Source organism: Phytohabitans flavus (assembly GCF_011764545.1).
Lineage (GTDB): Bacteria > Actinomycetota > Actinomycetes > Mycobacteriales > Micromonosporaceae > Phytohabitans > Phytohabitans flavus.
In genome coordinates, this window is the sequence record NZ_AP022870.1 from 790,001 (window position 1) to 847,671 (window position 57,671).

At 71.1% G+C, this 57,671-nt stretch carries 31 protein-coding genes, 2 rRNA genes and 3 pseudogenes (2 of these 36 running past the window's edge); 23 read left to right on the forward strand and 13 right to left on the reverse strand.

The window, feature by feature from the left end; genetic code table 11:
• The 4 genes and pseudogenes from Pflav_RS03580 to Pflav_RS03595 form a co-directional block, all read left to right on the forward strand.
• A 23S ribosomal RNA gene (locus Pflav_RS03580) occupies nucleotides 1-1,577 on the forward strand (it extends 1,525 nt beyond the left edge of the window).
• An 82-nt stretch (nucleotides 1,578-1,659) separates the two neighbouring features.
• Nucleotides 1,660-1,776: ribosomal RNA gene (rrf, locus tag Pflav_RS03585) — 5S ribosomal RNA — on the forward strand.
• Between the two features lie 2,035 nt (nucleotides 1,777-3,811).
• A pseudogene (locus tag Pflav_RS48355) lies at nucleotides 3,812-4,651 on the forward strand (hypothetical protein); the annotation flags it as partial.
• Between the two features lie 419 nt (nucleotides 4,652-5,070).
• A complete protein-coding gene (locus tag Pflav_RS03595) occupies nucleotides 5,071-6,069 on the forward strand; it encodes an HAD-IIA family hydrolase (RefSeq protein ID WP_173033734.1) in 999 nt (332 codons plus the stop codon).
• A 793-nt stretch (nucleotides 6,070-6,862) separates the two neighbouring features.
• On the opposite strand, the gene Pflav_RS03600 is transcribed toward Pflav_RS03595, so the two are convergent.
• Nucleotides 6,863-7,201: an SCP2 sterol-binding domain-containing protein gene (locus tag Pflav_RS03600; protein WP_173033736.1), complete on the reverse strand. Its 339-nt coding sequence runs from the start codon at nucleotides 7,199-7,201 to the stop codon at nucleotides 6,863-6,865.
• Nucleotides 7,202-7,316: 115 nt separating this feature from the next.
• On the opposite strand from Pflav_RS03600, the gene Pflav_RS03605 reads away from it, so the two are divergent.
• Genes Pflav_RS03605 through Pflav_RS03625 form a run of 5 tightly spaced genes read left to right on the forward strand, consistent with a single transcriptional unit; the run spans nucleotide 7,317 to nucleotide 11,105 of the window.
• Nucleotides 7,317-8,054, forward strand: a complete 738-nt coding sequence (locus Pflav_RS03605; protein WP_232070960.1) for a phasin family protein — start codon at nucleotides 7,317-7,319, stop codon at nucleotides 8,052-8,054.
• Nucleotides 8,054-8,278 carry a hypothetical protein gene (locus tag Pflav_RS03610; RefSeq protein WP_173032607.1) on the forward strand — a complete coding sequence of 75 codons (225 nt, stop codon included), beginning with the start codon at nucleotides 8,054-8,056 and terminating at the stop codon, nucleotides 8,276-8,278. Before Pflav_RS03605 ends, Pflav_RS03610 begins: the two co-directional genes overlap by 1 nt.
• Nucleotides 8,278-9,063 (forward strand): TlyA family RNA methyltransferase, encoded by a 786-nt coding sequence (locus tag Pflav_RS03615; RefSeq protein WP_173033739.1) that lies wholly within the window; start codon nucleotides 8,278-8,280, stop codon nucleotides 9,061-9,063. Before Pflav_RS03610 ends, Pflav_RS03615 begins: the two co-directional genes overlap by 1 nt.
• The gene (locus tag Pflav_RS03620; RefSeq protein WP_173033741.1) at nucleotides 9,060-9,950 is read left to right on the forward strand and encodes an NAD kinase; all 891 of its coding nucleotides are present in this window, start codon (nucleotides 9,060-9,062) and stop codon (nucleotides 9,948-9,950) included. Before Pflav_RS03615 ends, Pflav_RS03620 begins: the two co-directional genes overlap by 4 nt.
• A gap of 18 nt (nucleotides 9,951-9,968) precedes the next feature.
• Complete coding sequence (locus Pflav_RS03625; protein ID WP_173033743.1) at nucleotides 9,969-11,105, forward strand: low temperature requirement protein A; 1,137 nt, start codon at nucleotides 9,969-9,971, stop codon at nucleotides 11,103-11,105.
• Between the two features lie 69 nt (nucleotides 11,106-11,174).
• On the opposite strand, the gene Pflav_RS03630 is transcribed toward Pflav_RS03625, so the two are convergent.
• Nucleotides 11,175-11,405 carry a DUF5988 family protein gene (locus tag Pflav_RS03630; protein ID WP_173033745.1) on the reverse strand — a complete coding sequence of 77 codons (231 nt, stop codon included), beginning with the start codon at nucleotides 11,403-11,405 and terminating at the stop codon, nucleotides 11,175-11,177.
• Between the two features lie 402 nt (nucleotides 11,406-11,807).
• Here Pflav_RS03630 and Pflav_RS03635 point away from each other — a divergent pair, with 402 nt between their 5' ends.
• Nucleotides 11,808-13,235: an acyl-CoA carboxylase subunit beta gene (locus Pflav_RS03635; protein WP_415624305.1), complete on the forward strand. Its 1,428-nt coding sequence runs from the start codon at nucleotides 11,808-11,810 to the stop codon at nucleotides 13,233-13,235.
• Nucleotides 13,236-13,709: 474 nt separating this feature from the next.
• Here Pflav_RS03635 and Pflav_RS03640 read toward each other — a convergent pair whose 3' ends face one another.
• The 3 genes from Pflav_RS03640 to Pflav_RS03650 all read right to left on the reverse strand — a co-directional run bounded on the left by Pflav_RS03640 (nucleotide 13,710) and on the right by Pflav_RS03650 (nucleotide 18,468).
• Nucleotides 13,710-15,086, reverse strand: a complete 1,377-nt coding sequence (locus tag Pflav_RS03640) for an AMP-binding protein (protein WP_232070962.1) — start codon at nucleotides 15,084-15,086, stop codon at nucleotides 13,710-13,712.
• Between the two features lie 147 nt (nucleotides 15,087-15,233).
• Entirely contained in the window at nucleotides 15,234-17,447 is a 2,214-nt protein-coding gene (locus Pflav_RS03645) for an FtsX-like permease family protein (RefSeq protein ID WP_173033749.1), read from the reverse strand.
• 256 nt (nucleotides 17,448-17,703) lie between these two features.
• On the reverse strand, nucleotides 17,704-18,468 hold the full coding sequence (locus Pflav_RS03650; protein WP_173042210.1) for an ABC transporter ATP-binding protein: 765 nt from the start codon (nucleotides 18,466-18,468) through the stop codon (nucleotides 17,704-17,706).
• A gap of 125 nt (nucleotides 18,469-18,593) precedes the next feature.
• On the opposite strand from Pflav_RS03650, the gene Pflav_RS44720 reads away from it, so the two are divergent.
• The 4 genes and pseudogenes from Pflav_RS44720 (at nucleotide 18,594) to Pflav_RS03665 (ending at nucleotide 23,641) form a co-directional block, all read left to right on the forward strand.
• Entirely contained in the window at nucleotides 18,594-19,157 is a 564-nt protein-coding gene (locus Pflav_RS44720; RefSeq protein ID WP_232070963.1) for a sensor domain-containing protein, read from the forward strand.
• An 11-nt stretch (nucleotides 19,158-19,168) separates the two neighbouring features.
• A complete protein-coding gene (locus Pflav_RS44725) occupies nucleotides 19,169-19,831 on the forward strand; it encodes a sensor histidine kinase (protein WP_232070964.1) in 663 nt (220 codons plus the stop codon).
• A 43-nt stretch (nucleotides 19,832-19,874) separates the two neighbouring features.
• Nucleotides 19,875-20,512, forward strand: a pseudogene (locus tag Pflav_RS03660) (response regulator).
• 321 nt (nucleotides 20,513-20,833) lie between these two features.
• Nucleotides 20,834-23,641 (forward strand): ATP-binding protein, encoded by a 2,808-nt coding sequence (locus tag Pflav_RS03665; protein ID WP_173033751.1) that lies wholly within the window; start codon nucleotides 20,834-20,836, stop codon nucleotides 23,639-23,641.
• A 30-nt stretch (nucleotides 23,642-23,671) separates the two neighbouring features.
• On the opposite strand, the gene Pflav_RS03670 is transcribed toward Pflav_RS03665, so the two are convergent.
• Nucleotides 23,672-25,561: an MFS transporter gene (locus Pflav_RS03670; protein ID WP_173033753.1), complete on the reverse strand. Its 1,890-nt coding sequence runs from the start codon at nucleotides 25,559-25,561 to the stop codon at nucleotides 23,672-23,674.
• A 261-nt stretch (nucleotides 25,562-25,822) separates the two neighbouring features.
• Between Pflav_RS03670 and Pflav_RS03675 the strand changes: the two genes are divergently transcribed.
• On the forward strand, nucleotides 25,823-26,989 hold the full coding sequence (locus Pflav_RS03675) for a cytochrome P450 (RefSeq protein ID WP_173033755.1): 1,167 nt from the start codon (nucleotides 25,823-25,825) through the stop codon (nucleotides 26,987-26,989).
• A gap of 129 nt (nucleotides 26,990-27,118) precedes the next feature.
• On the forward strand, nucleotides 27,119-28,114 hold the full coding sequence (locus tag Pflav_RS03680) for a quinone oxidoreductase family protein (RefSeq protein ID WP_173033757.1): 996 nt from the start codon (nucleotides 27,119-27,121) through the stop codon (nucleotides 28,112-28,114).
• A gap of 62 nt (nucleotides 28,115-28,176) precedes the next feature.
• Here Pflav_RS03680 and Pflav_RS03685 read toward each other — a convergent pair whose 3' ends face one another.
• The gene (locus Pflav_RS03685) at nucleotides 28,177-29,562 is read right to left on the reverse strand and encodes a serine hydrolase domain-containing protein (RefSeq protein WP_173033759.1); all 1,386 of its coding nucleotides are present in this window, start codon (nucleotides 29,560-29,562) and stop codon (nucleotides 28,177-28,179) included.
• Between the two features lie 300 nt (nucleotides 29,563-29,862).
• On the opposite strand from Pflav_RS03685, the gene Pflav_RS03690 reads away from it, so the two are divergent.
• From Pflav_RS03690 to Pflav_RS03705, 4 genes are all read left to right on the forward strand, one after another.
• Complete coding sequence (locus Pflav_RS03690; protein ID WP_173033761.1) at nucleotides 29,863-30,360, forward strand: DUF1579 family protein; 498 nt, start codon at nucleotides 29,863-29,865, stop codon at nucleotides 30,358-30,360.
• A 5-nt stretch (nucleotides 30,361-30,365) separates the two neighbouring features.
• Entirely contained in the window at nucleotides 30,366-31,367 is a 1,002-nt protein-coding gene (locus Pflav_RS03695; RefSeq protein ID WP_173033763.1) for an ATP-binding cassette domain-containing protein, read from the forward strand.
• The gene (locus Pflav_RS03700) at nucleotides 31,364-32,128 is read left to right on the forward strand and encodes an ABC transporter permease (RefSeq protein ID WP_173033765.1); all 765 of its coding nucleotides are present in this window, start codon (nucleotides 31,364-31,366) and stop codon (nucleotides 32,126-32,128) included. The genes Pflav_RS03695 and Pflav_RS03700 overlap by 4 nt, the downstream gene beginning before the upstream one ends.
• Nucleotides 32,129-32,921: 793 nt before the next feature.
• Complete coding sequence (locus Pflav_RS03705; protein ID WP_173033767.1) at nucleotides 32,922-33,584, forward strand: hypothetical protein; 663 nt, start codon at nucleotides 32,922-32,924, stop codon at nucleotides 33,582-33,584.
• A gap of 72 nt (nucleotides 33,585-33,656) precedes the next feature.
• Here the strand turns inward: Pflav_RS03705 and dpgD are convergent, their stop codons facing one another.
• From dpgD to dpgB, 5 genes are read right to left on the reverse strand one after another with little or no spacing between them, the layout of a single operon-like run.
• The gene (gene dpgD, locus Pflav_RS03710; RefSeq protein ID WP_232070965.1) at nucleotides 33,657-34,466 is read right to left on the reverse strand and encodes an enoyl-CoA-hydratase DpgD; all 810 of its coding nucleotides are present in this window, start codon (nucleotides 34,464-34,466) and stop codon (nucleotides 33,657-33,659) included.
• Nucleotide 34,467: 1 nt separating this feature from the next.
• Nucleotides 34,468-35,928: a benzaldehyde dehydrogenase gene (locus Pflav_RS03715; RefSeq protein ID WP_173033769.1), complete on the reverse strand. Its 1,461-nt coding sequence runs from the start codon at nucleotides 35,926-35,928 to the stop codon at nucleotides 34,468-34,470.
• Nucleotides 35,929-35,939: 11 nt separating this feature from the next.
• On the reverse strand, nucleotides 35,940-37,589 hold the full coding sequence (locus Pflav_RS03720; RefSeq protein WP_197937861.1) for a thiamine pyrophosphate-binding protein: 1,650 nt from the start codon (nucleotides 37,587-37,589) through the stop codon (nucleotides 35,940-35,942).
• The gene (gene dpgC, locus Pflav_RS03725) at nucleotides 37,577-38,917 is read right to left on the reverse strand and encodes a (3,5-dihydroxyphenyl)acetyl-CoA 1,2-dioxygenase DpgC (RefSeq protein ID WP_173033771.1); all 1,341 of its coding nucleotides are present in this window, start codon (nucleotides 38,915-38,917) and stop codon (nucleotides 37,577-37,579) included. Before dpgC ends, Pflav_RS03720 begins: the two co-directional genes overlap by 13 nt.
• A 4-nt stretch (nucleotides 38,918-38,921) precedes the next feature.
• Complete coding sequence (gene dpgB / locus Pflav_RS03730) at nucleotides 38,922-39,590, reverse strand: enoyl-CoA-hydratase DpgB (protein ID WP_332107853.1); 669 nt, start codon at nucleotides 39,588-39,590, stop codon at nucleotides 38,922-38,924.
• Between dpgB and Pflav_RS03735 the strand changes: the two genes are divergently transcribed.
• On the forward strand, nucleotides 39,519-39,674 hold the full coding sequence (locus Pflav_RS03735; RefSeq protein ID WP_173033776.1) for a hypothetical protein: 156 nt from the start codon (nucleotides 39,519-39,521) through the stop codon (nucleotides 39,672-39,674). The two genes, dpgB and Pflav_RS03735, sit on opposite strands and share 72 nt — an antisense overlap.
• A 63-nt stretch (nucleotides 39,675-39,737) precedes the next feature.
• Here the strand turns inward: Pflav_RS03735 and dpgA are convergent, their stop codons facing one another.
• The gene (gene dpgA, locus Pflav_RS03740; protein ID WP_232070966.1) at nucleotides 39,738-40,787 is read right to left on the reverse strand and encodes a 3,5-dihydroxyphenylacetyl-CoA synthase DpgA; all 1,050 of its coding nucleotides are present in this window, start codon (nucleotides 40,785-40,787) and stop codon (nucleotides 39,738-39,740) included.
• Between the two features lie 428 nt (nucleotides 40,788-41,215).
• Here dpgA and Pflav_RS47810 point away from each other — a divergent pair.
• Together Pflav_RS47810 and Pflav_RS47815 are read left to right on the forward strand one after the other, a co-directional pair.
• Nucleotides 41,216-47,278: pseudogene (locus Pflav_RS47810) on the forward strand (SDR family NAD(P)-dependent oxidoreductase); the annotation flags it as partial.
• Nucleotides 47,279-47,532: 254 nt separating this feature from the next.
• Nucleotides 47,533-57,671, forward strand: the 5' portion of a protein-coding gene (locus Pflav_RS47815) for a type I polyketide synthase (protein ID WP_332107730.1). The gene runs 1,576 nt beyond the window's last position; only the first 10,139 of its 11,715 coding nucleotides appear in the window; the start codon lies at nucleotides 47,533-47,535; its stop codon lies beyond the right edge, outside the window.

Consider the following 57,671-nt stretch of genomic DNA (forward strand, 5'->3'; position numbering starts at 1 on the left):
GGAGCGTCCCTGATGAACCTTCCTGTGCTAACCACCCAAACCATCATGGCCTTCGGGTTGTGGTGGGGAGCGTGGGAACCTGGGGGGTAGTAGTCAAGCGATGGGGTGACGCAGGAAGGTAGCTGATCCCGGCCGGTGGTTGTGCCGGGGTAAGCGTGTAGGCCGCACCATAGGCAAATCCGTGGTGCATGTGGCTGAGACGTGATGCCGAGCCGATTCAGGTGAAGTCAGTGATCCTATGCTGCCGAGAAAAGCCTCTAGCGAGTTCCGAGCGGCCCGTACCCCAAACCGACACAGGTGGTCAGGTAGAGAATACCGAGGCGATCGGGTGAACTGTGGTTAAGGAACTCGGCAAATTGCCCCCGTAACTTAGGGAGAAGGGGGGCCGGACGCGTGAAGCCCCTTGCGGGTGGAGCGTGGTATGGCCGCAGAGAGCAGGGGGAAGCGACTGTTTACTAAAAACACAGGTCCATGCGAAGTCGTAAGACGCTGTATATGGACTGACGCCTGCCCGGTGCTGGAACGTTAAGGGGACCGGTTAGCTCCTTTGGGGCGAAGCTGAGAACTTAAGCGCCAGTAAACGGCGGTGGTAACTATAACCATCCTAAGGTAGCGAAATTCCTTGTCGGGTAAGTTCCGACCTGCACGAATGGCGTAACGACTTCCCCACTGTCTCAACCACAGGCCCGGCGAAATTGCATTACGAGTAAAGATGCTCGTTACGCGCGGCAGGACGGAAAGACCCCGGGACCTTTACTATAGCTTGACATTGGTATTCGGACTTGATTGTGTAGGATAGGTGGGAGACTGTGAAGCTGGCACGCCAGTGTCGGTGGAGTCACTGTTGAAATACCACTCTGTTGAGTTTGGGTATCTAACCTTGGGCCCTGATCGGGTTCAGGGACAGTGTCTGGTGGGTAGTTTAACTGGGGCGGTTGCCTCCCAAAGGGTAACGGAGGCGCCCAAAGGTTCCCTCAGCCTGGTTGGCAATCAGGTGTTGAGTGTAAGTGCACAAGGGAGCTTGACTGTGAGACTGACGGGTCGAGCAGGGACGAAAGTCGGGACTAGTGATCCGGCACTTGCGTGTGGAAGCGGTGTCGCTCAACGGATAAAAGGTACCCCGGGGATAACAGGCTGATCTTCCCCAAGAGTCCATATCGACGGGATGGTTTGGCACCTCGATGTCGGCTCGTCGCATCCTGGGGCTGTAGCAGGTCCCAAGGGTTGGGCTGTTCGCCCATTAAAGCGGTACGCGAGCTGGGTTTAGAACGTCGTGAGACAGTTCGGTCCCTATCCGCCGTGCGCGTAGGATACTTGAGAAGGGCTGTCCCTAGTACGAGAGGACCGGGACGGACGAACCTCTGGTGTGCCAGTTGTCCCGCCAGGGGCACGGCTGGTTGGCTACGTTCGGAAGGGATAACCGCTGAAAGCATCTAAGCGGGAAGCCTGCTTCAAGATGAGGTATCCCACCCCTTGTGGGTTAAGGCCCCCAGTAGACGACTGGGTTGATAGGCCAGAGCTGTAAGCCTGGTAACAGGTTTAGGTGACTGGTACTAATAGGCCGAGGACTTGACTTACAAAGCTGCTACGCGTCCACTATGCGAATCTGAACCAACAACCAAACCCGGTTTTTGTGGGTGGTTGACAGGTTTATAGTGTTACGGCGGTCATGGCGGAGGGGAAACGCCCGGACACATTCCGAACCCGGAAGCTAAGCCTTCCAGCGCCGATGGTACTGCACTCGGGAGGGTGTGGGAGAGTAGGACACCGCCGGACTTCTTTTAGTGAAGGCCACCCCGCCGGGGTGGCCTTCACTGCGTATTGGGAGGATGGAACCGTGAGCCAGGGACCGCGCGGCGACGCACCGCGTGACGGCGACCGCGACGACGAGGGTCGAGGCCGGCGCGGCGGCGAGCGTAACGACCGTGGTGACCGGCCCTACGGCGATCGTGAGGGTGGCCGCGACCGGGGATTTGGACGGGATGGCGGCTTCAGGGGCGGCCCGCGCGAGGGTGACCGCACTGGCCGCGACGGCGGCTACCGCGGCGGACCCCGGGACGCCCACCGCGACTCGGGTGACCGGGGACGCGGTTACGGCGACCGTGAGGGCCGCTACCGGCGAGACGGCGACGACCGTGCGCCCCGTCCAGGCGGTAGTCGCGAAGGCGGCTTCCGGGGCAGCTCGCGCGGCGGATACGGCGAGGGCTCGCGGGGCAGCTTCCGTGGCGGTGCCCAGGGCCCGCGCGACAGCGGCGGTCGGGGACCCCGCGAGGGCGGCGGTGACTTCCGCGGTGGCCGGGACGGCGGCGGGTTCGGCGGTGGCCGGCCCTCGCGTGAGGGTGGCTTCGGCGGTCGCGGTCCGCGCGAGGGCGGTCGTGAGGGTGGCGGCTTCGGCGGCCGAGCACCGCGCGAGGGCGGCTACAGCGGCCCGCGTGACCGTGACCGTGGCGGGCCGCGTGGTGGCGGATTCGGCGGCGGCGACCGCGGCGGCTTCCGGCAGGGTGGCCGGGACGGCGGGTCTCGCGACGGCGGGCGCGACCGCGACTTCCGGGACAGCGGGCGCACCGGGCGTGACTCCGGCGCCGGTGGACGCGATGGCGGATCCCGCGGCGGCTACGGCGAGCGGGGCGGCCGTGAGGGCGGGTTCCGGCGCGACGAGCAGGGCTCGCGGGACGGTGGCTACCGCCGGGTGAGTGGCGGTTACGGCCGGGACGGCGGCGACCGTGGCGGCCCGCGCGACCAGGGACAGCGTGGCAGCTTCGGCGGCCGGCGCGACGACCGTGGGTACCAGGGTGACCGTGGCCAGCGCGGCGGCGGCTCCGGCCGCGACGACCGCGGGCAGCGTGGTTTCTCGGGCGACCGGGGCGACCGGGGTCCGCGTGAGGGCGGCTTCGGCGGCGACCGTGGCCCGCGCGGCTTCCAGGGTGACCGCGCGGACCGGGGTCCGCGCGAGGGTGGCTTCGCCGGCGGCCGCGACGACCGGGGTGCGCGAGGCTACTCCGGTGACCGGGGCGGCCGCGGCTTCCAGGGCGACCGCCGTCCGCGTGAAGGCGGCTTCGCCGGCGACCGCGGTCCGCGTGAAGGCGGCTTCGCCGGCGGGCGCGACGACCGTGGGCCGCGTGACGGTGGCTTCGCGGGCGGGCGTGACCGGGGCGACCGCGGTCCACGTGACGGCGGGTTCGGTGGCGGTCGCGAAGACCGCGGTCCGCGCGAGGGTGGCTTCGCGGGTGATCGGGGCGAGCGTGGGCCGCGTGAAGGCGGGTTCGCTGGCGGCCGCGACGACCGGGGTCCGCGGGATGGTGGAGCCGCCGGCGGGCGCGACGACCGCGGCGGACGTGGATACGGCGACCGGGGTCCGCGCGAAGGTGGCTTCCGGCGGGATGGTGACGACCGGGGCGGCCGCCGCGAGGGTGGCTACGAGCAGCGGGGCTACCGCAGCGGCTACGGCGACCGGGACGGTGGACGCGGGCCGCGTGGTGAGGGGGCGCCGCGGCGGACGTTCGAGGACCGGAGCCCAGGGCGCCGGGACGGCGGTGACCGCTGGTCCGACCGCGACCGCGACGGGCGCGGCGGCTTCCGGGGTGACCGGGAGCGGACTGGTGACGGTGCCGAGCCGCGCGTCGACCGCCGGGACACCGGCGAGGACCGGGGCCGGCCGAGCGCGCCGGTCATCCCCGAAGACATCCAGGCGACCGACCTCGACGGCGAGGTCCGCGCGGAGCTGCTGTCGCTGGCGCGGCCGGTGGCCGAAACGGTCGCCCGGCACCTCGTCGCGGCTGGCCAGCTGATCGACGAGGACCCCGAGGGGGCGATGGCGCACGCGCTCGCTGCGCGGCGGCTCGCGTCCCGGATCGCGGTGGTCCGGGAGGCGGTGGGCCTCGCCGCGTATGCCGCCGGGGAGTGGCAGACCGCGATCGCGGAGCTGCGCACGTACCACCGGATGAGCGGGAAGCAGACCCACCTCGCGGTGCTCGCCGACTGTGAGCGCGCGCTGGGGCGGCCGGAGCGGGCGGTCGACATCTACCGCGCCGCCGACCGGGCCGCGCTGGCGCCCGACGAGGCGATCGAGCTGCTCATCGTGGCCGCAGGCGCGCGTGGCGACATGGGGCAGAAGGACGCGGCCGTGGCGATGCTCCAGGTGCGCGAGCTGGCCGGCGAAGCCAGCGAGCCCTGGGCCGGGCGGCTGCGGTACGCGTACGCGGACGCGCTGCTCGCGGTCGGGCGGCGCGAGGAGGCGCGGGAGTGGTTCGCGCGGGCGGCGGACGCCGACCCCGAGGCGACCACCGACGCCGCCGAGCGGCTGCTCGAGCTCGACGGCGTGGTGCTGACCGGCGACGAGAAGACCGACCTCGAAGAGGACGAGTCCGCGGCGGGGGACGGCGACGGCGACGAGAGCGCCGCCGGCGGGCGTGCCGGGGACGAACGCGCCTCGGCGCCGCGCGGCGGGGACGAGGACGACGACGACCCGGACGCCGACTTCGACGACGACGATGACGACGACGACGACGAGGACGAGGACGAGGACGAGGACGACGATCGCTTCGACGGCGAGACGGCCGCCCGCCGCGGCGACGGCGACCCCGACGAGGACGACGACCGCGGCGACGCCGACGATGAAAACGACGAGGACGACGAGGACAACCGCGGCGAAGCCGATGACCTCGACGACGAGGACGGCGATGATGACGACCTCGGCGACGACGAGGATGACGACGACCTCGACGACGATGATGATGACGGCGACGACGAGGACGACCTCGACGGTCCGGACGGCGACGATGACGACCGCGTAGCTGATGACGACGAGGACGACTTCGACGGTCCGGACGGCGACGACGATGACGACCGCCTAGCTGACGACGACGATGACGACCGCGAAGACGATGACGAGGGCGACCTCGGCGGTCCGGACGGCGGCGGCAGCGATGAGGGCGACCGCGTAGCTGGCGACGACGCGGACCGTGGCGCAGACGGTGGTCGGGTCGCGGGCGACCGGGACAGCGGCGATCGCAGTGGCGGCAGTGAGAAGCGGGGCGGGACCGTGGCCGGGGCGGCCGACGAGGGCAAGGCGTGAGCGAGCGGCTGGTCGACGCGTACGACCTGGTGATCTTTGACCTGGACGGCGTGATCTACCTGATCGACCGGCCTATCGAGGGCGCGGTCGAGGCCGTGGGCGAGCTGCACCGGGCTGGTGTGCCGCTGGCGTACGCGACGAACAACGCCTCGCGCCGCTCCAGTGAGGTCGCCGACCTGCTGAACGGCCTCGGCGTACCAGCTGATGCGGGTGAAGTGATCACCTCAGCTGGCGCGTCGGCGGCCGTGTTGGCGCAGCGGCTGCCGACGGGTTCTCGGGTCCTGGTCGTGGGTGCTGAGGCGCTTCGCGCCGAGGTGCGCGACGTGGGGCTGGAGCCGGTGGTGCGGGCCGAGGAGCTGCCGGTGGCCGTGGTGCAGGGGTACGGGCCGCAGGTGGGCTGGTCCGATCTGGCCGAGGCCGCCGTCGCGATCCGGGGCGGCGCGGAGTGGGTCGCCACCAACACCGACCGCACGCTGCCCAGCCCGCGGGGGCCGCTGCCGGGGAACGGTTCGCTGGTGGCGGCGCTGCGCACCGCGCTCGGGCGGGAGCCGGACCTGGTCGTGGGCAAGCCGGAGCCGGAGCTCTTCGCGACCGCCGCGCGCCGGGTGGGCGCCCGGCGTCCGATCGTCGTGGGCGACCGGCTGGACACCGACATCGAGGGCGCGGTGCGGGCCGGGATGGACAGCCTGCTGGTGCTCACCGGCGTGAGCGGGCCGGCGGAACTGCTGGCGGCGCCGGCCGAGCAGCGGCCGACGTATGTGGCGGCGGACCTGAGCGGGCTCTTCGACGTGGCCGAGACGGCCACGGTGCCGCCGGACCGGGTCGAGGGCTGGCGGCTGGAAGACGGCGCCGGGCCGAGGCTGGCCGGCGAGGGCACCACGATCGACGCGCTGCGGCTGCTGTGTGGGCTGGCCTGGTCGGGCGGGGACGCCACCAGGGTCGAGCCCGACTCGCCCGCCGCCCGGGACGCCCTCCACGCGCTCGGCCTGGCCTGAGGCCAGCCAGCGCCCAAAAGCGGACGCCACCAAGGCCGAGCCCGGCCAGCGACTAGATCTTTCAAGGTCGAGGTCACATTCGATTTTTTGAGTTGGGTATTTGCCCCGGTCCGCGTCAGTGGCGGACCGTATGCTCCCGCGGGCACCGCGCAGGTCGGCGGCTCGCTAGCGCTCGCCGAGATCCCCGACCTGCGCTGCCGGGTCCGCGGTCCACGCCCCAACCCCCGAGGTACCGCGACCTGTCGAACGGGGCGCGTCGACCTGGGATCGCTGTCGGACGAGGGGGTAAGAGGTGGGTGCGCGGGCGCATTTGCTCTGCTTCCCTAGAGTGGCGGCGCTGGTGACCAGCGGCGAATTGACCAGCGGCGAATTCGCCGCCGGGTGGGTCCTTTGGTCCTGGGTGAGGCTGGTCCCGCAACGACCGCGCAGACGCGTTTTCTGAGGGATCGTGGTATCGAGTTGCCCCGGTAGGGGCAGCTCGATACCACGATCTGCCAGAGGGACATCGAGCGGCCTACAGGCGTATGTCTGCCTTGGACGGACCCGCACCCAACCACCGATCGAGGTCAAGGTCGGGCCGGAGCCCGGACCCGGGCAGCGAGGATCGTGGTCGACCGACAACGATCCGGGGGTGAGCTTGGCCAGCCGCGAAGGGTGAGGCCGCGGGAGCGACGGTCCGGACCACGACGAACATCGCGGTAGCTCGATTTTCTTGATTTTGGATCTTTGTCCGCGACATGGCGCCGAGCGGACGCCACGCGGGCCTCAAGCGGGCCGGCACCGGCCCGCGGGCCTAGATCAGCTTGCGGAGCTTGAGCAGGTCGAACGGGCTGGCGCTGATCGACACCCGTCGGGCGCCCAGTGCGCGGGCGAAGTCCAGCTCGCCTCGCACCATCGCTACGAGGTCGTCACTCGTCGTAGTGAGGGCGATTTTGGCGTTCGGGTTGTCGCCATCCACGATGTCGACGAGCTGGCCGTCGGTGATGCGACCGTTGAAGGCCACACCCAGGTCGCTGATGCGGCAGGCCAGCGTGCGGTCGAGGTTGAGCCGCTTGCGGGCGTCCTCCGCGTTGGCCGCCAAGCGCTTGGAGAGCTCGTCCAACGCCTGCCGGCACTCCTGCACGGTGGCCACACCAACCTCCGATCGACACCACACCAGGTCCACCGCACCGTACCTCACGGAAGTGGCGCGCCGGCCCGGTAGCGTGTGAGGTTGTACATCGGGCGTAGGTCGGAGGGATCTTGTAATGCAGGATGCGTGGCGGGCGTACCTCGAGCTTGCCCTGGGACTTACCGAGACGTCCCGGAAGAAGGCGCAGAAGGTCGCCAAGAAGCTCGTCGGCAAGGGTGGCGTGACGGCGGGTCAGCTCCAGTCGCTCGCCGAGGACCTGGTCTCCACCAGCCGCGCCAACCGCGAGTCCCTGTCGAAGCTGGTCCGTTTCGAGGTGGACCGCACGCTCGGCCGGGTCGGCCTGGCGACCGCGGAGGAGGTCGCCGATCTGACCACCCGCGTGCGCGACCTGGAGGAGGAGCTGCGGCAGGCGCGGGCCGCGGCCGCCGTGAGCGCGCCGGTGGAAGACGGCGTCCCGGTGCCTGACGGCGTGACGGAGGCCGCGGTCACCGCGCCGCCCGTCAAGAAGGCCCTCGCGAAGAAGACGGTGGCGAAGAAGACCGTGGCCAAGAAGGGGGCGGACGCTCCTCTGCCGGCGGCGGCCACCGCACCGGTCAAGAAGGCCGTGGCGAAGGCAGTCGCGAAGAAGGCGGTCGCGAAGAAGGTCGCCGCTGTCGCGCAGCCCATCGCCGAGGCGGCCACAGCGGCCGCCGAGACCGCGAAAAAGGCCGCCGAAGCAGCCACGGCAGCCGCCGAGCCAGCCGCGCCAGCGAAGAAGGCCGCCGCCAGCAAGACGGTGCCGGCCAAGAAGGCGGCCGCACCGCGCAAGACCGTCGCCAAGAAGGCGGCGCCGCCCGCAGGTGAGGAATCCTGATGCATCCCGTACCGGGACCGTACCGCCCGCCGGTGCCGGCGCCCACTGTGGAGTCCCCGGTCGCGCCCACAGTGGAGGGTGGCGGCACGGGCCACCCCGCTGTGGACGCCGTGGTCCAGGCGCTCGCGAACGCCGCGGACCTGCCACCCCGGGACCAGATCGCCGAGTACGAGGCGGCGCACTCCACGCTCCAGGAGACGCTCGCCACCATCGACCAGGCCTGATGGCACGCCGCGCCCGCCTCGACGCGGAGCTGGTCCGCCGAGGGCTGGCCCGCTCCCGCGAGCAGGCCGCCGAGCTTGTCGAAGCCGGCCGGGTGCGGGTGCAGGGGGTGCCGGCCCGCAAGGCCGCCGCCATGGTCGACCCGGCCGACGCGGTACTGGTGGTCGGCGACACCGTCGAGTACGTGTCGCGCGGCGGCCACAAGCTCGCCGGCGCGCTCGCGGCCTTCGAGAAGCTGACCGTCGAGGGGCGGCGGTGCCTCGACGCGGGCGCCTCCACGGGCGGCTTCACCGACGTGCTGCTGCGCGCCGGGGCCGCCGAGGTGGTCGCCGTCGACGTCGGGTACGGGCAGCTCGCCTGGTCGCTGCGGAACGACCCGCGGGTACACGTATTCGAGCGCACCAACGTCCGTACCCTCACTCCGGAGGCGATCGGCGGGCAGGTGGGGCTGACGGTGGCCGACCTGTCGTTCATCTCGCTGCGGTTGGTCCTGCCGGCCCTGGCCGTCTGCACCGCGGCGGACGGCGACCTCGCGCTGATGGTCAAGCCGCAGTTCGAGGTGGGCAAGGAGCGGGTCGGCGCCGGCGGCGTCGTGCGCGACCCGGCACTGCGCGCGGAGGCCGTGCTCGACGTGGCCGAGGCCGCGCGCGGCGAGGGGCTCGGCGTGGCCGGCGTGGCGGCGAGCCCGCTGCCGGGGCCGAGCGGAAACGTGGAGTTCTTCCTGTGGCTGCGCCGCGACGCGCCCGAGGTCGAGCGGGAGCGGGTACGGGAAGTGGTGGGCGCATGAGCCAGCACAGGGCGGCGTTACTCGTCACCCACACCGGGCGGCAGGACAGCACCGAGCACGCGCGGACGGTCGCGACCGACCTGATCGCGGCCGGCTTCGAGGTGCGGGTGGTGGCCGAGGAGGCCGCCGACCTCGACCTGCCCGAGGTCAAGCCGGTGAGCGGGCTGACGGCCGCGGACGGTGTGGAGATCGTGTTCGCGCTGGGCGGCGACGGGACGTTCCTGCGCGCGGCCGAGCTGGCCCGCCCGGTGGCCGCGCCGCTGCTCGGCATCAACCTCGGCAAGGTCGGCTTCCTCGCCGAGGCGGAGATCAGGGACCTCGACCAGGCGGTACGCGACGTGGTCGCCAGGGCGTACACAGTGGACTCCCGGCTCACCCTCGACGTGCTGGCCGAAGTGGACGGTGAGCCGATCGCGGAGTCCTGGGCGCTCAACGAGGTGAGTGTCGAGAAGGGACAGCGGGCGCACATGCTCGAGGTGCTCGTCGACGTCGACGGGCGGCCGCTGTCGCGGTACGGGTGCGACGGCGTGATCTGCGCGACGCCGACCGGCTCGACCGCGTACGCGTTCTCGGCCGGCGGGCCCGTCGTCTGGCCCGAGGTGGAGGCGCTGCTGCTGGTGCCGATCAGCGCGCACGCGCTCTTCAGCCGCCCGCTGGTCACCGCGCCGACGTCCACGTTCGTGATCACTGTGGACCCGTACACCTCGTTCGCGGCGCTCTGCTGCGACGGGCGGCGCGTCTTCGACCTGCCGCCCGGGGCGCGGGTGACTGTGCGGCGGGGGGCGTTGCCGGTCCGGATCGTCCGCTTGCGGGACGAACCGTTCACAGATCGGCTGGTAGCGAAGTTCGAGCTGCCGGTGGAGGGATGGCGCGGCACCCGGCGCTGAGGACCTACGCTGGGCCGCGTGTCCGATACCCGGCGGGAGTCCGCGGCCGAGAGCGCGGTGCGCGTCAGCACGCTGGAGCTCTTCTTCGACCTCGTCTTCGTCTTCACGCTGACCCAGCTCACCCGGCTGCTCGCCGACGAGCTCGACTGGACTGGCGCGGCGCGGGTGGCGCTGATGCTCGGCATCATCCTGTGGATGTACGGCGGTTTCGCCTGGCTGACCAACGCCGTCATCCCGAACAACCGCCTGCGCCGCACGCTGATGCTCGTCGGGATGGGCGGCTTCCTCACCATCTCGCTGGCGATCCCGGACGCGTTCGGCGACTCGGGGTGGGCGTTCGGCGTGGGGTACTTCGTCGTCAACGCCGTGCACAGTGGACTCTTCGTGCTCGCCGGCGGCCCCGGCTCGGCGCGTGCCATGCTCCGCCTCGCGCCGGTCAACCTGACCAGCGCCACCCTCGTGCTCGCCGGCGGGTTCGCGCCCGATGAGTGGCGGTGGGTGCTGTGGGGGCTGGCGTTCGCCGTATGTGTCGCGGCGCCGTACCTGCGGCCGATCGGCGGCTTCTCCATCTCGCCGTCGCACTTCGTGGAGCGGCACGGGCTGGTGGTCATCATCGCGCTCGGGGAGTCCGTGGTCGCGATCGGTGTCGGCGCGGCCGGCCTCGACGTCGACCCGGCTCTGGTGCTTGTCGCCGCGCTGGGGCTCACCCTCTCGTACCTGATGTGGTGGGTCTACTTCGGCGACGGTGACGAGGCCGCGGAGCACGCGCTGGCCTCGGTGCCGGAGAGCCGGCGGGCGATGGTGGCGATGCGCGCGTACGGGTACGCCCACTTCGTCCTGCTGCTCGGCATCGTGGTCGTGGCCGCCGGTACCAAGAAGGTCATCGGGCATGCGGGCGACGAGCTCAAGCTCGCCGAGGCGGTCGCGCTCGCCAGCGGCCTGGCGCTGTACCTGGCGGGCGATGCCGCGTTCCGCCGGGTGCTGGCCCTGGGCAAAGTGGAGTACCGCGCGGCCGGCGTGGTGCTGGCGCTTGCGACCATCCCGCTGGGGCTGGTGGTCGCGGGCTGGCAGCTTGTCGCCCTGGTCGTGGTCCTGCTGCTGGTGCTGGCGGCGGAGGCGCGAGGCCCGGCTCCGCACACGGCGAAAGCCCGGTGAATTCCTCGACGCTGAGGAAACACCGGGTCGATAGGATCGCTTTACGTACCTGAAACTGCCGCCGCTGGCCTATTCGGCGATGCGGGTGCGGCTGGTCCAGCGGTAAACCACCGCGCCGCTGTCGGGCAGGCCGGAGAGTTCGTCGGTGCGCTCGAAGTGTTCGTACCCACCGCGGTGCTCGACCTTGATTTTGTAAACCTCGTTAGTGGCCAGGCAGGTGCGGAGCTCGTCGGGAAAATCGCTCGGGCCTCCCTCCAGCCGCACCGGCGCACTTATCGCATTGTCGAGACGTTGAGTCATGGTCGGATCTCCGTCCACCCTCGACGATATTGCTGGCTGATCCCAGGCTATGGACAGCCGCGACCGGCGGCAGCCCCTACCGACCCTTAAGCCCGGTTTACGCAATGCTCGTCGGCCCGCGCTGGGCGAAGACGGCGACCGTGGGTATGGCGATCACGGCACTGTCAACGATTCGAGTGGGGTGTGTCGATCCGCCGGTTGGGCCGCCGGATTGCTTGGCAACGATCCGGAAATGGCGTCGTAGGGGTCGATACGGGTTGGCGCCGAATAGCGGGAAACCTAGCCTCGAACAGGAGTCTGTCGAGCTCGACGAGTCGCTGAACGCGTTGCCGTCTAGCAGAGCGGTGGGGATGGATGTCGACACCAACGATCGTATCGGAGACCGTTTCCGGGGCAGGTCCCTTGGCCGGTCCGTTAGCCGGCAAAGAGGTGCAACAGCCCGACTTCCGTGATCCGGCGGTGCGCCTGGCGCAGCTGCTCGACGCCGGCACGGTGGTCGCGCTGCATTCGCCGGACCGCAGCGGCGTCACGGCCGTGCGGGGCCAGATCCAGGGCCGCAAGGTGTACGCGTACTGCACCGACGCCACCAACATGGGCGGCGCCATGGGCACCGAGGGATGCCAGCACATCGTGCGGACCATCGACCTCGCCGTCCGCGACCGGGTGCCGGTCGTCGGGCTGTGGCACTCGGGCGGCGCGCGGCTGGCCGACGGGGTCGAGTCGATGGACGGTGTCGGCCAGGTCTTCGCGGCGATGACCCGCGCCTCCGGCCGGGTGCCGCAGATCTCGGTGGTGCTGGGCCCGGCCGCCGGTGCCGCGGCGTACGGACCGGCACTGACCGACGTCGTGATCATGTCTGAGGCCGGACGGATGTTCGTCACCGGCCCAGACGTGGTCAAGACGGTCACCGGCGAGCAGATCGACATGGCGGCGCTCGGCGGTGTCGAGGCGCACGGCCGCAAGTCCGGCGTGGCGCACATGGTGGTCAACACCGAGGCCGAGGCATACGTGAAGGCGCGGCGGATCACCGAGCTCTTCGCCCGCCCGGGTGCCTTCAACCTCTCCAGCGTGCAGGAGGAACGTGACCTGCGGGCGCTGCTGCCGGAGTCGTCCCGCCGCGCGTACGACGTGCGGGGGCTGGTGCGCGCGGTGCTCGACGCCGAGGTGGACGCGGCGCCGTTCGAGGAGTTCCAGCCCCGCTGGGCGGCGAACGTCGTGATCGGCCTCGGTCGTCTCGCCGGCCGTGCGGTCGGCGTGATCGCCAACAACCCCTCGCGCAAGGGTGGCTGCCTTGACTCGCTCAGCGCCGAGAAGGCGTCCAGGTTTGTCCGCATGTGTGACTCGCAGGGCATCCCGCTCGTCGTGATCGTCGACGTGCCCGGCTACCTGCCCGGCGTCGGTCAGGAGTGGGACGGCGTGATCCGGCGCGGCGCGAAGCTGCTGCACGCGTTTGCCGAGGCGGCGGTGCCGCGGGTCACGCTGGTCACCCGCAAGTCGTACGGCGGCGCGTACATCGCGATGAACTCCCGCTCGCTCGGCGCCACCGCGGTCTTCGCGTGGCCCGACGCGGAGGTCGCGGTGATGGGCGCGGAGGCGGCGGTAGGGGTGCTCTTCCGCAAGCGGCTGGCGGCCACGCCTCCCGAGGAGCGTGAGGCCCTGCGCCAGCAGCTGATCGCCGAGCAGACCCGGGTGGCGGGCGGCGTGGCCAGGGCGGTCGCGCTCGGTGTCGTCGACGAGGTCGTCGAGCCGGTGCACACCCGCCGGCGCCTGGCCGAGGCGATGGCCGAAGCCCCGGCGGGCCGCGGTCACCACGGAAACATCCCGCTCTGACCTGCGCCGCCGGGGGTCTGGAGAGCTTTTCGGGTCAGGGTGGCCTCTGCGCATGTCTCGGATAAAGATCCAAAACCAAGGAAATCGAGCTACCGCGACGTCCGCGGTGGTCCAGACCGCTGCTCCCGCGGCCTCACCCTTCGCGATTCACAACCCCCGGCAGATCGTGGTACCGAGCGGCCCCGCTGGGGGCCGCTGTGTACCACGATCGCTACTCCTGCTGGGCGCGGCCACGCGCCCAGGTCGACAGCTCGCGGAAACAGGAACCCTAGGGGGTTGGGGCTTGGACCGCGGACCTGGTAGCGCAGGTCGGAGATCTCGGCGAGCGCTAGCGAGCCGCCGACCTGCGCGGTGCCCGCGGGAGCATACGGTCCGCAAGTGACGCGGACCGGGGCAATACCGATCTTAAGAAATTGAATGTGACCCGGGGCCTACAGCGGCCGTCTATATATAAGGTGTCAGCTCCGCGACCAGCTATCCGGCCCCTGAGCCGTTGGGTAGCTGGTCGCGTCGCTCCCGGCCGGCGTCGGGGCGCTTGCCGCCGACCTCCTGCGGCAGGCTTTCGGTGAGGTGCACCGTGCGCGGCCGCTTGTAGGCGGGCAGCCGCCGGGCCACGAAGTCGATCAGATCCTGTGCCGTCGCCCCGTCGTCGGCGACCACGTAGGCGGTTACCTGTTGTCCGAGGTCGGGGTGGGGCGTGGCGGTCACCGCCGCGTCCCGGACCATCGGGTGTTCCATCAGGACCTGCTCCACCTCGGTGGCGCCCACCCGGTGGCGGCCGCTCTTGATCAGGTCGACGGAGGCGCGACCGACGATCCGGTGGCGCCCGCCCGGCCCGATGGTGGCCAGGTCTCCCGTGGAGAACCAGCCACCGTGGCGGCCGCCCTCCCGATCGTCGGTCAGGTAGCCGTCGAAGAGGGTCGGCCCGTGCACCTGTAGCTCGCCGACGGACGCGCCGTCGGCCGGCACCGGCACGCCCCGCCCGTCGACGACCCGGGTGGCCACGCCGCCGACGGGGGTGCCGACGTAGCCGGGCAGCCGGTCACCGAGTGCCCGGCTTGTCGTGACCACCATCGCTTCGGCCATCCCGTACCACTCCACGGGGCGGTGCCCGGTGAGCTCGGCGAGGCGGACGAACTCGCGGGCGGTCAGCGGTGACTCGCCGGAGACCAGCAGCCGGGCCGAACGCAGGGCCCGGGCCGCCTCCAGGGTGCTGGTGACTGAGTTCCACGCGGGCGGATCGCCCAGGTAGAGCGTGCCCTCCGCGGCGGCGAAGGTGGTGGGGCTGGGCCGGCCGGTGTAGACCAGCGGCGACCCGATCCGCAGCGACGCGATGATCCCCAGGATCAGGTTGCACGGGCGGGTCATCGGTAGCCCGTGCACCACCACGTCGTCCGGGCCCCAGGCCCACGCGTCGGCCACCGCGTCGATGCTGGCCGCGATCGCCCCGGCGGAGAGCCGCACCGCCTTGGGCGGCCCGGTGGTGCCGCGGGTGTAGCCGATCAGCGCGATGGCATCCGGCGAGACCGCGGGAAAGCTGGCCGACGAGCGGCGCCGCAGGTCGACGGCGAGCCGCGGCCGGTCGGTCGGCTCGAACCGCCGGCCCGTTGTCAGCACCGCCGCCGCCCGCGTCTCGCGCAGGATCCGATCCCACGTCGCCTGGGTGAACGCCGGCGACAGCGGCACCACCGGTGTGCCGGCGATCAGCGCACCGGTGATCGCCACGACCGTTTCCAGGGAGACGGTCGCGTGTACGGCCACTGCCTCCATGCCCTGCACCTGCTTCGCGACCGCACCCGCACAGAGTCTCAGCTGCTGGCGGGAGATCCCTCGGTCGGCCACCTGGATCACGTTGGGATGGTCCCTGAGCCCGTCGCCGGAAACCTCGAGCGCGCTGAGCAAACGGTTACCGACCCTTCCAGGAAAATGACGTGGAGGCGGCGAGGGGCGGCCTGGCAGCGTGTCCACCATCGGGTGCGACGCGAGCGTGGTCATCGCCTAGGCCCTCCCCAGCGCCCGGCGCAGCGCGACAGCGGCCGGCACCACGCTCGCGGTAAACGAGATCACTCCACATGAGACGATGACCACCAGCAGGATCAGCCAGGGCACCCGTACGGCCACCGAGTCGGAGAGGCCACTGAGTGCGGCCGTCACCACGATCAAGGTGGCCCCGGTGACCAAGGCGCCGATCACCGCGCCCACAGCGCCGACGGTGATCGCCTCCCGGCCGACGAGCCGCAGGATCTGCCGGCGGGTCGCCCCGGCCAGCCGTAGGGTGAGCAGCTCCCGGATCCGTCCGGTGGTCGCCATCAGCTGCGTGTTGGCGATGGAGATGGCTGTGTACACGAGTGCCATGCCGAGGATCGCGAGGAGCGAGAGCCGGCTGAGCCGGTCGAACTGCTCGTCCAGCGTGGCCAGGTGCGTCTTCGTCTCCGCCACCGCACCGCCCTGCGGGGCAACCGCGGCCGCGATGCTCGCCCGGTCGGCGCCGGGTGCCAGGCTCAGGTAGACCGAGTCCGGCAGCGGCACCGCGGTGTGCGCGGCGGCCTGCGCCCAGGGCAGGAATACGTTGGGCAGGCCGAGCCGGTCGTCGACGATCGCGACCAGCCGCAGCGAGGCCTGGGAGCCGTCACCGAGCCACAGCTCCGCCTGGTCACCGAGCTTCCACCCGTGTGCGTCGGCCATCGCCGCGCTGACCGCGACGGTCTCGCCGGTGAGATCGTCGAACGTTCCGGCGGTCAGCGGCAGGCGCAGCACCTGGTCGGCGCTGGGCCCGTCGATGTACCACGCGGTGCGCTGCTGCATCATGTTCCGCACGCTGTCGAAGACTCCGCTGGTCTTGGTGCGTGCCGTGGCGTTGACCCCGGGCACGCCCTTGGCCACGTCGGCCACCGTCTCGGGCAGCTGGGCGTCGCCTGCCGGCACCACGAGCAGCGGGGCGGTGAGCTGGGCGCGCAGGCTGGCGGCCTGGGTGGCGGAGATGGTCTCGGTGCCGGCGAGCGAGGCGCCGGCCAGCCCGATCGTGATGAGGACCGGGGCGATCGTCGACGCGTACCGCTTGCTCTCGGTGCGCACGCCCGACCTGGCCAGCACCGCGACCACGCCGCTGCCGAGCGTCATCGTCCAGGCGAACGGCCTCATCATTACGGGCAGCAGGAGGGTGCAGCCGAGGATCAGCGCCATCACCACGACCAGCAGGTAGGCGCTCCCCTCCGGAGTGGACAGCAGCGGTGCGAGCGGGAAGATGCCGCCGATGCAGGCCAGCCCGAGCACCCACCGCAGGATCGTCATGCTCCGGCGGTCCACTGTGGCCTCGCGCAGCGCCTCGATCGGGCGTACCTTGCCGGCCCGCCGCGCGGCGAACCAGGCACCGACCAGCGCGACGATCAGGCCAAGCCCGCCCGCCGCGAGCACCGGCCACCACACGAACTCGGCGGTGAATCCGGCCGGCGCCAGCTCCTTGTCGGCCAGCCAGCGGGCGAACACCGGGGCGAGCACGACGCTCAGCGCGCCGCCGGCGGCAGCGGCGAGCACGCCGACCAGCGCGGCCTCGTTGATGACGATCCGGCGTACCTGCCGGGGTGTGGCACCGGCGGTGCGCAGCAGCGCGAACTCGCGCCTGCGCTGGGCGACCGTGAAGGCGAACGTGCCCGCGACCACGAACGTGGAGACGAAGCCGGCGAGGCCGGCGGTGCTGCCGACCAGCGAGACGGTGGCGATCAGGAGCCCGGCCTCCGGGTCGGCCTCGGCGGTGCGCCGTGCGTCGCCGGTCACCACGCGCAGCTGCGGAAACTGGCCGCGCAGTGCCGACTTGGCCCGATCGCCGATCGCGGCCGGGTCGGCGCCGGGCGCGGCGAGCAGTGCCACCGCCGACACGCGACCCTTGGCCAGCTGCTCGGCGGTGGCCTCCGACACGTACACGGCGGGCTCGGCTTCGGTCTCGATGACACCGCTGACCGTGAAGTCGCGCGGACCGTCGACTGTGGAGAGTGTGACCGTGTCGCCGGGCTTCTGGTCGGTGGGCGCGGTCAGGACGACCTGGTTGTCGCTGGTCGGCCGATCGCCGGCCACCATCCGGTGCGGGTGCAGGGCGCTCGCCGCCCACGGGTGGGCCTCGGTGGCACTGCCGAAGCTCGCGTAGCCGGCCCGGTCGACGACCACGCCGGAGACGCCCTCGATGCCGGTGAGCGCGGCGGCGGCGCCGTCCGGCACGTAGCCACGCTCGCCCGGGGCAGGCCGGGATTGGCCGCCGGACCGTCGGGATCCGCGGCGGTCACGCCCGCGCCGTCCGGCCCGGCGACCACCACCGACGGGCTGACGAACCAGCGCGGCGGCTCGTCGGGTCCGCTGAGGACCGCGGCGAGGGTGAGGCCGGCCGTGGCGAAGAGCGCCACACCCAGCGAGAGCGCCAGAAACGAGCCGACGAAGCTCGCCCAGCGGGCTTTGAGGGTGTGCCGGGCGAGGGTCATCATTTGGTCGTCCCGATGGACGCGACCTCGAGGAGGGTCATCCGCTCGGCGACGGCCTGCGGCGTCGGGTTCTGAAGCTCACCGGCGAGCCGGCCGTCGGAGAGGAAGACCACCCGGTCGGCGAACGACGCGGCCACCGGGTCGTGCGTCACCATGATCACTGTCTGACCGTGTTTGTCGACGACCGACCGCAGCAGCACGAGGATCTCGCGCCCGGTGGTCGAGTCGAGGGCGCCGGTCGGCTCGTCGGCGAAGAGCACCTCCGGCTTGGTGATGAGCGCCCGTGCGATCGCGACCCGCTGCTGCTGGCCACCGGACATCTCGCTGGGGCGGTGCTTGGTGCGCTCGCCGAGGCCGAGCGAGGCCAGGACGCCGCGCGTCTCGGACCGCTTGGGACGCCGGCCGGCCAGCATCAGCGGCAGCGCCACGTTGAGCTCGGCGGTCAGGGACGGCAGCAGGTTGAACTGCTGGAACACAAAGCCGATCTTCTGACGCCGCAGCAGCGTCAGCTTGGTCTCGCTGAGATCGTTGAGCCGGGTGGTGCCGATGAACACGTCACCCGAGGTGGGGCGGTCGAGTCCGGCGGCACACTGGAGCAGCGTGCTCTTGCCGGATCCGGACGGACCCATCACCGCGGTGAAGGTGCCGACCCCGAAATCGATCGACACGCCATCCAACGCGTTGACCGTGGCACCCTTGCTGCCGTAAACCCTTCGCACGTCGTGCAGTCGCACGGCTTGCTCGCTAGTCGTCGTCACGCTCATAAGCGTCGCGGAGCGGCGGGCCCCCGTCACTGGCGCAGGCTTACCGCAAGGGGGTAGAGCTAGCGTTACCCCACCCCGCGCGGCGCCGTGCGGGCCGGTGATCGACGCCCGTAGTCTTGGTGTCCGTGGCGGAGATCCGGCTCCAGCAGACGTTGCCTGGCGCGGTCGCCGCGCGTACCGCCAGACACGCGCTTACCGGCCACCCCCTGCGATTTCTGCGCTCGTGGTGGCCGTGGCGGTCATTCGCCTACCTGCTGTCCGGCGTGTTCGTCGCGTTCGCGTGGCTGGCCAGCGTGCTGCTGCTGGTGTTCGTACCGGTGCTCGGGCTCGTGGCGCTGCTGGCCGGCATCCCGCTGAGCCGGGTGGAGCGGTGGCGGCTGCGCCTCGTCGACCGTACGCCGGCGCTGTCGACGCACCACCGTCCCGCCCGGCCCGGCGTGTGGGCCTGGCTCAGCACCCGCTTTCGTGAGGCGAGCACCTGGAAGGAGCTCGGGTACGCGCTGCTGTTCTCGTTCGGGCTCGCCTGGGTCGACCTCTCCGTGGCGCTGCTGGTGCTGTGTGTGCTGTACCTGCTCGCGTTTCCGCTGGTGGTGTTCACGATCCCGGACGAGTACCTGCCGATCGAGGTGCTCTGGCTCGACGTGTCCGGCCCCCGGAGTCGCTGCTCGCCGCCTTCGCCGGACTGGTGACCCTGCCGGTGATGCTCTACCTCGCGACCGCGTACGCGGCGGCCCGCGCGGCGCTGACCCGGTCGCTGCTGGCCCTGCCGCTGGACGACTCGCTCCGCGCCGAGATGGTCGAGCTGAGCCGCTCCCGGGCGCGCATCCTGGAGGCGTTCGACGCTCAGCGCCGGCGGATCGAGCGCGACCTGCACGACGGCGCCCAGCAGCGGCTGACCGGTCTGATCATGACGCTGGGTCTGGCCCGGCTGGAGCTCGACGGGGCCCCCGCACCCGCCCGTGACCTGGTCGCTCGGGCGTATGACGAGGCCAACCAGGCGCTGGTGGAGCTGCGCGACCTGGTGCACGGCATCCACCCGCAGGTGCTCACCGATCGGGGTCTCGGCCCGGCGCTGGACGAGCTCGCCGAGCGCTGCGCGGTGCCGGTAAACGTGACGGTGCGGCCGGCGGAGCGGCTGCCGGAGCCGGTGGAGGCGGCGGTGTGGTTCACCATCGCCGAGGCGCTCACCAACGTCGTCCGGCACAGCCGCGCCACGCAGGCGTCGGTGACGATCGAGCGGCACGGCGACGAGCTGGTGGTCGAGGTACGCGACGACGGGGTGGGCGGCGCCGACGCGAGCGGGGCAGTGGCCTGCTGGGCCTCGCCGACCGGGTGTCGGTGCTGGACGGCAGGATCATGTTGAGCAGCCCGCTGGGCGGGCCGACCGTGTTGAGGGTGGAGTTGCCGTGCGGATCGTGATCGCCGAAGACTCCGTGCTGCTTCGGGAGGGTCTGGACCAGATCCTCACCCGTTTCGGCCACGAGGTGCGGGCGGTCGGTGACGGCGACGGGCTGCTGGCCGCGGTCGCCGAGGAGGTGCCCGACGTGGTGGTGACGGACGTTCGCATGCCGCCCGGCTTTCGCGACGAGGGCCTGCGTGCCGCGATCGAGCTGCGCCGCCGGTACGAGGGGCTGCCGGTGCTCGTGCTGTCGCAGTACGTCGAGCAGACCTACGCCGCCGAGCTGGTCAGCACCGGCGCGGGGTGGGTTACCTGCTCAAGAACCGGATCGGCGACGTGACCGAGTTCGTCGACGCGCTCGCCCGGGTGGCCGGCGGTGGTACGGTCGTCGATACCGACGTGATCCAGCATCTGCTGAGCCGCCGGCGTGCCAGCACCTCGCTGGAGCGGCTTACCGCGCGCGAGCGGGACGTGCTCGAGTTGATGGCGGAAGGCCGGTCGAACGCGGCAGTGGCGCGGCGGCTGGACATCTCTCAGGCGGCAGTCGCCAAGCATGTCAATAGCATTTTCACAAAGCTGAGCCTGCCTCCCGCGGCCGACGACCACCGTCGGGTGCTCGCGGTCCTGGCCTATTTGCGAACGTGAGTCGCGTTTGAGCATCCCCTTTCCGGGCCGGTAGCGTGCCCAAAGCCGACCCCTATACCGAGGAACTACTAGTTTCCCGAGACTTAACACTGTTACGCCGCCGTTTCTGTGCACGTCAGGGGTCTTGTACTGGTGTTGGTAGGGGTGGCCAACGCCATGGTGGCCGATTGCGCCAGATCAACCGCGCTGCAACACTGGCGTGATCCGGGCACTGTCGGAGGTCTATGTTGTTGACATAGGACATGACGCGTGGTAGGAGGCCGAGTCTTCGGCACACAGCAGGGCCGCAATGGGGAGAGTCGCTACGGGGAGGCGAACGCCATGGCATTGATCGAACGTGAGCTGGTCGAACGAGACCACGAACTGAAATATCTCGAGTCGCTGTACGGGGAGAGCGCGACAGGGCGCGGACGGGTGGCCGTCATCAGCGGCCCCGTCGCCACCGGCAAGACCCAGCTGCTGCACAACTTCGCCGAGCGGGCTGCCGCTTCGGGCGCGCTCGTGCTCTGGGCGGTGGCATCGCCCTCTGAGCAGACGCTGCCGCTCGGCGTCATCGACCAGATGTTGCACAGCGCCCAGCTGCCGGCCGAGGCGGCTGAGCAGATCAACCAGTTGCTCGACAACGGCTACCGCACCTACTGGCAGAGCGGCGCACCGGAGCTCGCCTGGCGGGAGAGCGCCGCCGTCCTCCGTGGCCTGTCGAAGGCGCTGCTGGAGGTGACCGAGCGGACGTCGCTCGTGATCTGCGTCGACGACGTGCACTACGCCGACCTTCCGTCGTTGCAGTGCCTGTCGTCGGTGGCACGCCGCCTGCGAAACACGCGGGCGATGATGGTGCTCACCGAGAGCGCCCGCTTGCAGCCGGCATACCCGCTGTTCCAGGAGGACGTGCTCCGCAACTCGCACCGCCGGGCGGTGCAGCTGGAGCCGCTGACCCGCTTCGGCGTCGCGCGGGTGCTCGCGCCGTCCCCGGAGCTGTCGGGGCCGCACGTCGCGGCCGAGTGCCATGCGCTCACCGGGGGCAACCCGCTGCTGCTCCAGTCGCTGATCGAAGACTCTCGCCTGTCGGCGGCGACGACTGGCCGGGTGATCGTCGGCGACGCCTTCGCCGAGGCGGTGCTGAGCTGCTTGTACCGCTGCGAGGCGCCGATGCTCCAGGTGGCCCGTGGCCTCGCGGTCGTCGGCACGGCGCTGCCGGCGGCGACCCTGGCCCGGCTGCTCGACCTGGACACCGAGATCGCCAGCAGGGCGGTGCACCTGCTCAACCGGGCAGGGCTGCTCGACGCCGGCAGGTTCCGCCACCCGAGGGTCCGCAACGCGGTGCTGGCGAGCATGATCCCGGAGGCGCGCGCGGCGATGCACGGCCAGGTCGCCAAGCTGTTGCACAGCGCCGGCGAGCCGGCGTCGGTCGTGGCGGGGCATCTCGTCGAGGCCGACTGGGTCGATGCGCCGTGGGTACTGTCCACATTGAAGGAAGCGGCCGAGATCGCCCTGTCGGGCGGTGACTTCGCCTTCGCCTCGACGTGCCTGCGCACGGCCCGCGGGGCGTGCCTCGACGACCGCCAGCGAGCCGAGATCACGTCGATGCTGACGCAGGCGAAGTGGCGGGTCGACCCGGCCGACGCGCTGCCGCACCTGTCCGAGCTCGTCGCCGCCGCGCGCAGCGGCCTGATCGACTGCCGGCACTCGGTCACGCTCGTCGGCTACCTGCTGTGGCACGGCCGGCTCGACGAGGCGATCGAGCTGCTCGACCGCATCTGCACGGCGGACTCGATCGACGCGGAGGCGGCCGACGGCATCTACGCGTCCTTACTGTGGCTCGCGTCCAGCTTTCCCGAGTACGCCGAGCGCGTGCGGGGCTACTGGACCGAGCTGGAGCGACACTGGTCCACGCCGACGGCGCAGACGCTGCCGTTGCAGGCGGCACGCGTGCTCAGCGCGATCACCGAGCACGGCCCCAACGAAGAGGCGGTAAGCGCGGCGGAGCAGGTGTTGCAGCGCACCCACCTCAACGACAAAAACCTCATGCCGGCGTCGGTCGCGCTCAGCACGCTGATCCTGGCCGACCGGCTCGGCTCGGCGGCGGCCTGGTGCGACTCGCTGTTGGGCGAGGCGGCCGCGGGCAACGCGCCGACCTGGCAGGCGGTGCTCTTCAGCCTCCAGGCCGAGATCGCGCAGCGGCAGGGCGACCTGACCGGTGCCGAGGAGCACGCACAGAGCGCGTTGCGGGCGATCTCCATGCGCGGGTGGGGCGTGGTCATCGGCCGCCTGCTCTCCACCCTCGTACACGTCAACACGGCGACCGGCCGATACGAGGAGGCCGCCAACTTCCTCAGCGAGCGGGTCCCGGCGGAGATGTTCCGCACCTCGTACGGCCTCCAGTACCTCTACGCCCGGGGCAACTACTACCTGGCCACCGACCGGCCGCGGGCCGCGCTGAGCGACTTCCAGACCTGTGGCGACACGGCGAACGTGCTGGGGCTCGAGCTGCCGGAGCTGGCACCGTGGCGGCTCGGCCTGGCCCAGGCGTACCTGGCGCTCAAGGGTCCGCGGCAGAGCCGTGCGCTGGTCGGCGAGCAGTTGCGCCTGCTGGGGGAGGAGGGGCAGCAGTGGGTACGCGGCGTCGCCCTGCGCGTGCTCGCCTCGGTGAGCGAGCCGGCCCGCCGGCTGCCGCTGCTGAAGGAGTCCGTCGAGCTGCTCGAAGCCGGCGGTGACAGGTTGGAGACCGCGCTGGCGCTCGCCGACCTGAGCGACGCGTTGCGCGATGCCGGCGATCCCAGCCGGGCGCGCCTGACCCTGCGCACCGCGCGCTACTTCGCCAAGCAGTGCCAGGCACACGCGTTGCTGCGCCGCCTCCAGCCGGAGGTGTCGTCGATCGAGCAGTCGACGACCGCGCTGGTGCGTGCGGTCCCCAACAACGTGGAGGGAATCACGTCGCTCAGCGAGGCGGAGCGGCGGGTGGCCGCGCTGGCGGCGATCGGCCACACCAACAGGGAGATCGCCGGCAAGCTCTACATCACGGTCAGCACCGTCGAGCAACACATGACCCGCATCTTCCGGAAGCTGCGCGTCAAGCGCCGCAGCGACCTGCCGCCGGGGTTGCACGTCGGGATCGCCGACACCGCCTGACGCACTGCACGTCAGTCCGGCCGATAGGGGTCAGTCCCCGGTCAATCCGAGCAGGTCGACGATCCGGTCCAGCGGCATGAGCCGCAGCGCCTGACGGGCCAGCATCAGCGTCCAGCTCGGTAGATCACCGCGGCGGTCCGCGTCGTCGAGTGCACGATCGATGGCGGCGCGGACCGCCCGCTCGACTGTGGCGTCGTCCCAGTCGACCGGTGCGAAACCGGGCTGGTCGGCGAGCGCGAGCACCAGGCGCTCCGCCGACATGTCCAGCTCGCAGGCGGCACCGTAGAGCGCGCTGTACGCGATGCGCTGGACCAGCGCGTCGAAGTCGTCGCCGGGGTAGGGGTCGGCCGGCGCGTCACACGGCTGGGTCTCGGCATACCGGCCGTAGCCGCCCGCGCCGGCCGCGGCCTCCGCACCGAGGAGACCGGCCGACAGCAGGACCGTCACCGCCAGGGTCGCCGCCGCCCCACCGCGGGCGGTGGTCCCGGCGGCGGGTGGCCGGTCTTGCCGCCGGCCCCCCAGCGCACCGCAGGCGAGCAGCGTGAGCAGCGTGACGCCGGCGGCCAGCTCGAACGCCGGCCGGAAGGCGCGGGTCAGGGTCGCCCGCAACCGCGCGTCGACCTCGGTGAGCAGGGCGGTCGTCTGCGCATCGCGCTTGTCGGGGGGCACGCTCTTCGCCACCTCGGGCACGGATCCGCGCGGACTGCCGGACACCGCGTCGCGCACGGTCAACGCCAGATCGATCTTCTCCTGTACCGGCAGCTTTGCCTCCAGCAGCACACCGGTGCCGGCGAGCAGGGCCCGTTCGCTGCCGTCCTCCAGCGAGCCGGCGAGCAGCGGGGCGATGAGGGCAAGACCGAGCACGAGCCCGGCGTGCTTGGCGGCGACGACCGAGGCGCCGGCGGGTACGAGCGGGGTGGCCGGGTGGAACGCGAGGGTGGCCAGCACCGCGACCACCATGCCGGAGCCCGCGCCGCAGACGAAGAGCGCGACGGCCGCCCAACCCGGGTGCGCGGCCGGCAGGTAGCCGAGCGCGAGCAGCCCCGCGCAGAGACCGAGCACCCCGACGACGATCCTGGCCGCCCGGCTCGCCCGCGCGGTGAGCCGGGCGGCGAGGAGCGTGCCGGCGGGCAGGGCCATCATCACGACCGCGGCGTGCAGCGGGCCGAACCGCCAGACCTCCACGAGCATCAGCACGCCGAGGAAGAGGGCACCGACCAGGCCGGCGAAGAGCGTGAGATAACCGAGGTGGGCCAGGATCAACGCGCCCCGATCGCGGATGGTGAGGGCCGCCGGGCCGAAGACCCCGGTACGTGGGTCGAGCGCGAGCGTGAGCGTGTCCGGCTCCTCGGAGCCGGCGCTGGTACGGGCGCCGCGCGCCGGCCGCCACAGGGCGGCGACGGCCACGACAAGCAGGCCCAACACCGCTGCGGGTACCTGGCCGAGGAAGATCATCTGCCAGTCGAACGCCTCGGTCAGGGTGCCGCCCAGAGCGGGACCGACTGCCAGCCCGACCGTCGCCGCGGCGCTCCACCACCGCCGCCCGCGCTCGGGGCCGATCTCGTCGCAGAGCACCGCGAGAGCGCCGGCCAGCAGCGCCGCCGCGCCGATGCCCTGCACCACGCGACCGGCCATCAGCTGGGTCAGCGACGCGGCGACCCCGCACCACGCCGAGCCCCCGGCGAAGAGCAGCAGCCCGCCCAGCGTCAGCGCCGTCGGGTGCAGCCAGCGGCGGAACGCGAAGACAAGCCCGGCCGCGACGGTGACCGCGATCGCGTAGCCGGTCAGCACCCACGACACCCCGACCACCGTGGTCTCGAACCGGCTATAGATGGCGGGCAGCGCGAGCACGACGATCGACGCGTCGGCGAAGGCGAGCGCGACTATGGCAGTCAGTACGATCGTCGACAATCTGCGCATGCCCGAGTATGTGCAGCCAGTTCAACCAAGGGCATCCCCTATAACAATCCTGAGAAGCCGCTCAGTCGTCGCCCCGGCATCGGGGTGGAAGTGTCGGCGAGGCGGCGGCGGACCCCTATGCCCGGTACCCCTAACCTGCGGTGATTCCCTTGCTGAGGGCGCGCGGGCTCACCTAGGTTGAGGCGACGGCGCTGCGCGGCGAGTGGTCAAATACCATTCGCCCACTTCTGTTCCAGAAATGAATGCAGGGAGTTGCGTGCCATGGTGCTTGTGGGTACCGATGAGCTGTTCCAAATCTACGACTGGGCCCGTGAGCTGCGCGAATCGGGGCCGGTGCACCCGGCTGAGGATGGCACGTGGAAGGTTGTCCGGCACGCCGAGGCGCGCAAGGTCATGATGGACCACAAAATCTTCTCGTCGGATCTGCGGCCGCTATTCGGCAAAATCGGCGACGACGACTTTCCGCTGTTGTCGCAGAGTGACCCGCCGCGTCACCGCGAGCTGCGAAACATGATGTCGGCCGCGTTCACCGCGCATAAGATCGCGTCGCTCGAGCCGCAAATCGAGGCCGTCTCGGCGGAGCTCGTCGACTCGGTGCTCGAGCGCGGCGAAACCGACGTGGTCGCCGATCTGGCGATGCCGCTCCCGCTGATCGTAATCGCCGAGCTGCTCGCGATCCCGGCCGAGCGGCGGGAAGACTTCAAGCGGTGGTCCAACGCGTACATCAGCACCCTCGGCATGCACGGCGAAAAGCCGCCGGAGATCGCCAAGGAGCTCGCCGAGCTCGAGGTCTACATGATGGGCTTGATCGCCGAGCGGCGACCCAACCCGAGTGACGACCTGGTCAGCGTGCTGTGCCACGCCGAGCTCGACGGCAAGGCGCTGCCCGACAAGATCGTCATCGGCTTCTGCACCGCGCTTCTCGTCGCCGGGTACGTCACGACGACCAACCTGCTGTCCAACGCGGTGCTCTGCCTCAACCGCTACCCCGAAGCCCTCCAGCTGATCCGCAAGCAGCCGGAGATCCTGCCCAATTTCGTCGACGAGGTGATGCGGTTCACCTCGCCGGTGCAGAGTTCGGTGCCGCGGCTCACCCGTGTCGAGACGACCCTCGGTGACCATGTCATCCCGGAAAAGGCGCTGGTGTTTCCGTACATCGGCGCGAGTAACCGCGACGAGCTCGTATTCGAGAAGGCCGACCAGTTCGACCCGACCCGCGACCCCAACCCGCACCTGGGCTTCGGGCACGGCGTGCACTTCTGCCTCGGCGCGCCATTGGCCCGGATGGAGGCGCGCATCGGGATCGGCATGATGGCGGAGCGCCTTCGTGGTGAGTGGCGAGTGCCGGAAGACGTCCAACTGGAGGTCGAACCCCCGCCCGCGTTCCTGTTCGGGCCGAAGGCGCTGCCGCTCAAGTGGGGTGAGTAGCGCCGGCTGCCCGGTGGAGGGCCCCCTAACTGCCGGAAACCCCCGGCCGGCAGTTAGGGGGTGCCTCGCTTTCCAACACTGGCTGGTAGGGGTGCCCAGGTGCTCGGGGCTTAGTAAGGATCAGATCGTATGACGATGCAGATCGTGCGGGCACACTCGTACGGCGGGCCGGAGGTCCTGGCGGTCGAGGAGCTCAAACTCAGCCCTCCCGGCCCCGGCCAGGCCCTCGTTGAGATCGCGGCCGCCGCCGTTACTTTCTACGACGTTTGCAACCGGCGTGGTGACTTCGCCGACCGCGACTACTACAAGGACGAGGCGGTGCTGCCGCTCTCGCCGGGTTACCAGGGCGCCGGCGTCGTCGTCGAGGTCGGCCCCGATGTCACCGACGTGCGCCCCGGCGACCGGGTCGTGTGGATCTGGGGCAGCGGCGCGTACGCGACGCACGTGGTGGTCCCCACCGCGAGCCTGATCCCGGTGCCGGACGACATCGACATGGAGCAGATGGCCGGCGCCCTCATCCAGGCCTTCGTCGCGCTGAAGCTCACGTCCGAGACCTACCCGGTCGCGGCCGGCGAGTGGTGCCTCGTGCAATCCGCCGCCGGCGGTGTGGGGTCGCTGCTCTGCCAGATGGCCAAGCTGCGCGGCGCCAAGGTGATCGGTGTCGCCTCGACCGAGGAGAAGGCCGCGGTCGCCCGCGAGGCCGGCGCCGACGAGGTGATCGTCTCCACGACCGCCGACGTGCCCGCCGAGGTAAAACGGATCACCGGCGGTCCGGGCGTGCGCGTGGTCTACGACGGGGTCGGCAAGGACACCTTCGACGACAACCTCGACAGCATCGCGCCGCGCGGCTACCTGATCGTGTACGGCCAGTCGAGCGGGTTCGTGCCGCCGCTCGACCTGATGACGTTGCAGAACAAGGGCTCGCTGTATCTCAACCGGTTCACGATCGACTACTACTTCACCTCGTGGCCCGACCAGGACTACCTGGAGAAGCTGTACGGCTGGATGCGCAGCGGCGACGTGTCGGTCCGCATCGACCGGCGCTATCCGCTGGAGCAGGCGGCCGAGGCACACGCCGCCGTGGAGTTCCGCAAGTCGGCCGGCCGGGTGCTGCTGGTGCCGTAAGCGGAGGGGTCCGCGCGTGGTGCGGGTCGGGGAGCGTTGTACGCGCCCCGACCCGCTCGCGTTTAGCTGGGCTCGCCTTCGAAACAGGGGGCGGAGAAGCTGACGCCGTCGAAGGTCTCCTGGGCGCGGGTGAAGCGGTAGGTCGCCCAGTGCAGCCGCGTGACCGTGCCGCTGGGGTCTCTGGTCAGCCGCAACAGCTCGCCCGCCTCCCGGCCCGACGTCGTGCGCAACACGTCGGGGGTGCCCGGCAGCGGCGCGAAGACGGCGGGTGGGCGGTCGGCAGGGTCGTCGGCGCCGCGGGCGATCAGCCGGCCGCCGCGCCACGAGAAGACGTACTCGAAACCCTCGCCCCACCAGCGGCCGAGCACCGACCGGTATGGCTCGGGGGCGGCCGGACCCGGGCGCCAGACCGGGATGGGCGCCGGCGCCTCGGCCACCACGGCCGGCAGCAGGCGGTGTGCCAGGCCAAGCACCGAGGCCGCGGTGCCGGACGAGCCGAGCACCGCGCAGCCGAGGCCGGCGGGGGTGTCGATACCGCCCCGCTGACCCAGCACGCAGGCCCAGAAGCCGGGCATGGCGCCGTAGTGACCAAGGTGCATGGCCCGATTTTCCTGCGGCACGACCATCACGCCGAGGCCGAAGCCAGCCCGCCACACGGTCTGGTCCGGCACGGACATCGGCCAGCGCATCTCGTCGAGCGTCGACGCGGCGAGCACGGTGCCGGACGGGTCGACGGTCTCCGGGTCGGCCAGGAAGGCGGCCCAGCGCGCCATGTCGCCGGCGGTGCTCCACAGTCCCGAGGCCGGACCGATCGCGCCGAGCTCGATGGGGGGCTCCGGCCTGGCGAGGTCGGAGTGCGCGTCGACGAGGTAGCCGGTGACCGCGTGCGGCCCGGGCTCGAGCGACGTGCCGGTCATGCCGAGCGGGCGCAGGATCCGCTCGGCGAGCACGTCGGCCCAGGGCGCGCCGCGCAGCTCGGAGACGAGATGGCCGAGCACGGCGAACGAGAGGGTGGAGTAGTGGTACCGCGGCGGCCCGGTCACCACCCGCTCGGCGTTGGCGAGGTCGGCGAGCAGCTGGTCTATGTCGGGCGCCTTGAGCGAGTCCCACATGTCCCCGTACGGCTCGCGCTGTAGCCCCGCGGTGTGTGACAGCAGGCCCCGCACGGTGAGGCCGCGGTGGGCCGGCACGTCCAGGTGCTTGCCGATCGGGTCGTCGAGGTCGAGGAGCCCGTCGTCGCGGCACTGCATGACCAGTGTGGCGGTGACCGTCTTGGTGACGGATCCGACGCGAAACATGCTGCCGGCGCCGAGTGGTGTCTCGCCGTCGCTCTCACCGACCTGGCAGGTCCATAGAGGACGGTCTGCCTGATGCACGGCCACCGACAGCGCGGGGATCCGCGCGTCGGCCTGGGTCCGTCGGACCATCCGCTCCAGTCGTGGACTCATCCGTTCGCTCGTCCCTCCGCTGATAAGGACTCTGCCGGGAAAACCGCTGTCCGAGCACGTTATCGCATTCCAGCATAGCTTCGTCAGGGTGTAAAAGAACCGTATGAACTCTCGCGCTAAAAGACGTTTGTTGGACTGGTGACGCCGACCCTTAATGCCCCCTATCAGCCCCTGAATCGCGGATGTGACCGCCCCGCCCACCCCTATTACCGGTGGTGTTCATTGTCCGTGGAGACGTCGGGCTTCTAGATTTACCGTGCACGGCGTAGCGGGTGGAGCAATCGAGGGAGCGCGTGGCCGATGACCGATGACACGGGGATCACCGAAGCCGAGAAGGTCACCCCCAGCGGCCCTCCACCAGCGCCTGAGCAGCTGCACCAGCTGGACTTCCTGCTCGGCCGGTTCGAGTGCGTCTTCAACAACGTGGTCGTCGACCCGCCCACGACGGTGGTCACATACTGGGAAACCCGAAAGACTCTCAACGGGCATTACTACGAGATGGACATCACCATGCCAACGGGTCAGTTTTCCGCCCGATGGATCTTCGGGTGGAACGATGTCGAGGCGGGCTTTCTCTCGTACTATTACGACGACATCGGCAGCCAGGGCACCTCGATCGCGCCGGGATGGCAAGACGGGCACCTTGTGTTCACCGGTCAGTCAAACTACTTCGGTCATCGCATCACCAATCGCGACGACTTCGTCATCGTCGACGAAAATCACGTGCTCGACACCTCGTACGTCCTGGAGGACGGCGAGTGGGAGCTGGCCGGCACCTACGACTGCCGGCGGATCTGAGAGTGATGGACTACGCGATCCAGACCGAGGGTCTGGTGAAGCGGTTCGGGTCGGTGACCGCCCTCGGTGGGGTGGACCTCGCCGTGCCGGCCGGGACGGTGCTGGGGCTGCTCGGTCCCAACGGCGCCGGCAAGACGACGACGGTGCGCATCCTCAGCACCCTGATGGCACCCGACGGCGGCACCGCCCGGGTCGCGGGACACGACCTGGTCAAGGAGCCCGGCCGGGTGCGCGAGCGGATCGGCCTCACCGGGCAGTACGCGGCCGTGGACGAGGAGCTCACCGGCTACGAGAACCTGATCCTCATCGGCCGGCTGCTCGAGCTGTCCCGCCGGGAGGCCAAGCGCCGCGCCGGCCTGATGCTGGAGCACTTCAGCCTGGTCGAGGCGGGCAGCCGCTCGGTCAAGACGTACTCGGGTGGCATGCGGCGCCGGCTCGACCTGGCGATGAGCCTGATCGGGCGGCCGCAGGTGCTCTTCCTCGACGAGCCGACCACCGGCCTGGACCCGCGGTCGCGGGGAGACGTGTGGGACCTGGTCCGGGGGCTGGTGGCCGACGGCGCCACGGTCCTGCTGACCACGCAGTACCTTGAGGAGGCCGACAGGTTGGCCAGCGAGATCGCGGTGATCGACCGCGGGCGGGTCATCGAGAAGGGCACGCCGGCGCAGCTGAAGTCCAAGGTGGGCGGGCAGAGCCTCGACGTGCGCCCGACCACGCGAGACGACCTGACCGCCGTGGCCGACCTGCTCTACGACGTGGTGGGTGTCAACGCCACGTACGACGGGGACGGCGGGGTGGCCTCGGTGGCGCTCGACGCCACCCGCTCGGGCACCGAGACGCTGACCACCGTGGCGCACAAGCTTGACGCGGCCGGCATCGAGGTGACCGAGCTGGGGCTGCGGCTGGCCAGCCTCGACGAGGTGTTCCTGGCACTGACCTCCCGTCCCGCAGACGAGCCGGCCGAGCCGCCGGCCGGCCGGCGAACTCGAATGGGGCAGAGCGCATGACCCCGGTGCGTGCCGCACGGCACAGTGCGACCCTGGCCTGGCGCGGCCTTATCCGGCTCAAGCACGCGCCGGACGAGCTGCTTGACGTGCTGCTGATGCCGATCACGTTCGTGCTGATGTTCGTGTTCCTGTTCGGCAACGCGATCGCCGGCGACTGGCGCGACTACCTGCAATTCGTGCTCCCCGGCATCGCCGTGCAGGCGCTGATGTTCACGTCGCTCGGCACCGCCCTGGCGCTCAACACCGACATCCGCACCGGCGTCTTCGACCGGTTCCGGAGCATGCCGATCGCCCGTTCCGCGCCGCTCGTCGGCCACCTGCTCAGCGACCTCGTCAAGTACGTGGTCTCGCTGGTCGTGGTCTTCGGGTTCGGCACGGTGCTCGGGTTTCGGACGTCCGGCTCCGCGCTGGCGGTGATCGTGGGCGGGGCGATGATCGTCCTGTTCGCCTTCACGATCTCGTGGATCGCCGCGCTGATCGGCCTGGTGGCGAAGAGCCCGGCCAACGTGCAGGCACTCGGGCTGCTGCTGGTCCTGCCGGTGACGTTCGGCAGCAACGTCTTCGTGCCCACTGACGAGCTGCCCGGCTGGCTCCAGACCTGGGTGAAGATCAATCCGGTCACCCAGCTCTCCGACGCGGTCCGCGCCTTCATGCTTGACCAACCCGCGCACGACGCGCCACGCAACGCTCTACTGTGGATGGTCGGTCTGATCGCCGTTTTCGCGCCGCTCGCCATCAGGGCCTACCGCCGCCAAGCCTGAGCGACAGGGTCTCCTTGGCGCATGGTTCTGCGCCTCGGGTTCATCGGATCTGTCCACAGTGGTGGTCGCAGAACCTTTCAAAATTGGAGATTTGAGCTGCCGCGGCGTCCGTCGTGGTCCGGACCGCTGCTCCCGCGGCCTCACCCTCCGCGGTTCCACAACCCAACCCGGCCGGCATCGCCGGCGGGTGAGGCCGCGACCCCCGCCCATCCGCGCACTGATCAGAGCCGGCCGAATCGTGAACGCTATCCGGCAGATCGTGGTATTTAGCTGTTGTTATAACAACAGCTAAATACCACGATCTGCCGGCGTGCTCCCGACTGGCATGCGGACAAACGAGCTAAAGCGCCCGACCAGCCCTGTCTTTGTGGCCCGCGATACCCGGCGCACGGCACCCCGACGGGGTGTCATACCGAACGGTGAGGCCGGGCGGTCGCCCAGACCGCGTCGATCAGGCGCCAGGCCGAGCGGGGGCGCAGGTGGGTGCCCGCCCGCCTCGATCGGTGTGCCGGCGTCGGCGCGGACCTCCAGTGGGCTCAGCAGCGCGATACGGACCCGTCCAGCCTCGCGCGGTGGCGGCCGCCAGCGTGCGCGCGGGCAGGTGGCGGAGTCCCCTGTGGTGACCCTTGGTAACCCCTAGCGGTTTATTGGCGACAATCTCACCCCTAGATCGTCACCGTTTTCTTGACCGGCCTTCCTCGCGGCCCATACCGTCGTGACGGGCATGCGTTTTCTGTATTTGTGCCGCTGATTTTTCCCATGATGACCCGTCCTAATCCCGCGGAGCTGGATGATGCGAACACCGAAACTCCCGTCCGTATTCGGCACCGGTAAAAAGTCGAAGTGGATCAGCCGTGCCGCCGCCGGCGCGGCCGCGCTGGCACTGACCGTCACCGCCCTCGCACCGGCCGAGGCCAGCGCCAACCGCGTGCCCAGCCCGACTGACGCCACCGCGGCCGACGCCGCTTTCCGGCCGAAGTCGGACGCCCCGCCCGCGCCCGCGCAGCTTGCGGAGTTGAATTTCCTTCTGGGGACGTACAAGTGCGTGGTGACCGCGGTCGCGCCGGGTGAGCCGTCGACCTCGGTTATCGTGTGGATGCGCACGAAGCCGATTCTGAGCGGTCACTACTATGAGATGGAATACGTCCAGGAAGCAATTCCCGGCGTCATCGGCAAGGTGACTGGAAAGTGGGTGTGGGGTTACACCCCGAGCGATTCCACCTACTCTGCGTACTACTACGACGACCACGACAACAAGGGCACCGCGTTTTCGGCGGGTCGCAACGCCGAGGGCAAGTTCGAGTTCGTCGGCGACTACACGGTGCTCGGCGACGTCGGCACCGGCCACGACGTCTTCACCGTGGTCAACAGCCGCAAGTTCACCGACCACAGCTACGTCAAGATCGACGGTGAGCTGATCCCGATCAGCGTGTACAACTGCACGAAGCAAGGCTGAGCCACACGCTCCACAACGGACAGCGGCGGTAGGGGAGTGCCCCTGCCGCCGCTGTTCAGTCTCCGGACCCGCTCAGCGCCCCTGCCACTTCGGCGAGCGCTTCTCGACGAACGCCAGCGGCCCTTCACGCGCGTCCTGGCTCCGCACTCGCTCCTCCTCCCACACGTACCGGGTGGCGAAGGCCTGTGGCAGCGACAGGTGCGCGGAGGACGAGGCGGCTTCCTTGACCGCGCGCACCGCGAGCGGCGCGCAGCGCAGGATGTCCTCCACCCACCCGTCGACACAGTCGTCGAGGCGGTCGGCCGGCACGACCTCGTTGACCAGCCCCAGCTCGTACGCCCTCGCGGCGCTCAACGGCCGGCCGGTCATCAGGTGCCCCATGGCGGTCTTGAGCGGCAGCTGCCGGCTGAGGCGAAACACCCCGCCCGCCCCGGCGACCAGGCCCAGCTTGGCTTCCGGCAGCGCGAAGGTGGCGTGCTCGGCGGCGATCGCGATGTCGCAGGCGAGCACCAGCTCGAAGCCGCCCCCGAACGCGTACCCGTTGACCCTGGCCACCACCGGCTTCGACAGCGTGAACCGCTCGGTGAGCCGCGGCCAACCGGGCTTGCCCCGGCTGCCGAACGAGGTCGGTGGCTCGCCGCTGTCGACGCGCCGTACCAGCTCCTTGAGGTCCTGCCCGACCGAGAACGCGCGGTCACCGGCGCCGGTCAGCACCCCCACCCAGACGTCGTCGTCGCGCTCGAAGTCGTCCCACACCGCTGCCAGGCTCGCGTGCATGGCGAGGTCCATCGCGTTGAGTACGGCGGGCCGGTCCAGCGTGATGTACGCCGCGTGGCCCCGCTTCTCGTAGCGCACACCGGCGCCGTCCACTGTGGAGTCCACGTCAGAACGGGTACGGTGCCGGGGCGGAGCGCACGGTCAGCCACTGCCACTGGGTGAACTCGTCCCAGCTCTGCTGCGCGCCGTAGCGGCTGCCGTTGCCGGAGGCGCCCCGCCCGCCGAAGGGTACGAAAGCCTCGTCGTTGATGGTCTGGTCGTTGACGTGCACGATGCCGGTGCGCAGCCGGTCGGCCAGCGCGGTCCCGCGTTCGACGTCGCCGGTCTGCACGGCCGCCACCAGCCCGTACTCGGTGCGGTTGGCGACGGCGACCGCCTCCTCGTCGTCCTTGACCACGATGACCGGGGCGACCGGCCCGAAGATCTCCTCGCGAAACGCGGGCATCTCGGTGGTGACCTCGGCAAGCACGGTGGGCCGGTAGAAGAGGCCCTCGTGGGTGCCACCGGCCCGCAGTTCGGCGCCGGCGGCGACGGTGTCCCGGACGATCCGGTGCACCCGGTCGCGCTGGGCCGCGTTGATCATCGGTCCGAGCGCCACCTTCTCGGTCCACGGGTTGCCGACCGGCAACTTCTCGGCGCGGGCGGCGAGCCGGTCGAGGTACTCGCCGGCCACCGACTCGAGCACGATGTGCCGCCCGGCGGTCATGCAGATCTGGCCCTGGTGGAAGAACGCGCCCCAGGCCCCCGCCGAGCTGGCCAGGTCGAGGTCGGCGTCGTCGAGCACGATCAGCGCGTTGTTGCCGCCGAGCTCCAGCGAGACCCGCTTGAGGGCGCGGCCGGCCGCCTCGCCCACCTGCCGGCCGACCGCGGTCGAGCCGGTGAACGAGATCATGGCGATGTTGGGATCGGTGGCCAGCGCCCGCCCCGGCTCGGCGTCGCCGGCGAGGACGTGCAGCACGCCCTCCGGGAGGCCGGCCTCCTCGAAGAGACGGGCGAGCACGAGACCCCCGCTGACCGCGGTCTGCACATCGGGCTTGAGGACCACCGCATTGCCGAGAGCCAGGGCGGGTGCCACCGCGCGCATCGCCAGCAGCAGCGGCACGTTCCACGGCGTGATCACGCCGACGACGCCGAGCGGGATGCGGCGGCCGATGCTCTGCCGGCCCGGGGTGGAGGGCAGCAGCTGTCCGAACGGCTCCGCGGGCAGCCCGGAAGCGACCCACAACTCGTCGAGCACCGACGAGACCTCGTGCTCCGCCTTGCCAGGTACGCCGCCGCCCTCGCGTACCAGCCATCCCACGACCTCGTCGCGGTGCGCCTCCAGGATCTGGGCGGCCCGCCGCAGCACCGCCGCGCGTTCGGTGTGCGCAGCGGCGGCCCACGCGGGCTGGGCGAGCGCGGCCGCCGAGGCCGCCGAGGCGATGTCACCGGCGTCGGCCAGGCCGACGGTGGCCAGAGTCTTCCCGGTCGCCGGCTCGGTGACGTCGACCGTGCCGCCGGCCGGCTCCCGCCAGCCGCCGCTGAATACCTTGCCGGCGAGTGCGACCGGGTCGATCAGGGGAAGCATCGGCGTTCCTTTCACGAGTGTCCGGTGATCGGCACGTCGATCAGTAGCGGTGTGGGGGATTCGGTGGCCTTCGCGACCACGTCGACGAGGTGGTCGGCGTCGGTGATCCGGACCGCTTCGATGCCGAAGAACTCGGCGACCCGGGTGAAGTCCAGCACCGGCGGATCCAGGTCGAGCCCGATGTACTGGCCGGTCCGGGTGGATCGGCTCTGCCACGAGTCGAGGGTGTTCTTGAGCGTGCGGTACTCGCCGTTGTTCATCACGACGAACGTGACCGGCACCCGGTAGCGGGCGGCGCTCCACAGCCCCTGTAGGCCGAAGAGCGTGCAGCCGTCGCCGAGCACCGCGACTACCGGCCGGCTCGGGTCGCCCAGCCGGGTGCCGATCGCGGCGCCGATACCCGAGCCGAGGCCGCCACCGACGGTGTGTACGAGCGAGCGGGGCCGGTCGAGGGTGAGCACCTCGCGCAGCAGCACGCCGCTGGTGATCGCCTCCTCGACGACGACCGCGTCGGCGGGCAGCCCGGCGGCGACCGCGTGTGCGGCGGCGAGCGGATCGAGCGGCGCCGGCCCGTACGCGGCCCGCGCCATCGCGTCGACCTTGGCGCGGCGGGCGGCGGCGATCGCACCCGCCGCGGTGGCCCGGTCCGGGGCGTCGGGCACCGTGCCGGCGAGCCGGTCGGCGAGCGCGGCGAGGGTGGTGCGGATGCCGCCGGCGAGGCCGACGTCGACCCGGAAGTTTCGGCCGATCTCGTGCTGGTCGGAGTCGAGCTGCACCACGGTCGCGTCGGGCGGCACGGGCGCCACCGGCGTGTAGTGGTGTGCCATGAAGGCGTGGCAGCCGACCACGAAGACCACGTCGTGCGGGGTGAGCCGCTCCCGGATCGCGGCGTTGACCGGTGGCAGCGCGCCGCCGTGGAGCGGGTGCGAGCCGGGGAAGTCGACGCCGTCGTGCATCGGCTGGTGGTAGGTGACCGCGCCGAGCGCCTCGGCGACGGCGACGAGCTCGGCGACCGCACCGTCGCGGCCGACGCCGTCACCGGCCACGATCGCCGGCCGGGTGGCCGCGGCGAGCACGGCGACGGCCCGGTCGAGGTCGGCGGCGCGTCCCCAGGCCGGGCGGTGCGACCGCTCGGCGACCTCCACGGGCGCCTGCTCGGCGAGCAGGTCCATCGGGATGGAGAGGAAGACCGGCCCGGCCGGCGGGGCGGCGGCGATCGCGAAGGCGCGGCGCAGCATGATCGGCAGGTCGTGGCCGTGCTGTACGTCGAACACGTGCTTGGCGACCGGCTTGGCCAGCCCGACGAGGTCGCCGGAGAGCATCGGATCCTGCACCATGTGCCGGCGGTCCTGCTGCCCCGCGGTGATCACCAGCGGGGTGCGCGACCGGGTCGCGTTGAGGAAACCGACGAGGCCGTTGGCGAGCCCGGCCGCCACGTGCAGGCTGACGAAGGCGGGGCGGCCGGTGGCGCGGGCGTACCCGTCGGCCATTGCCATCACCGAGCCCTCGTGGACGCCGAGGACGTACTCGATGTCCGGGGCCTCCGCGAGGGCGTCGGTGAACGGCAGCTCGGTCGTACCCGGGTTGCCGAAGACGCGGTCCACGCCCTCGTCGCGAAGGATGGCCAGCATCGCCTGCACCGGCGTCGTCAGCGTGCCCACGCCCGCCCCACCTTGGCGAGCACGTCCTCGCTGTACAGGCGGCGGGCCTGCCGCACCGCGAACTCGGCCAGGTAGGCGTGGAAGCGGTCGACCGGCTCGTCGGCGAGGTTGAGCATGGCGCGGTTGGCGACGACGGCCGGGCTGTCGAGCCGGTCGACGCCCGCCTCGACGGCGGAGTCCATCGAGGACGGCTCCACGACCTCGTCGCGGAAGGCCGCGCCCGCCGCCTCGTGCGCGTAGATCTTGCGGCCCCAGAGGATCACCTGGCGTGCCAGCCGCCCACCGCCGTGGCGGCTCAGCCGGAGGTTGGAGACGCCGGGCACGATGCCCTCCTGCGCCGCCGGGAGGCTGAAGTAGGCGTCGGCGGCCGCGATCACCCGGTCGAAGACCGTGAGCAGCTGCGCGCCGCCGCCGATCGCGAACGTGTCGACCGCGGCCAGCCAGGGCTTCTGGACGGTACGCTGCGGCCACGCCGCCGGATCGGGGTCGACGAGCAGGCCCCGCAGGATCTTGTTGATGTAGCCGATCTCGCGGCGGAGCAGGAAGTCGACGTACGAGATCTGGCCGTGGTGCAGGTCGGTGAGGTTGATGCCGGCGCTGAACACCCGCCGCCCGTGGTAGCGCGGATGGGTCATCGGCCCGCCCCGCAGCACCCCGACCCGGATGTCGTCGTCGAGCAGCACGAGGTCGACCGCGGTCTCCATGTCGCCGACCGACGGGTCGTCCTCGGCGTTGAGGCACTTGACGTTGGACATCGTGATGTGGCCGGCCGCGCCGCGCCGCTCCACCGTCACCGAGCCCAGGGTGACCGAGCCGGCGCGGCGAAACTCGCCGAGCAGCCGCCGCGCCTGCTGCGTCGGCAGCTGCATCGCTTCGGTCAGGTGGGTGGCCACCTCTGTACGGCGCAGCAGCGACCCGAAGAAGATGCCCTGGTCGATCTCCCGGCCCTCTTTTGCCGCCTGGACGCGTTCCCGCTCCTGCGCGACCTGTGCCCTCGTGGGCACCAGGCCGGTGAAGAGCTCGGCCGCGCCGTACACCAGCTCGGGTAGGCGCAGGTGCAGGGTCTGGCCTTCGGTCAGCTCCGCGTACACCTGGTCGCCGTGGATGTGCATGAAGCGCGCCCGCTGCCGCCGGGCCGCCTCGTGGATGTCGCCGGCCCGCACCTGCTGCTCCGCGGTGCGCTCGGGCTTGGCGGGCAGCTCCTCCAGCAGCTCCTCGACCCGCTCGGTGTACTGCGCCAGGGCCTTCGCGTCCGTTGCCAGCTCGCCGCCGAACGTGGGCGGCTCGATGGCCGCCCGCTGCGGCGCGGCGATCCCCGTGGCCTCCATCCGACTACCCGGCGACCGTGTGGACCGAGCCGCCGAGGACCATCGGCACCGGGTCGGAGACGGCCTGCCGCGCCTTGATCAGGGAGCGGTCGCAGGCGGACAGGTGGGCACCGAGCGCGTCCTCGAAGGTCGTCGCGGTCGCGTCCAGGAGCAGCCGCCGGCGGATCGCGAGCTCCGGCCCGGCCGCGCCGCGCAGCGCGGCGACCCGTTCCTGCGTGCTGGCGACCAGGTCTCCGGCGACCTCGTCGACGAGGCCCACCTGCTCGGCCTTCGCCGCCGGCACCTCGCGCGCGAAGAGGGCCAGCGGGCGCGCCCGGGCCACGCCGAGCTGGTTGGCCAGCCGGTAGAGCAGCATGCTCGGCCAGAGCGCGCCGCTGTGCCAAGGCTGGAGCAGGCGCAGGTCGTCGGCCGCGATCCGGTAGTCGGTGGCGAGCAGCACCTCCAGGGCCGGCCCGCCGCAGCTGCCCTCGGCGACCGCGATGGTGATGGCGTTCAGCCGCTCCAGCCGCCGTAGCGCGCGCTCCCAGTGGTTGACGAGGTGGACGCCGACCTCGCCGGGCCAGCTGTCCGCCCGGTCGGTCGAGGGCGTCGACGACGCCAGGTGCACGACCGCGACACGATGCTCTCCGGCGTCTTCGACGCGCTCGCAAAGTGCGGTGATGGTGCCGATCAGCTCTTGGGAAAGGGGAGCGGCACAGTCAATTCCCAGATAGGCGTCGGCGACCTCTTCGAGTTTCGAGCCGCCGCTATTCGATGACACGATGTGTTGCCCCCGTTCCGGAGCGGAGTCTGATTGCCAGAAGATGCGCGAGCGAACTGTTTACCAGCGGACCAGGACGGTCTCGATGGTCGACCCGGGACCCATTGTCATGAGGATGCCGTAGTCACCGGGACTCACCGTGCCCTCGTCCAAAAGGCGACGGTAGGAGAAAAGGAAGGAACCGCTCGAGAGATTGCCGTAGTCACGCAACACGCTGACGGTGTGCCGGACGTCGTGCCGGGTCAGCCCAAGATTGATCATGACGGAGTCGATGACCTTCTTGCCGCCCGAGTGGACAATCCAGTGCTCGATGTCCTTGCGCCGCAGGCCGGTGCCGGACAGCAGCGAGTCGATCACCAGCTCGGCGTGCGCACCGACCACGTACGGCACGTCGCGGTCCAGGTAGAAGCTGAACTTGCCGTGGTCGTCGTCCCAGTCGAATCGCATGGCGTCGATCGACTCGGGGATCATGAAGCTGGACGACTTGAGCACCGTCGGGCCCGGCTGGCTCTGCCGCGGGTCGGCGATCACCAGCGCCGCCACCGCACCGTCGCCGAACAGGCTGTTGACGACCGAGGTGCGCATGCTGCCGTCGAAGACGTACGCCGCGGAGCAGGCCTCGATGCAGAGCAGGATCGCCAGCTCGCCCGGGTGGGTGCCGGCCCAGCCGGTCACCGCGTTGAGCCCGTTGAGCCCGGCGTTGCACCCCATGCCGACGACGTCGAGGCGCGCGGTGTCGGGGTTGAGGCTCAGCTCGCGGACGAGCAGTGCGCTCAGACCTGGCGTGAGCAGGCCCGTGGAGGTCACGCAGCACAGGAACCGCACGTCGCTCAGGTCGGCGTTGGCCTCCTTGAGCGCGGCCTGAAGCGCCCGCACCCCCATGTCGACGCCCTGGTTGCGGTGCTTGCGCAGCAGCTCGCCCTGCGTCTCGGTGGTGCGGGTGCCGTCCGGCCCCTCGGGTGGGAGGGAGAGGAAGCGGCGCTTGATGGCGCTGTTGCGGAACACCGAGGCGATCCGCTGGTCGTCGATGTTGAAGAGATCCAGCAGGTCGTCCTGCGAGTAGGCGTCCGGCGGCACGGCGGTGCCGACGCTGACGATCCGCGGTCGCACTGTGAATGGCGCTCCACGGACGCCGATTGGGACCTTGACCGGTGTTGGTGTTTGTGTCATCTGTCCCCCAGGTGACCTTATCGACGTCGTTTACACCCCGGTGAACTTGCTCATTTCTATTTGACTCTACGGCTCGTCTCCCGAGCCAACGTGTAGTACCTTACCTCCAGTGCGAGCCAAAGCTATCGATCGAATGTGAAGTTTTGGTCACACGGCAGGTAGGGGCGCATAGGGGTTCCGTCAAGGGTTGTAGGGGACCTTCTCCGATGTAGGCTCGTACACATCTCACAGCTCACTAACCCGACTGCTTCGTGCGCCGGAATGGGCTATGTTCCGCCATAGAAGGCACCAAAAAAATTAAACGGGGGTGCTGAATGCTGCGCACTGACCTGATCCGGCCGGTGCCTGAGATGCTTCGCGCGCAATCCGAGAAGTACGGCGACAAGGTCGCCTTTCTCGACGAGCGGCGCGGTGTGAGCTACCGGGAGCTTGAGCGACGTACCGCCCGGCTGGCGGGACACCTCGCCCGGCTCGGCCTCGGTCCGGGCGAGTGCGCGGCGATCTACCTCAACAACTGTGTCGAGGTCGTCGAGAGCTACTTCGCCATCAACCGGGCCGCCGGCGTGGTCGTACCGATGAACCCCCGCTCGTCCAACGCCGAGCTGGCCTACCTCCTCGAGCACTGCGCCGCGCGGGTAGTGATCACCGACGGCGGCCACCTCGACCAGGTGCACGCCGTGCTGGCCGGGCGCGACGGCATCACGGTGATCGTGGTCGGCGACGAGGCCGGCGGTGCCGAGCACTCGTACGAGGCGCTGGCCAACACCGAGCCGGCCACCCCGAGCCGCGACTCCCTCGGCCTCGACGACGTGTCCTGGATGCTCTACACGTCTGGCACCACGGGCCAGCCCAAGGGTGTGCGGTCCACCCAGCGCAACGTGCTCTGGTCGGTCGCCGCCTGCTACGCCCCGATCCTCGGGCTGTCCGACACAGACCGGGTGCTGTGGCCCCTACCCCTGTTTCACAGCCTCGCCCATGTGCTCTGCGTTCTCGGCGTGACCTCGGTCGGCGCGACCGCCCGCATCATGCCCAACTTCGCCACTGACGAGGTGCTCGACGCGGTCCGCCAGGACGACTACACGTTCCTGGTCGGCGTGCCGACGATGTACCACTACCTGTTGCGCGCCGCGGAGGCCTCGGACGCCTCGGAGCTCGCCCCCGCGCTGCGCGCCTGCCTGGTCACCGGCTCGGTCGCCACCGCCTCGCTGCGGGAGTCGTTCGAGCTGGCGTTCGGCGTTCCGCTGCTGGACAGCTACGGCAGCACCGAGACATCCGGCGCCATCACCATGAACTGGGCCACCGGGGCGCGGGTACCCGGCTCGTGCGGCCTGCCCGTGCCCGGCCTGGCGGTGCGGCTTGTCGACCCGGACACCGAGCGTGACGTCGAGGCCGGCGCCGAGGGCGAGGTCTGGGTCAGCGGCCCCAACGTGATGCTGGGCTACCACAACAATCCGGATGCCACCGCCGCCGCGCTGCGCGGCCGCTGGTACCGCACCGGCGACCTGGCCCGCTTCGACGACAACGGGTACCTGAGCATCACCGGGCGGATCAAGGACCTGATCATCCGGGGTGGCGAGAACATCCACCCCACCGAGGTCGAGGACGTGCTCCTCGCCATCGACGGGATCGCCGAGGCGGCCGTGGTGGCCAAGCCGCACGAGGTGCTCGGCGAGGTGCCCGCGGCGTACGTCGTGCCGGCCGCCGGCGTGCCGCTCGACCCGGAGCGCGTATTCGCGATCTGCCGCGAGCAGCTCTCCTACTTCAAGGTCCCCGAGGAGCTGTACGAGGTCGAGGAGATCCCGCGCACCGGATCCGGCAAGATCATCCGGCACCGCCTGCTGGAGCGCCCGGCCCGGCTCCGCGGCGTCCGGGGCAACCACCTCGATCTGCTCTACCGGGTCGACTGGAGCCCGCTCGCGACGGCCGACGCCACGGCCGAGCCCTCCTGGCAGCTGGTCGACCACCGCCACGACCTCGGCGCGCTGGAGCCGATGCCGGACCTCGTCGCGGTCCGGGTCCCCGGCGCCGAGGACGGCGCCGACCCGACGGTCGCGGTGCGGCAGGCCGTGTCCGGGGCCCTCCGGCTGGTGCACGGCTGGCTGACGGCGGCCGGCACCGGCGAGAGCCGGCTCGTCCTGGTCACCCGGCACGCGGTCGAGGTCGACGGCCACATCACCGACCCGGCCGGCGCCGCCGTGTGGGGGCTCATCCGCTCCGCCCAGGCCGAGCACCCGGGCCGCTTCGTCCTCGCCGACGTCGACGACGAGCCCGAGTCGCTCGCCGTCCTGCCCGCCCTCGCCGCCGGCGACGAGCCGCAGATCGCGATCCGGCGGGGCGAGGCGCGGGTGCCGCGGCTCGCCCCGGTCCGGACCACCGGCGGCGGCACCGACTCGGTCAGCGCCGCCGGGTGGAATCCCGACGGCACGGTCCTGATCACCGGCGGGACGGGTGGGCTCGGCGCCGCCGTCGCCCGCCATCTTGTCGCCGCCCGCGGTGTCCGGCATCTGGTACTCGTCAGCCGCTCCGGCCCGGCCGCCGAGGGCGCCCAGCAGCTCGGCGAGGAGCTCACCGCGCTCGGCGCGCAGGTGAGCGTCGCCGCCTGCGACGCCGCCGACCGCGATGCCCTCGCCGCCGTGCTGGCCGGCATCCCGGCCGCGCACCCGCTCACCGCGGTGGTCCACGCCGCCGGCGTCCGCGCCGACGGCCTGGTCGAGGGGCAGAGCCCAGACCAGATCGAGCCGGTACTGCGCTCCAAAGTGGACGCCGCCTGGCACCTGCACGAGCTCACCCGCGACAAGGACCTGTCGGCGTTCGTGCTCTTCTCCGCCTCGTCCGGGCTGCTCGGCACGGCCGGCGAGGCGGGCTGGGCAGCCGCGAACGCCGGCCTCGACGCGCTCGCCGGACTGCGCCGCCAGCAAGGGCTGCCCGCTGTCTCGCTCGCCTGGGGACGGTGGAACGAGCCGGCCGGCATGGGCGGCCGCATGAGCACCGCCGACGTGCGGCGGGCCGCGCGTACCGGACAGCTCAGCATGGCCACCAGCGAAGGGCTCGCGCTGCTCGACGCCGCCGGCGCCGTCGACGAGGCTGTGCTCGTACCGGCGCGGATCGAGGTCAACAACATCCGGTCCGCGGCCGACCTGCCACCGCTGCTGCGCGGCCTGGCCCGCGCCCGCACGGCCGCCGAGGGCGACGCCGCCCTTGTCGACAGCCTCGCCGACCTCGACGCCACGGACCGGTCCCGGGTCCTGCTCGATCTGGTACGCGACGAGGTCGCCACGGTCCTCGGGCTCGACAGCGGCAACGCTGTCGACGAGGACCGCACCCTGAAGGACTTCGGCTTCGAGTCGGTCACCGCCGTGGAGCTGCGCAACCGGCTGGCCGGGCGCACCGGGCTGCGGCTGCCGGCCACCATCGCGTTCGACCACCCCACCGCCACCGCCCTAGCCAAATACCTGAAGGGCCGGCTCTTCGGCGACCGCGCCACCGCCGTACGCGCCGTGGTGCCGGCCGCCCCCGACGAGCCCATCGCGATTGTCGGCATGAGCTGCCGGCTGCCCGGCGGGGTGGCCAGCCCCGACGAGTTCTGGACGCTGGTGGCCGCCGGGGTGGACGCCGTCTCTGGCTTCCCCACAGACCGCGGCTGGGACGTCGAGGAGCTTTTCGACCCGGACCCGGACCGGGCCGGCAAGAGTTACGTGCGGGAGGGCGGTTTCCTCTACGAGGCGGCCGAGTTCGACCCGGCGTTCTTCGGGATCAGCCCGCGCGAGGCGCTCGCCATGGACCCGCAGCACCGGCTGTTGCTGGAGACCGCGTGGGAGGCGGTCGAGCGGGTCGGCATCGATCCCGGGTCGCTGCGCGGCAGTAACACGGGCGTCTTCGCCGGCGTGATGTTCCGTGACTACGCGGCTCGCCTCGGCCAGGTGCCGGACGACGTCGAGGGATACCTCGGCATCGGCAACGCCGGCAGTGTCGCCTCCGGCCGCGTCTCGTACACCCTCGGTCTGGAAGGGCCGGCGGTCACGGTCGACACGGCGTGCTCGTCGTCGCTGGTGGCGTTGCACCTGGCGGCCCAGTCCCTGCGGCAGGGGGAGTGCTCGCTCGCGCTGGCCGGCGGCGTCGCGGTCATGGCCACCCCGGACGTGTTCGTCGAGTTCTCCCGGCAGCGCGGTCTGGCAAACGACGGGCGCTGCAAGTCGTTCGCGGCGGGCGCCGACGGCACCGGCTGGGCCGAGGGCGTCGGGATGCTCGTGGTGGAACGGCTTTCCGACGCGCGCCGCAACGGGCACCAGGTGCTGGCGGTGCTGCGGGGGAGTGCGGTCAACCAGGACGGTGCCAGCAACGGACTGACCGCGCCGAATGGTCCCTCGCAGGAACGGGTGATCCGCCAGGCCCTCGCGAACGCCCGCCTCACGACGTCCGATGTGGACGCGGTGGAGGCGCACGGTACCGGCACGAAGCTTGGTGACCCGATCGAGGCGCAGGCGATCCTGGCCACCTACGGGCAGGGTCGTGAGCGTCCGTTGTGGCTTGGTTCGGTGAAGTCGAACATCGGTCACACTCAGGCGGCGGCGGGTGTCGCGGGTGTCATCAAGATGGTGATGGCGATGCGGCATGGCATGTTGCCGCGGACGCTGCACGTGGACGCCCCGACACCTGAGGTGGACTGGACGGCCGGCAGCGTCGAGCTGTTGACCGAGCCGGTCGAGTGGGCCGCCAACGGGCACCCACGCCGGGCCGCGGTATCGGCCTTCGGGGTCAGCGGCACCAACGCGCACGTGATCCTCGAAGAGGGCGACGCGCCGGAGCCGGTGGCGGAGGATTCGGCACCGGTTGTGCCGTGGGTGCTGTCGGCCAAGAGTGAGCCGGCCCTGCGGGCTCAGGCCGCGCGGCTGGCTCGCTTCGCGGCGTCCGATGAAGGCCTGCGGCCGGTGGATGTGGGCTGGTCGCTGCTGTCCCGGTCGCGGATGCCACACCGGGCGGTGGTCACCGGTCCCGATGCGGCGGGGCTGGCCGCGGCGTTGACGGGCTTCGCCGGTGGCGACCCGGAGTCGGCGGCGGCCGTCGTGTCCGGACCGGGTGGCGGCGCGGGCACTGGCGTGGTCTTCGTCTTCCCGGGCCAGGGCTCGCAGTGGCCGGGGATGGCGGTGGAGCTGCTGGCATCGTCGCCGGTGTTCGCGGCGGCGTTCGACGACTGCGCGCTCGCGCTGGCGTCCTTCGTGGACTGGGATGTGCGGGCCGCGCTGACCGATCCGGTGCTGCTGGAACGGGTCGACGTGGTGCAGCCGCTGCTGTGGGCGGTGATGGTGTCGCTCGCCGAGGCGTGGCGCGCGTTCGGCGTGGTCCCCTCGGCCGTGGTGGGCCACTCACAGGGTGAGATCGCCGCCGCGTGTGTCGCGGGTGCACTGTCCCTACAGGACGGCGCGCGGGTGGTGGCCCTGCGGTCGAAGGCGCTGCGGGAGCTGGCCGGCGGGGGCGCGATGATCTCCGTGGCGGCGACCGTGGAGCAGGTGCGGGAGCTGCTGGCCGGGCACGACGGCGTCTCGATAGCGGCGGTCAACGGCCCGGGATCCGTGGTGGTCGCCGGGTTGACCGGTCCGGCGGACGGCTTCGTCGCCGCCCTGGACGCGGCCGGTGTGCGTAACCGGCGGATCGCCGTGGACTACGCCTCCCACTCGGTGCAGGTCGAAGCGATCGAAGCCCAGCTCGCCGAGGTGCTGGCACCGGTTCAGCCTCGGGCGGCACGGATCGCCTGGTACTCCACTGTGGAGCGATCCTGGATCGACGGTACGCAGGCTGATGCCGGCTACTGGTACCGGAACCTGCGGCAGACAGTGTGGTTCGCCACCGCGACCGAAGCGCTGCTCCACAGCGGATACCACGGGTTTGTCGAGGTCAGCGCCCATCCGGTGTTGACCGTGGGGGTGCAGGAGAGCATCGACGCGGCGGGGGCACCGGCGTGGGTGACCGGCACGCTGCGGCGCGACGAGGGCGGCCTCCAGCGGCTCTTCACGAGCGTCGGCGCGGCGTTCGTCAACGGGGTAGGGGTCGACTGGGCCGCCGCGTACGCCCAGCTCCAGCCCCGTACCGTCGGCCTGCCCACGTACGCGTTCCAGCACAGCCGGTACTGGCTCGACGTCACCGGCAGCACCGCAGGCGACGTGACCGGCGCCGGTCTGACCGCCGCCGAGCACCCGATCCTCGGCGCGGCGGTCGCGTTGGCCGACGGTGACCGGGTCGTGCTCACGGGCAGGATCTCCCTCAAGACCCATCCGTGGCTCGCCGATCACGCGGTCATGGGCTCCGTGCTCATGCCCGGCACCGCCTTCGTGGAGCTCGCCATCCGGGCCGGCGACGAGGTCGGGGCGGGTCACCTCGAAGAACTCACGATCCAGTCCCCGCTCGTACTGCCCGAGCGCGGCGGCGTACAGGTCCAGGTCACTGTCGGTGTGGCGGGCGAGACCGGCCGGCGCGAGCTGGCGGTCTGGTCCCGCCCCGAGGGGCCCGAACGCGAGTGGACGCAGCACGCCGCGGGTGTGGTGTCGGCCGATAGGGGTGTAGCTGCTTCCGATCCGGGGCTCATGCAGTGGCCGCCGGTCGGCGCCGATGTGGTGCCGGTGGACGGCTTTTACGAGCAGCTTGCCGCCGAGGGTGTGGAGTACGGTCCGGCGTTCCAGGGTTGGGGCAGGTGTGGCGGCGGGGCGAGGAGGTCTTCGCCGAGGTGGCGCTGCCTGAGGGCGAGCGGACGGCCGGGTTCGGTTTGCATCCGGTGTTGTTGGATGCGGCGTTGCAGGCGTGGTTCCGGGTGCATGCGGATGGGCAGTTGCGGATGCCGTTCGCGTGGAGCGGTGTGAGCCTGTTTGCTGCGGGCGCCCGGGCGTTGCGGGTGCGGTTGGCTGCGGCGGCTGACGGCGGTGTCGCCGTGAGCGTGGCTGACCACAGTGGAGCGGTTGTTGCGGCGGCGGAGTCGTTGGTACTGCGGCCGGTCTCGGCGGAGCAGCTGGACACGGCCCGGCGTAGCGACGACGGTTTGCACGTCGTCGACTGGGTGACGGTGGCGGCGGGATCTGGTCCGCGGTTGCCTGTGGTGTCTGACCTGTCGGTGTTTGACGAGGTCGAGCGGGTGCCGGCGACGGTGGTCTACCGGCCGGCGCCGGTGGAGTCGACTCTGCCGGAGGATGTGTGGCGGTTCAGCGCGGTTGTGCTTGCGTCGCTTCAGGCGTGGCTGGCCGACGAGCGCTGTGCTGGTGGCCGGCTGGTGGTGGTCACGGGCGGTGCTGTGGCGGTGTCGTCGCAGGAGCCGGTGACGGACCTGGCGGCGGCGGCGGTGTGGGGTCTGGTGCGGGCGGCCCAGTCGGAGCATCCGGGCCGGTTCGTCCTGGCCGATGTGGACAGCGATCCCGGGTCGGTGGCGGCCCTGGATGGCCTGGTTGGGCTTGACGAGCCGCAGTTGGCGGTGCGCGGCGGCGTCGGGTACGCGCCTCGGTTGGCGCGGTTGACGCAGACGACTTCGCCGTTGGAGTGGGATCCGGACGGCACTGTGCTGGTCACTGGTGCGACCGGTGGTCTGGGCGTGCAGGTGGCTCGGCATCTGGTCAGTACTCGTGGGGTTCGGCGGCTGTTGCTGGTCAGCCGCTCCGGTCCGGCCGCTCCGGCTGCTGCGGAGCTTGTCGAGGAGCTGGCCGCGGCTGGTGCGCAGGTCGAGCTTGTCGCCTGTGACGTGGCGGACCGGGAGGCGCTTGCCGCGTTGCTGGCTGGTCGTTCCTTGGCGGCGGTGGTGCACACGGCGGGTGTGGTCGACGACGGTGTGATCGAGTCGATCACCGCGGACCAGCTCGCGAACGTGTTCCGTCCGAAGGTGGACGCTGCCTGGAATCTGCACCAGCTCACCCGCGACATGCCGCTTACCGCCTTCGTGGTCTATTCGTCGGCCGCCGCGATCCTCGGATCTCCCGGTCAGGGCGCGTATGCGGCCGGCAACGCCTTCTTGGATGGGTTGGCCGCGGTTCGTCGGGGGCTGGGTTTGCCGGCGGTGGCGTTGGCGTGGGGCATGTGGCAGGCCGAGTCCGGTGGGATGGCGAGTCGGTTGTCGGAGGCCGACCGTCGCCGCTTGCAGCGGGCTGTGGTGGGGATGAGTGCCGAGCAGGGTTTGGCGTTGTTCGACGCCGGTCTGGCCAGTGGGCGGGCGGCGGTGGTGCCGGCCCGGTTCGATCTGGCGGCGGTACGTGCCCAGGCGGCGACCTCGGGGGTGCCGTCGATGCTGCGCGGCCTGGTCCGGGCACCGCGTCGTGCCGCTGTTGAGGTGGGCACGGCCGGTGGTGGTTCGTCGTTGGCGCAGCGGCTGGCCGGGCTGGACGTCGTGCAGCGGCAGCAGGCGCTGCTGGATCTGGTACGTCGTCATGTGGCGGCTGTGCTCGGGCACGATTCGGTCGAGACCGTCGAGCCCGGCCGGGCGTTCAAGGAGCTTGGGTTCGACTCGCTCACCGCTGTCGAGCTGCGTAACAACCTCAGCACCGCCACCGAGCTACGCCTACCCGCCACCCTGACCTTCAACCACCCGACGTCCAACGCGCTCGCCGACTACCTGGGCAAGCAACTCCTCGGCACCACCGGCGAGACCGTGGTACGCGCACCGGTGGCTGTCGCCGCCGACGAGCCGATCGCGATCGTCGGCCTCGCCTGCCGCTTCCCCGGCGACGTCCGCTCACCCGACGACCTGTGGCAGATGCTCGTCACCGGCGGCGACGGCGTCTCGGCCCTGCCCGACAACCGGGGCTGGGACGTCGAGGAGCTGTTCGACCCGGACCCCGACCGGGCCGGCCGCAGCTACGTACGCGAGGGCGGCTTCCTCTACGACGTCGCCGACTTCGACCCGGCGTTCTTCGGGATCAGCCCGCGCGAGGCGTCCGCCATGGACCCCCAGCAGCGGCTGCTCCTCGAAGTCTCTTGGGAAGCGCTCGAACGGGCCGGCCTCGACCCGACTGCCCTGCACGGCAGCCAGACCGGCGTCTTCACCGGCACCCACGGGCAGGACTACGCCGGCCTCCTCGACCAGGCACCCGAAGGCGCCGAGGGCTACCTCGTCACGGGCAGCGCCGGCAGCGTCATGTCCGGCCGCGTCTCGTACACGTTTGGCTTCGAAGGTCCCGCCGTCACCGTCGACACCGCCTGCTCGTCGTCTCTCGTCGCGTTGCACCTGGCGGCACAGGCACTGCGGGCCGGCGAATGCTCGCTCGCCCTAGCCGGCGGCGTGTCCATCATGTCCACGCCCGAGGGCCTGATCGCGTTCTCCCGGCAGCGCGGGCTCGCCGCCGACGGTCGCTGCAAGGCGTTCGCCGCCGGGGCCGACGGGTTCGGCATGGCCGAAGGCGCCGGCATCGTGGTGGTCGAGCGGCTCTCCGACGCCCACGCCAACGGCCACACGGTCCTTGCCGTGCTCCGGGGGAGTGCGGTCAACCAGGACGGTGCCAGCAACGGCCTCACCGCACCGAACGGTCCCTCGCAGGAACGGGTCATCCGCCAGGCCCTCGCGAACGCCCGGCTCACGGCGTCCGATGTGGACGCGGTGGAGGCGCACGGTACCGGCACGAAGCTCGGTGACCCGATCGAGGCGCAGGCGCTGCTAGCCACGTACGGCCAGGACCGGTCCACACCACTCAAGCTCGGGTCGGTGAAGTCGAATATCGGCCACACCCAGGCCGCCGCGGGCATCGCCGGCGTGATCAAGATGGTGCTGGCCATGCGGCACGGGCTGCTGCCGCGGACGCTGCACGTCGACGCCCCGACACCTGAGGTGGACTGGACGGCCGGCAGCGTCGAGCTGCTGACCGAGCCGGTCGAGTGGGCCGCCAGCGGGCATCCGCGCCGCGCCGGTGTGTCGGCCTTCGGGGTCAGCGGTACCAACGCGCACGTGATCCTTGAAGAGGGCGACGCGCCGGAGCCGGTGGTGGAGGATTCGGCTCCGGTTGTGCCGTGGGTGCTGTCGGCCAAGAGTGAGCCGGCCCTGCGGGCTCAGGCCGCGCGGCTGGCTCGCTTCGCGGCGTCCGATGAAGGCGTACGGCCGGTGGATGTGGGCTGGTCGCTGCTGTCGCGGTCGCGGATGCCACACCGGGCGGTCGTCGCCGGTCGTGACGTGTGGGAGCTGAGCGCGGCGTTGCGGGGTTTCGCTGACGCCGATCCTGAGGCGGCGGGTGCTGTTGTCTCCGGTCCGGGTGTGGGTGCGGGCCGGGGTGTGGTGTTCGTTTTCCCGGGTCAGGGTTCGCAGTGGGCCGGGATGGCTGCCGAGCTGCTTGAGGATTCGCCGGTGTTCGGGGCGGCGTTCGACGAGTGCGCGGCGGCTCTGTCGTCGTTTGTGGACTGGGATCTGCGGGAGGCCGTAGCCGACCCGGTGTTGTTGGAGCGGGTCGATGTGGTGCAGCCGGTGCTGTGGGCGGTGATGGTCTCCCTGGCACAGGTGTGGCGGTCCTACGGCGTCGAGCCGGCTGCGGTGGTGGGTCATTCGCAGGGTGAGATCGCGGCGGCGTGTGTCGCTGGTGCGCTGTCCCTGCGGGACGGTGCGCGGGTGGTTGCGCTGCGGTCGAAGGCGTTGCGGGAGCTAGCTGGTGGCGGGGCGATGGTGTCGGTGGCGGCGTCGGTGGAGCGGGTCGAGGAGCTGCTCGAAGGCCACGACGGGGTGTCCATCGCCGCGGTCAACGGCCCGGGATCCGTGGTGGTCGCCGGCCTGACCGGGCCGGTGGACGGCTTCGTCGCCGCCCTGGACGCGGCCGGTGTCCGCAACCGGCGGATCGCCGTGGACTACGCCTCCCATTCGGTGCAGGTCGAAGCGATCGAGGCCCAGCTTGCCGAGGCGCTGGCGCCGGTAAAGCCGCAGGCCGCGCACACCGCCTGGTACTCCACTGTGGAGCGGTCCTGGGTCGACGGGACCCAGGCGGACGCTGGCTACTGGTATCGGAATCTGCGGCAGACGGTGTGGTTCGCGGCCGCCACGGAAGCGTTGCTGGATGAGGGTTTCCGGGGTTTCGTGGAGGCCAGCGCGCATCCGGTGTTGACGATCGGCGTCCAGGAGAGCATCGACGCAGCGGGTGCGCCGGCGTGGGTGACCGGGACGCTGCGCCGCGACGAGGGTGGCGCGCAGCGTCTGTTCACGAGCCTTGGGGTGGCGTACGCCAACGGGGTCGACGTCACCTGGAACGACGCGTTCACCGGGATCCAGCCGCAGACCGTCGAGCTGCCCACGTACGCCTTCCAGCACAGCCGGTACTGGCTCGACGTCACCGGCAGCACCGCAGGCGACGTCACCGGCGCCGGTCTGACCGCCGCCGAGCACCCGATCCTCGGCGCGGCGGTCGCATTGGCCGACGGTGACCGGGTCGTGCTCACGGGCAGGATCTCCCTCAAGACCCATCCGTGGCTCGCTGAACACGCGGTCATGGGCACTGTGCTCATGCCCGGCACCGCCTTCGTGGAGCTCGCCATCCGGGCCGGCGACGAAGCCGGAGCCGGACACCTCGAAGAGCTCACCATCCAATCACCGCTCGTGCTGCCCGAACGCGGCGCCGTCCTGCTACAGATCAGCGTCGGCCAGCCGGACACCGCCGGGCGTCGCGAGATCGCCATCTGGTCGCGGGCGGACGACGGCGGCCACTCCGAGTGGACGCAGCACGCCGCGGGCGTGGTGTCGGCCGAGAGGGGTGTAGCTGTCTCCGATCCGGGGCTGACGCAGTGGCCGCCGGTCGGCGCCGATGCGGTGTCGGTGGACGGCTTCTACGAGCGGCTTGCCGCGGACGGTGTGGAGTACGGTCCGGCGTTCCAGGGTTTGCGGCAGGTGTGGCGGCGGGGCGAGGAGGTCTTCGCCGAGGTGGCGCTGCCTGAGGGCGAGCGGACGGCTGGGTTTGGTCTGCATCCGGTGTTGTTGGATGCGGCGTTGCAGGCGTGGTTCCGGGTGCATGCGGATGGGCAGTTGCGGATGCCGTTCGCGTGGAGCGGCGTGAGCCTCTTCGCTGCGGGCGCCCGGGCGCTGCGGGTGCGGTTGGCTGCGGCTGCTGACGGCGGTGTCGCCGTTAGCGTGGCTGACCACAGTGGAACGGTCGTTGCCGCGGCGGAGTCGTTGGTGCTGCGGCCAGTATCGGCGGAGCAGCTAGGCACGGCCCGGCAGGCCAACGACGGCTTGCACATCGTCGACTGGGTGCAGCTGGCGGTGGCGGCGTCCGGTCAGCCGTTGCCCGTGGTGCCCGATCTGTCGGTGTTTGACGAGGTCGAGCGAGTGCCGGCGACGGTGGCCTACCGGCCGGCGCCGGTGGAGACGAGCCTGCCGGAAGATGTGCGGCGCTTCAGCGCAGCTGTGCTGGCGACCCTTCAGACATGGCTGGCCGACGAGCGCTGTACCGGTGGCCGGCTGGTGGTGGTCACGAGCGGCGCTGTCGCCGTGTCGCCGCAGGAGCCGACCACGAACCTGGCCGCGGCGGCGGTGTGGGGTCTGGTGCGGGCGGCCCAGTCGGAGCATCCGGGCCGGTTCGTCCTGGCCGATGTAGATAGCGATCCCGGGTCGGTGGCGGCCCTGGATGGCCTGGTCGGGTTGGACGAGCCGCAGTTGGCCGTACGTGGCGGCGTCGGGTACGCGCCTCGGCTGGCGCGGTTGACGCAGACGGCCACGCCGCTGGAGTGGGATCCGGACGGCACCGTGCTGGTCACCGGTGCGACCGGCGGTCTGGGCGTGCAGGTGGCCCGGCACCTGGTCAACACCCGTGGGGTACGGCGACTGTTGCTGGTCAGCCGCTCCGGCCCGGCCGCTCCGGGCGCTGGCGAGCTTGTCGAGGAGCTGGCCGCGACCGGTGCGCAGGTCGAGCTCGTCGCCTGCGATGTAGCCGACCGGGAGGCACTCGCCGCACTGCTGGCCGGCCGTTCCTTGGCCGCTGTGGTGCACACGGCGGGTGTGGTCGACGACGGTGTAATCGAGTCGATCACCGCGGACCAGCTCGCCAACGTGTTCCGCCCGAAGGTGGACGCCGCCTGGCACCTGCACCAGCTCACCCGCGACATGCCCATCAAGGTGTTCGCGCTCTTCTCGGGCGCGGCCGGCGTGCTCGGCAACGCGGGCCAGGGCGCGTATGCGGCCGGCAACGCCTTCTTGGATGGGCTTGCCGCGGTTCGTTGGCAGCAGGGTTTGCCGGCGGTGGCGTTGGCGTGGGGCATGTGGCAGGCCGAGTCCGGTGGCATGGCAAGCCGGCTGTCGGAGGCCGACCGCCGCCGCTTGCAGCGCGCTGTGGTCGGGATGAGCGCCGAGCAGGGGTTGGCGTTGTTCGACGCCGGCCTGGCCAGCGGGCATGCGGCGGTGGTGCCGGCCCGGTTCGACCTGGCGGCGGTACGTGCCCAGGCGGCCACCTCGGGGGTGCCGTCAATACTGCGCGGCCTCGTACGGGCACCGCGCCGCGCCGCCGCTGAAGTGGGCACGGCCGGTGGTGGTTCGTCGTTGGCGCAGCGTTTGGCTGGGCTGGACGTCGTGCAGCGGCAGCAGGCGCTGCTGGATCTGGTACGTCGTCATGTGGCGGCTGTGCTCGGGCATGACTCGGTCGAGACCGTCGAGCCCAGCCGGGCGTTCAAGGAGCTGGGTTTCGACTCGCTCACCGCTGTCGAGCTACGCAACAACCTCAGCACCGCCACCGAGCTACGCCTACCCGCCACCCTGGTCTTCAACTACCCCAACGCGGCCAGCCTCGCCGCCCACCTCGGCGACCAGCTCTTCGGCACCGTCGAGGCGACCTCGGCCCAAACCGTCGCGGCGACCGGCACCAGCGACGAGCCGATCGCGATCGTCGCGATGGCCTGCCGCTTTCCCGGCGCCGTGTCCAATGCGGACGAACTCTGGGCGCTCGTCGCCGAAGGGCGCGACGTGCTCTCCGGCTTCCCCCGCGACCGAGGCTGGGACGTCGACGGGCTCTTCGACCCGGATCCCGACCGGGCCGGCAAGAGCTACGTGCGCGAGGGCGGCTTCCTCTACGAGGCAGCCGACTTCGACCCGGCGTTCTTCGGGATCAGCCCGCGCGAGGCGTCCGCCATGGACCCCCAGCAGCGGCTGCTCCTCGAAGTCTCCTGGGAAGCGCTCGAACGGGCCGGCCTCGACCCCACCGCCCTGCACGGCAGCCAGACCGGCGTCTTCACCGGCACCAACGGCCAGGACTACGCCGCGCGGCTCACCAACACCCCGGACAGCGTCGAGGGATACCTCGGGATCGGCAGCGCCGCCAGCGTGATGTCGGGCCGGGTCTCGTACGCGTTCGGCTTCGAAGGTCCCGCCGTCACAGTGGACACCGCGTGTTCCTCGTCGCTCGTCGCCATGCACCTCGCCGCCAACGCGCTGCGCCAGGGCGAGTGCACGCTCGCGCTCGCCGGCGGCGTCACGGTGATGTCGACCCCGGCCGGGTTCATCGCGTTCAGCCGGCAGCGCGGTCTGGCAAACGACGGGCGCTGCAAGTCGTTCGCCGCCGCGGCCGACGGCACCGGCTGGGGCGAGGGCATCGGCGTCCTCGTCATGGAACGCCTCTCCGACGCGCGCCGCAACGGGCACCAGGTGCTGGCGGTGCTGCGGGGGAGCGCGGTCAACCAGGACGGCGCCAGCAACGGACTCACCGCGCCGAACGGTCCGTCGCAGGAACGAGTGATCCGCCAGGCCCTCGCGAACGCTCGCGTGTCCGCCGCCGAGGTCGACGTGGTGGAGGCGCACGGTACCGGCACAAGGCTTGGTGACCCGATCGAGGCGCAGGCCATCCTGGCCACCTACGGGCAGGGCCGTGAGCGTCCATTGTGGCTCGGCTCGGTGAAGTCGAACATCGGCCACACGCAGGCGGCGGCCGGTGTCGCGGGTGTGATCAAGATGGTGATGGCGATGCGGCACGGCATGCTGCCGCAGACATTGCACGTCGACGCCCCGACACCTGAGGTGGACTGGACGGCCGGCAGCGTCGAGCTGCTGACCGAGCCGGTGCGGTGGGCCGCCAACGGGCACCCACGCCGGGCCGGTGTCTCCTCGTTCGGGGTCAGCGGCACCAACGCACACGTGATCCTGGAGGAAGGCGACGCACCCGCGCCAGCGCCCGTGGAGGAGCCGACGCCGGTCGTGCCGTGGCTTGTGTCGGCCAAGACCGAGGAGGCGTTGCGCGCCCAGCTGCTCCGGCTGGCGGACTTCGCCACGGAGTCCGGCGTACGGCCGGTGGACGTGGCGTACACGCTGGCAACCGCCAGGGCCCGCTTCGGACGCCGGGCGTTCGCGACCGGGTCCACTATGGACGACATCGCGGACCGGTTGCGGATGCTCGCCGAGCGCACCATCCCCGGCGTGACCTCCGACAGCGCCGGCCGGATGGCGGTGATGTTCACCGGTCAGGGCTCGCAGCGCCTCGGCATGGGCCGTGAGCTGCACGGCGTCCTGCCGGCGTTCACTGCCACGTTCGACGAAGTGTGTGCCGCGTTCGACGGTCTGCTGCCGCGCCCGCTGGCGGAGGTGATGTGGTCCGACGCCGACGCGTTGGGCCAGACCTTGTACGCGCAGCCGGCCATTTTCGCGGTCGAGGTGGCCCTGTTCGCGCAGTTCGAGGCGTGGGGTGTCAGCCCGGACTTCGTGGCCGGTCATTCGATTGGCCAGATCGCGGCGTCCTATGTGTCCGGTGTCTTCGATCTGGCGGATGCGGCGCGGTTGGTGGCGGCGCGGGCGTCGTTGATGCAGGCATTGCCGTCTGGTGGGGCGATGCTCGCGGTGCGGGCGACCGAGGCGGAAGTGTTGCCGCACCTGACTGACCTCGTGTCTGTGGCGGCGGTGAACGGGCCGGCGTCGGTGGTGGTGGCCGGTGACGGTGCTCAGATCGACGCGCTCGAAAGCTTCTTCAGGGGTGAGGGTCGGAAGGTCAAGCGGCTGACGGTCTCGCACGCGTTCCATTCGCCGTTGATGGATCCGATGCTGGATGACTTCGCCGCCGCCCTGGCGGACGTCACGTTCCGGCAGCCGCTGCTGCCCTTCCCGGAAAGCGAGCCGGTCACGACCGGCGCCTACTGGGTCGAGCACGTCCGCCGGCCGGTACGGTTCGCCGACACCGTGGAGTGGCTGGTCGGGCAGGGAGTCGACACATTCCTGGAGATCGGCCCCGACGGTGTGCTCAGCGGGATGATCCCCGAGTGCCTGCCGGAGAGCAGCCAGGACGCCGTCATCGTGGCGTCCCTGCGCGCCGACCGCCCCGAGCCCGACACGCTCATCACCGCGGCCGCCGCCCTCGACGCGCACGGCACCGGCGTCGACTGGCCGGCCGTCTTCCGCCCCTGGCGACCGCGCGTCGTCGAGCTGCCGACCTACGCGTTCCAGCACAGCCGCTACTGGCTCGACGAGACCGGCGCGGAGCAGGGCCTCGCCGGCCCGACGGTCGAGTCCCGGTTCTGGGAGGCGGTCGAGAGCGAAGACCTGGACACGTTCACCCGCGTCCTCAACATGGACGGCGACGCACCGCTCAGCGCGGTCCTCCCTGCCATCTCGCTGTGGCGCCGCGAGCAGCGCGCCGCCAGCACGATCAACGGCTGGCGGCACCGGGAGCAGTGGACGCTGCTGCCGGAGCCCGCCACGGCCCGAGTCAGCGGTCACTGGCTGCTGGTCATCCCGACCGAGCTGATCGACAGCGAGCTCGTCCGGGAGATCCGGGGCTCGCTCAGCGCCACCATGCTGCCCGTACCGGACGACGCCGACCGGGTCACCGTCGCCGACGCGCTCACCGCGGCCGTCGCCGACGATCCGGTCACCGGCGTGCTGTCCCTGCTCGCGTTCCGCGACGGCGTCCACCCCCGACACTC

Excerpts from the sequence above, each read along its gene's own strand:
- Pflav_RS03615 (WP_173033739.1), top strand. The coding sequence starts at position 8,278 with ATGGCACGCCGCGCCCGCCTCGACGCGGAGCTGGTCCGCCGAGGGCTG.
- Pflav_RS03620 (WP_173033741.1), top strand. The coding sequence starts at position 9,060 with ATGAGCCAGCACAGGGCGGCGTTACTCGTCACCCACACCGGGCGGCAG.
- Pflav_RS03695 (WP_173033763.1), top strand. The coding sequence starts at position 30,366 with ATGGACTACGCGATCCAGACCGAGGGTCTGGTGAAGCGGTTCGGGTCG.
- Pflav_RS03665 (WP_173033751.1), top strand. The coding sequence starts at position 20,834 with ATGGCATTGATCGAACGTGAGCTGGTCGAACGAGACCACGAACTGAAA.
- Pflav_RS03685 (WP_173033759.1), bottom strand. The coding sequence starts at position 29,562 with ATGAGTCCACGACTGGAGCGGATGGTCCGACGGACCCAGGCCGACGCG.
- Pflav_RS03605 (WP_232070960.1), top strand. The coding sequence starts at position 7,317 with ATGCAGGATGCGTGGCGGGCGTACCTCGAGCTTGCCCTGGGACTTACC.
- Pflav_RS03630 (WP_173033745.1), bottom strand. The coding sequence starts at position 11,405 with ATGACTCAACGTCTCGACAATGCGATAAGTGCGCCGGTGCGGCTGGAG.
- Pflav_RS03610 (WP_173032607.1), top strand. The coding sequence starts at position 8,054 with ATGCATCCCGTACCGGGACCGTACCGCCCGCCGGTGCCGGCGCCCACT.
- Pflav_RS03675 (WP_173033755.1), top strand. The coding sequence starts at position 25,823 with ATGGTGCTTGTGGGTACCGATGAGCTGTTCCAAATCTACGACTGGGCC.
- Pflav_RS03700 (WP_173033765.1), top strand. The coding sequence starts at position 31,364 with ATGACCCCGGTGCGTGCCGCACGGCACAGTGCGACCCTGGCCTGGCGC.
- dpgC (WP_173033771.1), bottom strand. The coding sequence starts at position 38,917 with ATGGAGGCCACGGGGATCGCCGCGCCGCAGCGGGCGGCCATCGAGCCG.
- Pflav_RS03690 (WP_173033761.1), top strand. The coding sequence starts at position 29,863 with ATGACCGATGACACGGGGATCACCGAAGCCGAGAAGGTCACCCCCAGC.
- Pflav_RS44725 (WP_232070964.1), top strand. The coding sequence starts at position 19,169 with ATGCTCTACCTCGCGACCGCGTACGCGGCGGCCCGCGCGGCGCTGACC.
- Pflav_RS03680 (WP_173033757.1), top strand. The coding sequence starts at position 27,119 with ATGACGATGCAGATCGTGCGGGCACACTCGTACGGCGGGCCGGAGGTC.
- Pflav_RS03705 (WP_173033767.1), top strand. The coding sequence starts at position 32,922 with ATGCGAACACCGAAACTCCCGTCCGTATTCGGCACCGGTAAAAAGTCG.
- Pflav_RS03670 (WP_173033753.1), bottom strand. The coding sequence starts at position 25,561 with ATGCGCAGATTGTCGACGATCGTACTGACTGCCATAGTCGCGCTCGCC.
- Pflav_RS03715 (WP_173033769.1), bottom strand. The coding sequence starts at position 35,928 with ATGCTTCCCCTGATCGACCCGGTCGCACTCGCCGGCAAGGTATTCAGC.
- Pflav_RS03650 (WP_173042210.1), bottom strand. The coding sequence starts at position 18,468 with ATGAGCGTGACGACGACTAGCGAGCAAGCCGTGCGACTGCACGACGTG.